The following is a 57671-nucleotide window of genomic DNA, read 5'->3' as shown; positions in this document are numbered from 1 at the left end:
AGATGTACTCGGCGCTCGCGGCCGGAGGCGGCCCGGACATCGGGCAGGTGGAGTTCCGGCAGATCCCCGAGTTCATGCTCGCCAACGGCCTGGTCGACCTCGCCCGGTACGGCGCGAAGGACGTGCAGTCGAAGTACGACGAGGCAGCGTGGTCGCAGGTCGAGTTCGTCGACGGCGTGTACGGCATCCCCCAGGACACCGGCCCGATGGGCTTCTACTACCAGACCGCGGTCCTCGAGCAGGCCGGCGGCGAACCCCCGACGACGTGGGACGAGTGGCGTGACCTGGCAGACAAGGTGCGCGGCACGGGGAACGGCAACTACCTCGAGGTCTTCCCGGTCTCCGACGCATCGCCCTTCGCCGCGTACGCGCAGCAGGCCGGCGCCCGCTGGTTCCGGACCGACGGCGACTCGTGGGTCGTCGACATGACCGACGACAAGACGATGATGGTCGCCGAGTTCTTCGACGGGGTCATCGACGAGAAGCTCGTCGACACCAGCGCCGGCGCCTACTCCCCCGGGTGGTACGCCGCCGCCGCGAGCGGCAAGATCGCCGCCGTCACGAGCGCGAGCTGGGGTGACGCCCTCATCCAGTCCGTGCAGGGCGGCGAGGGCAAGTGGAAGGTCGCGCCGATGCAGACGTGGGGCGACACGGGCTACGGCTCGAGCTCGATCGGCGGCTCGACGGCCGCGGTGCTGGCGAACGCGAAGCACCCGGAGGAGGCGCTCGAGTTCATCACGTGGATGACCACCTCGAAGGAGGGCGTCGACGCGATGATCAAGTACTGCGGCATCGGGTGGTCGCCGGCGAAGGACTACATCGGCAAGGCCCGCCAACAGCCGTCCGAGTGGTTCTCCGGGCAGAACTACAACGAGGAGGTCTTCGTCCCCTCGGCCCAGGAGCAGAACCTGGAGTGGTCGTGGTCGCCCGTCACCCAGTCGGCCTTCACCAGCCTGCAGAACCAGTTCCGCCGCAAGCTCACCGGCGGGCTGAAGCTCACCGACGCGGTCGAGCTCGCCCAGCGGGAGATCGTCCAGTCCTTCACGGACAAGGGCCTCAGCGTCAGGACCGCACGATGACCGCCACGCAGCCGGGCTCCGGCTTCCGCACGAGCACCAAGGCCACCAGCGCCCAGAAGCGCGCCCCGTGGATCCTGCTCGCCCCGTTCCTCGCCCTGTTCGTGCTGACGTTCATCATCCCGATCATCAGTGCGCTCTTCCAGAGCTTCACGACCGTCGACCGCGAGGGCCTGTTCGGCGAGGACGGCGTCACCGGCCGCTTCGCCGGCTTCGACAACTACGTCACCGCGCTGAACGACGCCGGGTTCGTCGGCTCGATCTGGCGCATGCTCCTGTTCGGCATCGTGCAGGTGCCGGTGATGATCGTCCTCTGCACGATCCTCGCGCTGCTGCTCGAGTCGGCGAGCGCCCGCTGGCCCGCCTTCTTCCGCGCGGTCTACTTCATGCCGTACGGCGTCCCCGGCGTCATCGCCACGATCCTGTGGTCGTTCCTCTACGTGCCCGGCCTGTCCCCGATCGTGTCGCTGCTGCAGTCGATGGGGCTGCAGCCGGACTTCCTCGGCGCGAACAGCGTGCTGTGGTCGATCGCGAACATCGTCACGTGGACGTACACGGGCTACAACATGCTCATCATCGTGGCGCAGCTCAAGTCGATCCCCGGCGAGGTCTACGAGGCGGCGAAGATGGACGGCGCCGGCCCCTTCCAGGTCGCGTGGCGGATCCAGATCCCGCTCATCGCACCGGCCCTGGTGCTCACGACGGTCTTCTCGATCATCGGCACGCTGCAGCTCTTCGCCGAGCCGCAGATCCTGTCGACGGTCGCGCCCGCCATCGACACCGAGTACACGCCGAACTACGCGGCGTACACGAACGCCTTCGCGTTCAACGAGTACGGCGTCGCGAGCGCGCAGGCCGTGATCATCGCGCTGGCCGCGTTCATCCTGTCGTTCGCGTTCCTCGCGCTGACGAACCGTGCGCCGAAGAACGAGCGCGACCAGAAGAAGCGGGCCAAGCGCGACGGCCTGGAGGCGCGGCGTGCGCTCCAGACGCGCGCCACGTCCGCCACCGGGTCGCGACCCGCCACCGGTGTCGCGAACCGCAGCACCACCACCGGAGCCGCCACGGGCCTCCAGACCGACCGCAAGGGGGCGGAAGCATGACCAGTGAAGCCATCGAGGCGCCGGTGACCAAGCAGGCCGCCGAGCCCGTCGACACCACGTCGATCACGGCGCACCAGCGCCGCAAGCTCGATCGCTCTCCCCGCTCGCAGATCGTCGTCACCGCGATCCTGGTGATCGTCGCGGTCTACTTCCTCGTGCCGCTGTACTGGGTCGTCATCGCGGCGACGAAGACCACCGGTGCCCTGTTCGCGACGAACGGGTTCTGGTTCGGCGGCGAGTTCGCGCTGTTCAGCAACATCCAGCAGGTGTTCTCGTACGACGGCGGCATCTTCGTCCGCTGGATCGCGAACAGCGTCCTGTACTCGGGCGTCGGCGCGGTCCTCGCGACCTACTTCGCCGCGGCCGGCGGGTACGCGCTCGCGAAGTACGAGTTCCGCGGGCGGCAGCTCGTGTTCGGCACGATCCTGGGCGGCGTGCTCGTGCCGGGGACCGCGACGGCGCTGCCGCTGTTCCTGCTCTTCTCGACGATGGGCCTGACCGACACGTACTGGAGCGTGCTCATCCCGAGCCTCGTCTCGCCGTTCGGGCTGTTCCTGTGCCGGGTGTACGCGGCGGCCTCGGTCGACACGGCGCTGCTCGAGCAGGCGCGCATCGACGGCGCCGGAGAGCTGCGGATCTTCCACACGATCGTGCTCCGCCAGATGACCCCGGCGCTCGTGACCGTGTTCCTGTTCCAGGTCGTGGGCATCTGGAACAACTTCTTCCTGCCGCTCATCATGCTGGCGGACCAGAAGCTCTACCCGATCACACTGGGACTCAACAACTGGCGGGCACAGGTCGATCGTCTGCCAGAGTTCTACCAGCTCACCACCGGCGGCGTGCTCGTCTCGGTGATCCCGCTGGTGATCGCGATCATCGTCCTGCAGCGCTTCTGGCGCGGGGGCCTCACGGAAGGATCGGTCAAGGGTTGACCATCGCTGCTCACTCCCCCTCCACCTCGGCCACGGCCGCGCCGGACGAGCGCGATGCGCTCGGCGCGCTGGCCTCGACCGCACCGGGTTCGGACACCCGGCTCGCGCCGAGGGCCTGGCTCCACACGGACGCTCCCTCCCTGTCACTCGACGGGGAGTGGGACTTCCGGTGGTCGCCGGTCGCGGACGTCCCGGTGCCGGGGTCGGAGGCGGAGTGGGGCAGCCTCCCCGTGCCGTCGCACTGGGTCCTGCACGGTCACGGCGCGCCGAGCTACACGAACCTGCAGTACCCGTTCCCGATCGACCCGCCGCACCCGCCGGAGGAGAACCCGACGGGCGACCACCGCCGCACGTTCGAGGTCCCCGCGACCTTCGATGCGGCGGCCCGCGTGCTGCTGCGCTTCGACGGCGTGGAGTCGCACTTCCGGGTGTGGCTGAACGGGTCCCTCGTCGGCTGGTCGACCGGATCGAGGCTCGCGACCGAGTTCGACGTGACCTCGCTGCTCGTCCCGGGCACGAACGAGCTGCTCGTCCGGGTGCACCAGTGGTCCGCGGCCTCGTACCTCGAGGACCAGGACCAGTGGTGGCTGCCCGGCATCTTCCGGAGCGTCACGCTGCTCGCGCGGCCGACCGCAGCGATCGACGACGTGTTCGTCCGGGCTGGCTGGACCTCGACCCTCGGTGACGCCGCGACCGCCGGCACCGCTGCGTCGGGCCGGCCGGAGACCGGTACCGGGACGATCACGTTCCCCACGCTCGACGCCGCGTTCCCGGTGCGCTTCCGGGTGCCCGGCCTCGGTGTCGACGTGACGTGGGCCTCGGCCGACGAGGTGGCGCCGATCACCCTCGAGGGCGTCGAGCCGTGGAGCGCCGAGGTGCCGAAGCTGTACGACGCCACGCTCGCGACCGGTACGGATGCCGGCGGCCGTGCGGGCGGCGAGACCGTCTCGCTGCGCCTCGGCTTCCGCACGGTCTCGATCGAGGGCGACCGGTTCCTGGTCAACGGCGAGCGCGTGGTGTTCCACGGCGTGAACCGGCACGAGACGCACCCCGTGCGGGGCCGCGTCTTCGACGAGGAGCACGCACGAGCGGACATGGCGCTCATGAAGCGCAACAACGTCAACGCGATCCGCACCTCGCACTACCCGCCGCACCCGCGCGTGCTCGACCTGGCCGACGAGCTCGGGTTCTGGGTGGTCCTGGAGTGCGACCTCGAGACCCACGGCTTCCTGTTCACCGACTGGGTCGGGAACCCCTCGGACGACCCGGCCTGGCGCGAGGCGTACCTGGACCGGATCGCCCGGACGGTCGAGCGCGACAAGAACCACGCGTCGATCGTGATGTGGTCGCTCGGCAACGAGTCCGGCACCGGGCGGAACCTCGCCGCGATGTCGCAGTGGGTGCACGACCGCGACGACGAGCGCCCCGTGCACTACGAGGGCGACTACACCGGCGCCTACACGGACGTGTACTCGCGGATGTACCCGACGCTGCAGGAGACCGAGTCGATCGGCGGCGGCCCGGAGACCCCGCTGCTCGGGTGCGGTCCGGCCGAGGCCGCACGGCAGCGGTCGAAGCCGTTCCTGCACTGCGAGTACGTCCACGCGATGGGCAACGGTCCGGGCCAGATCCAGGAGTACGAGGACCTGGTCGACAAGTACCCGCGCCTGCACGGCGGGTTCGTGTGGGAGTGGCGCGACCACGGGCTGCTGGCGCAGACGGCGTCGGGTGCGGACTACTACGCCTACGGCGGCGACTTCGGCGAGGTCGTGCACGACGGCAACTTCGTGCTGGACGGCCTCGTGCTGCCCGACGACACCCCGACCCCCGGTCTCGCGGAGTTCGCGGCCGTCGTCGCCCCGGTCCGGTTCTCGGTGTCGGACACCACCGTGCTCGTCGAGAACCGGTACCACTCGGCCTCGACCGCGGGGCTGCGCTTCCGATGGACCCTGTCGCGGAACGGCGTCGAGGAGGCCGGCGGCCGCCTCACCCCCGGAGTCGTCGCCGCGCGGCAGTCGGCGACCGTCCCGGTGCCCGACGAGGTCCTCGCGGCCGCCGCGGACACCGCGTCCCTGGCGCCTGGCGACGAGCTGTGGTTCGACGTGACGGCGGAGCTGGCGGGGCCGACGGCCTGGGCGGACACCGGCCACGTCGTCGCACGCACGCAGCGGCTCGTGGCGAGCCGCGAGGCGGAGGTGCCCAGGGCCTCCCGGCAGGGCTGGGACGGCGACCGTCTCGGCGAGGGGACCTTCACCGCCCGTGGCGACCTGGTGTCCTGGAAGGGGCACGAGGTGGCCGGGCCGCGGCTCGAGCTGTGGCGGGCGCCGACGGACAACGACAGCCTGGCCTCGCAGGGCGGCTACGAGACGGCCGATCCGGTGCTGACGAAGGGCGTCGGTGAACCCGACGCCCCCGCGTCGGCGGTCCGCTGGCGCGAGCGTGGGCTCGACCGGCTGACGCACCGGCTCGTGTCGGTGTCACGGACCGACCACGGGCTGGAGCAGCGCGTCCGCGTGGCGGCGGCGAACAGTGGATGGGGCGTCGACGTGACGCACCGCTGGACGCTGACCGACGACGGGCTGCTGCTGCAGACCGACGCCGTGCCGTTCGGGGCGTGGGACGTGACCTGGCCGCGGATCGGCGTGCGGTTCGACCTGCCGGCGTCGGTGCTCGACACCGATGCCTCGTGGTTCGGGACCGGACCGGCGGAGTCGTACGCGGACTCGTCGCACGCGGCCCGCGTCGGACGCTTCAGCGCTCCGGTGCGTGCGCTGACGGTCGACTACTCGATGCCGCAGGAGACCGGGCACCGGCCCGGGCTGCGGACGCTGTCGGTCGGGCCGTTCACGGTGTCGACCGTCGGGGCGCACCGGGCGGGCTTCACGCTCTCGCCGTGGACCGCGCAGGAGCTCGGGCGCGCGATGCACCCGTACGAGCTGCCGACGCCGGAGCACGCGTACCTGTACCTCGACGCGGCGCAGCACGGGCTGGGGTCGCGGGCGTGCGGCCTCGACGTGCTGCCGGAGCACCAGCTGTGGCCGCAGGCGTTCTCGTGGAGCGTGGTGCTCGGGTAGCGGGGCGCGCGGGCGCGCGCGGTCGAGTCGAACCACGGATCCGACATCGAACCAGCCCTCGGGCCTGGTTCGATGTCGGATTCGTGGTTCGGCAGCCGCGGCAGCCGCCCGCCCGCGCTACTCCCCCGCTGTGAGGGCGCGCAGCGCCTCCGGGTCGGACGCGTCGAGGAACTCGGTCAGGCGCTCGGGCTCGCCCGGCTCGTCGATCGCCTCGGCCGCGCGGCGCAGGGCGAACAACGCCCGGAGCACGCCACGGTTCGGCTCGTGCGACCACGGCACCGGCCCGGCACCGCGCCAGCCGGCCTTGCGCAGGGCGTCGAGGCCGCGGTGGTACCCCACGCGGGCGTAGGCGTAGGACTCCAGGGTCGCACCGCGCTCCCAGGCTTCGTCGGCGAGGAGCGCCCACGCCAGGCTCGACGACGGGTGCGACACGACGACGCTCGAGACGGGGGCGTCGGCGGCGAGCGCGGCGGTCACCTCCGGTTCCTCCGGCAGCAGGGTGGCGGGGTTCGCGGTCGGGTTCGGCAGCAGGTTCTCCGGCATGCACCCAGCCTGTCACCTCCCGCCCCGGAACAGGTACGGTGGGTGACACCTCGTCGTCACGCGGGGCAGCCGGGGCGGGAGACCGACCGGCAGCACGGGTGGCGGACACGGGGGTCCCCGACGGAACGAGCAGCCGTGCAGTCGATCACCGGTACCGCGCAGTCCTCGCGCTGACACCGTGATCGTCGCGCCCCGTCGGGCGCGTCCGCGCCGCCGACCCCTCCGGTCGCCGCGGATCCGGTGTCGTGCGCCCAGCTCACGATCCGGGAGGCACCCCCATGCCCGCAGCACCGTCCGTCGTCCTGCACGACCTCACCTTCACCTGGCCCGACGGCTCCGTCGCGCTCGACCACCTCACCACTGCGTTCGGCCGCGGCCGCACCGGCCTGGTCGGGAGGAACGGCGCCGGCAAGTCCACGCTGGTCCGGCTCGTCACCGGCCAGCTCCACCCCACGTCCGGCTCGGTCACCACGACCGGCCCGGTGGACCATCTGCCCCAGCGCCTGCACGCCCGTCCCGAGGACACCGTGGCGGACCTGCTCGGGGTGGGTCCGGCGCTGACGGCGCTCCGCGCGGTCCTCGACGGGGACGCCTCGGAGGAGCACTTCGACGCGATCGGCGACGACTGGGACGTCGAGGAGCGCGCCGCCGCCGCGCTCGCAGGCGTCCCGGGGCTCGACGGTACCGACCTCGACCGGCCCGTCACGACACTGTCCGGCGGGCAGGCGGTCCTGACGGCGGTCGCCGGCATCCGGCTGCGAGGCCGTCCGATCGCGCTGCTCGACGAGCCGACGAACAACCTCGACCGCCGTGCCCGTGCCGCCCTGCTCGACCTGGTCGACGGGTGGAGCGGCACCCTCGTCGTCGTGAGCCACGACCGGGAGCTGCTCGAGCACGTCGACGAGACCGTCGAGCTCCGCAGCGGATCAGCGACGGTGTTCGGCGGGACGTTCAGCGCGTACGAGGAGCAACTCGCCGTGCAGCAGGCAGCCGTGGAGCGCGAGGTCCGGGTGGCCGAGCAGCGCCACCGGGCCGAGCAGCGGCAGCGCATCGAGGCCGAGACGACGATCGCGCGCCGGGCGAAGGCGGGTGAGAAGGCGGGCCGCTCGATGCCGAAGATCCTGGCGAACGAGCAGCGGAAGCAGGCGCAGGAGACCGCCGGTCGGCTCCGCACGGCGCACGGTACGGCCGAGGCGCAGGCACTGTCGGCCGTCCGCGAAGCCGAGCTGCGGCTCCGCGACGACGAGACCCTGCACGTCGCGCTGCCCGACCCGGACGTCCGCGGGTCGAGGCGGATCGCGACGATCACCGTCCGTGGACGGGACACCGTCGTCCAGGGGCCGGAACGCCTGGCGGTGACCGGGGACAACGGCGTCGGCAAGACGACGCTCCTCGACCAACTCGTCGGCGCGCCGGGCGCTCGTGAACACCCGCTGCCGGAGACCTCGGCAGTCCCGCACGTCGACCGGATCGGGTACCTGGAGCAACGGCGGGACGCGCTGGACGACGACGCCACCGTCCTGGCGAACGTCCGGCGGGACGCACCCCACGTACCCGACAGGGAGCTCCGGAACCAGTTGGCACGGCTGCTCGTCCGCGGGGACACCGTCGGCCGACCGGTGCGGTCGCTGTCGGGCGGCGAGCGCTTCCGGGTCGCGCTGGCCGCCCTCGTGCTGGCCGACCCGCCGCCGCAGCTGCTCGTGCTCGACGAGCCGACGAACGACCTCGACCTGACGAGCGTCGACCAGCTCGTCGACGCGCTCAGGGCGTACCGCGGCGCCCTCGTCGTCGTCAGTCACGACGAGACGTTCCTCGCGCGCCTCGACCTGACCGGGCGGATCGAGCTGCGGTAGGCCCGGCCTACCGCTTCCGGGTCGGCCGGATCGCGAGCGACTCGATCGTGCCGCGCTCCGGCAGGTCGACGACGGTCCGGACGGCGGCGGCGACGTCCTCGGGCGCCAGGTAGTAGGCGGTGTCGTAGTCCTCGCCGAGCTTCTCGGTCAGGGCACGCTGCATGTCCGAGTCGGTCCGCCCCGGGTGCACGCTCGACACCCGGACGCCGTTCGCCCGCTCCTCTTCGCGCAGGGCGTCGGCGAAGGCCCGGAGCGCGAACTTCGACGCCGCGTACACCCCGCCGCCGGGGCCCGCGGTGAAGCCCGAGCCGCTGTTGATCGGCACGACGATGCCCCGAGCGGCCCGGAGCGCGGGGAGCGCCAGCCGGGTCAGCTCGGCGACCGCGAAGACGTTCGTGGCGAACACCTGCTCCCAGACGTCGCGCGTAGTGTCGGCGATGCGCGTGCCCTGCTCGACGCCCGCGCTGTGCACGAGGACGTCGAGCGACTCCGGCAGTTCCGGCACGTCGCCGGCGCCGAGGTCGCCGACGAAGGGCGCCGCACTCGGCAGCGCTGCGACGAGCTCGTCGACGGCCGCCGCCTTGCGGCCGCCGACCAGGACGTGGTGCGTCCGGCCGAGGTCCAGCGCGATCGCCCGACCGATCCCGCGGGTGGCCCCGGTGACGAGGGCGGTCGGACGGTCGGCGGCGGGTGCGGTGTCGGTCATGCCTCCCACCCTACGGAGCGGGCGTGACGGACCGGCACCGCGCCTCCAGGCCGTGGAGGGCGGTGCCGGCCGCGGCTGCTGTGCAGGAGCTGCTCAGTCCTTCGTGCGCCCGGCGCTCTCGCGGATCTTGATCCCCTCGAGCACGTCCTGCGCGTGCTTCTCGTCCTGCTTCTCGATCTGGCGTGTGTCGCGCTCGGGGAGCTGGATGTCCTCCTCGGCCCGGATGCCGGCCTGCAGCTGGCGACCGCGCTCGAGCTCCGCGTCGAACTCCGCACCGAAGAGCAGCGCGTTGTTCGTGATCCAGATCCACAGCAGGAACACGATCACGCCACCGAGGGAGCCGTACGTCGCGTTGTAGTTCGAGAAGTTGCCGACGTAGAACCCGAAGCCGACGCTCGCGATGATCCAGATCACGATCGCGACGATGGCACCACCGCTGACCCACTTGAACTTCGACTGCCGGATGTTCGGCGCCCAGTAGTACAGGACCGCGACGACGGCGACCATGATGACGAGCAGGATCGGCCACTGCACGATCGAGACCACGAGCGCAGCGGCGTCGCCGAGGCCGATCACGTCGCCGAACGCCCGGGCGAGCGGGCCCGAGACGAGCACGAGCAGGCCGATGACGAGCAGCACCACGGTGAAGACCGTCACGCCGAGCATGGTCGGACGGAGCTTCCAGATCGGTCGGCCCTCGCGGACGTTGTAGATGCGGTTCATCGCGCGACCGAACGCGCCGACGTACCCGGAGGCCGACCAGAGGGCACCGAGCACACCGACGATGAACGTGATCGGGGCCGCGGGCGAGCGGACGAGTCCCTCGACCGGGTCGCGCAGGAGCTCGGCGACCTGCCCGCCACCGACGTTCGTGACGACGTCGAGCAGGGTGTCGATGGTGTCCTTCGGGTTGGACACCAGACCGAGGATCGAGACGACCGCCAGCAGCCCGGGGAAGAGCGCGAGCACCGTGTAGTACGTCAGGCTCGCCGCGAGGTCGGTGCACTGGTCACCGGTGAACTCGCGGAGTGTCTTCTTCAGCGTGTACGTGAACGAGGGCTTCGTCAGGTCGGTGGGGCTGTCCGGCTTCCGGGGGTCGTCCGGCGCCGGCTTGTGCTGCATGTCGTGCTGCAGGTCGTGGTCCTTGCGCGCCATGGTCTAGCCCTTCGCCTTCAGCGCGGCCTTCGCCGCGGCCTTCGACCGCTTCGCGGCCTGCTTCCGGTTCTTGTTCGCCCGCCGCTGCACCGCGACGATGCCGACGCGCTGCTTCACGCGGTTCTTGTGCGCCGGGTCACGCTCGAGGGCCTCCTCGGCCGCCTTCCGACGGGCCTTCCGTGCCGTGCGACCGCCCTTCGCCTGGTCGGGATCGACCGCACCGCGGGCACCGAACGGCAGCAGGGCGGTGAACGCCGTCGAGGCCGCCGGCTCGTCGAGGTGCCCGGCGTCGGTCCGCCCGATGCGGGTGCCGAGGACGATCGCCGCGATGCCGGTCGCAGCCGTCACCGCCATGGCCACGAGCGGGGTGGGGTCACGGTGCCAGCGCTGCCGGGCCTTCGCCACCGCGAGCCGGGTGCGAGCGGGCACGTCGGAGCGCCGCCTGATCTCGCTGACGCTGTCCGTCAGGCGTTCGCGGGTCCGCACGTTGGCGAGCTCCAGCTCGGGGATGCTGTCCTTGGCCATGCATCGTGCCTACCAGGCGGTACCCGGCACCGCACCGAGGAGCCGCGGTCTACGGTGCAGGCCATGCTCTTCCGGGACGTCGCCGAGGGGATCCACCGCCTCGAGATCGCACACACCAACACGTACCTCGTCGAGACGGGTGACCAGCTGCTCGTCGTCGACGCGGGGCTCCCCGCCGCGTGGCCGCACCTGCTGCTCGCCGTGCACGACCTGGGGTACTCGCCCGATCGCGTCGAGGGCCTGCTGCTGACGCACGGGCACTTCGACCACGTCGGCACCGCGGCGCGGATGCACCGGGAGTGGGGTACGCCGGTGTTCGTGCACCCGGGCGACCGGGACCTGGCGGCGCACCCGTACTCGTACCGGCCGCAGACGAACCGCTTCGGCTTCGTCGCGGTGCACCCCGGCGGGCTCGCGCCGTTGGGCCGCATGCTGCTGGCCGGTGCGGCCACCGTCGACGGGATCGACGACACGCTGCCGCTGGAGTCCCGCGCCGATGTGCCCGGGTCGCCGTGGATCATCGAGACGCCCGGACACACGGACGGGCACGTGGCGCTGCACTTCGCCGATCGGGATGCGCTGATCGCGGGCGACGCTCTGGTCACCTTCGACCCGTACACGGGCGGGATCGGCCCGCGGGTGGTCGCGCCGGCCGCGACGTCGGACGTCGACGAGGCGGTCGCGTCGCTCGGTCGCCTCGAGGACACCGAGGCGCGGCACGTCCTGCCCGGCCACGGCCCTGCGTTCGACCGGGGCGTCCGCGCCGCGGTCGCGCAGGCCCGGCGGGTGGCCGGCGCCGCGTAGCGGCGCGCGGCGCGTGGCCGCGGCGCGCTCGGACCGTACCGCGAGAGCGACAGCGTGCGCTGAACGGTCCGCGTCGGTCTGTCGCTCTCGCGGCAGTGACGGTGAGCGGGATGACGGACGGGAGGCGCGTGGCGGCGCCGCCCCGCGCCTCCCGACCGTCGCAGCGCGCGCTCCCCCGTGCCCGCTCCTTCCCAGAACGGACGCGATGGCTGGCGGGAACGGGCGTACCTGGTCGAACGGAACGATCAGGGACGCTCGGATCCACCAGGCACGCCCGGAACCTCCGGGCAGGTCGCACCCGGGCAGGACCCCCGGCTCCGGGCTGCCCTACTCGGGCAGGACCACGTCCTCGGGGCGACCGGACGCGGCCGAGCGTCCCGCTGCCTCCATCAGCGCGAGGCTCCGGAGGTTGTCACGACCGCTCGTCTCGGGCGCCGGGCCACCCTCGACCGAGCGCGCGAAGGCCTGCAGCCCACCCTGCCGGTCGGTGTGCTCGAGCGTCGGCAGGTCCACGGCCTCGGCCTCGGCGTCCTGGTCGGCCCGCAGCGTCACGCGGTCACCGGCGATCTCGCTCGGCGACCCGTCACGGCTGGTGAACCAGATCTCGCCGTCCTCGCCCTGGATGCTCCACTCCCCCGCCCACGCGGTCCGGGGCGCACGCGAGAGCCAGCTGCCCCGGTAGCTCACGACCAGGCCGTCCTCGAGCTCGATGATCATCGACGTGACGGCCTCGTCCTGGTACTTGCTGTAGCTCGGGTACGACGCCCGGGCGTACACGCGGACCGCCTCGAGCCCGGTGATCATCCGGAGCAGGTCGAAGTGGTGGATCGCCATGTCGTTGATCATCGGGTGCGGGAACCGGTAGTGCGGGTAGGTCTCGACGGGCTGGTCGTTGTCCCACTGCCGGAAGTCGATGCTGATCGCCGACAGCTCGCCGAGTTCCTTCGCCGCGAGCAGGTCCTTGACGGCGCGGGGCGCCGGGTACCAGCGGTAGTTCTGGCTGACCTGCAGCACGAGCCCGAGCTCCTCGGCCCGGCGGACCGCGGTGAGCGCTTCGTCGGTGGAGTTCGCGAACGGCTTCTCGACCAGGACGTGCTTGCCGGCCTCGAGGGCCTCGAGCGCGAGCGGCACGTGCGTCACGGCCGGCGCGGTGATCACGACGGCGTCGGCCTCGACCCCGGCGAGTGCCTCGGTCAGCGAGGCGAACGCGGCCGACTCGGGCAGGTCCAGGTCCTCGCGCACGGCGTCCAGCGTCGCGGGGACCGGGTCGACGAGCCCGACCACCTCCACTTCGGTGACCTGCGGGATGGCGGTGCGGGCCCAGTTGCCGCCCCAGCCTCCGAGACCGACGTGGATGATGCGGACCGTCATGCGTGCACTCCTTCGTGACCGGCGCACCACGACTCCCGCGGCGCGTTCGTCCAGTCTGTCAGGCCGGCGACGAGTGTCGCGCAGGGGACCCCGGCGGGCGGGCGATGGAGCAGCAGACGTCGAGTGCGTTCCCCCGACCCGACGTCGTCTGCTCCATCGACGAACGGCGCGGGGGGACGTGGGCGGGCGCGGGTTGACGACCCGCGCGTCAGTGCGCGTAGGCGTAGGCGATGAGGGCCATCGTCACGATGAACCCCGCCAGGTAGTTGATCCAGAGGAAGCGCTTCCACCCCGCGTTCGCCGATCCCGCGCCGTCGTCGGTGACGTTCCACCAGGGCAGCACGTTGAGCGCGTACGGCACGACGACGACCGCCGCGATCGGCCCCGGGAAGTCCGAGAACAGCAGCGCGACACCGGCCACGAGGTACGCCACGAACGCCAGGCGCACCGTCGCCCGGGCACCGATGACGGTCGCCACGGAGCCGATCCCGCCGGCGCGGTCGGCCAGGACGTCCTGCACGGCGCCGAACGCGTGCGAGGCCACGCCCCACAGGAAGAACGCCACGCACAGTGCGACGAGCTGCCCCGTCCAGTGCGGCCCGGCGAGCGCGAGCCCGTAGACCGCCGGGGAGACGAAGTGCGTCGACGACGTCAGCGAGTCGAGGAACGGCTTCTCCTTGAACCGCAGTCCCGGCGCCGAGTACGCGATCACCGCGAAGACGCTGATCGCGAGCACCAGCCACGACCACGGTCCGTTGCCGCTCAGGGCGCCGAGCACGACGAGCGCCACGAGGAACGGCACGTTCGTGACGACGACGGCCCACAGCGTGGTGCGGTGGACGCTCTTGTCGAGCAGCGCGCCCTCGACCCCGCCCTTGCGCGGGTTCCGCAGGTCGGACTCGTAGTCGAACACGTCGTTGATGCCGTACATCGCCAGGTTGTACGGCACGAGGAAGTACACGACCCCGACCAGGAACGCGACGAGCGAGAACCCGCCCCCGCCGTCGACGCCGACCCCGCTGCCGAGCAGGTACGCGGCGCCGAAGGGGTAGGCCGTGTTCACCCAGCTGATCGGTCGCGACGACACGAACAGGGCGCGCAGGGTCGACGGCCTGGAGGCGGTGGTGGCGTTCACGGGGTCTCCTCCGGTCGGCGGGATGGCTGCGTCGGGCGTTCCGACAGTACCGGGCGCTCGTCGCGCGGCCGACGCGGCCGCTCCAGCAGGACCCAGCAGCTCGGCAGCAGCAGGGCGGCGCCGATCGAGTAGGCGAGGTCCTCGACGGGGAACAGCCCGACCCGGGCCCCCGAGATCAGGGTGTCGTCGTACGCGACGATCCCGAGCCCGACGATCACGTTGTTGAAGACGCCGGTCATCACGAGCAGGACGACGCCCGCGGCGACAGCGCTGACGACACCGACACGGCGCCGGCCGGCACCACGTCGGCGCGCGGCCACGGCACCGGCAGCCACGGCGACGAGCGCGGCGAACGCCAGGAACGGCACCGCGAGCATGGCGTAGGTCGCCGTCCCGGTCATGCGCGGGACTCCTCGTCGGACCCGCCCGGAGCCCCCGAGCGGTCGAGCCGCCTGGCCACGACCGGGCGCAGGGCACCGAACAGGTCCATCGTCGTCCAGCAGAGCAGCAGGAGGAAGAAGACCTCCTCGAGCGGGACCTCCGGCGCGAGCAGCACCCCCGTCAGCAGCTCGTTCTGCCCGATGAAGAAGACGCCGAGGTGCACGCCAGCGACGTCCCACACCATGAAGAACACGAGCCCGATCACCATCACCGCGGCGGCGCGCAGGGGGCTCCGCCAGAAGAACAACCGGTACCGGGCGTCGAGCACCGCGATGCCGGCGATCGACACGAGGAGTCCGGCGAGGTACGCCCCCGGCATCAGCCCGCGGTCCGGGCGGCCGCCACCGTCGACGAACCGGCCGGACCCGACGCCGACCCCGACGCCGGTGCCGGTGCCGGTGCCGGTGCCGGTGCCGGCAGCGGCGTCGGCAGCGGCTCGGTCGACGTGTCGCCGTGGATGCGCTTGAGCAGCACCTCGGCACTGATCAGGCACATCGGCAGACCGATGCCCGGGGTGGTGGAGGCGCCCGCGTAGTAGAGCCCGTCGACCTTGGCGGAGACGTTCTTCTCGCGGAAGAACGCGCTCTGCGCCAGCGTGTGCGCGGGCCCGAGCATCGAGCCGCTCCACGCGTTGTAGTCGTCGGCGAAGTCCTGCGGCCCGATCGTGCGGCGCACCCGGATGCGGTCGCGCAGGTCCGGCACCCCGGCACGCTCGGCGATGACGTCGATGGCCCGGTCGGCGATGCGCTCGACCTCCGCGTCACCCGCGCCGTCGATCCCGCCCTTCCCGATGGACAGGTCGGCGGGCAGCGGCACGAGGACGAACAGGTTGCTCGACCCCTCGGGTGCGACGGTGTCGTCGGTGAGCGAGGGCGCGCAGACGTAGATCGACGCCGGGTCCGGCACGTGCCGGTCCTTCCCGAAGATCGCGCCGAAGTTGGCCTCCCAGTCGGCGGTGAAGACGAGCGTGTGGTGCAGCAGTCCGGGCACGGGACCGTCGACGCCGAGGTACGCGAGCACGGCGCTCGGCCCCGGGTCGCGCTTGCGCCAGTGCGGTTCCGGGTACGTCCGGTGCTCCGCGTCGAGCAGGTGCAGCTCGGTGTGGTGCAGGTCCGCGGCGCTCACCACGAGGTCGGCGGGCACGGTGTGCTCCGCTCCGGACGCGTCGCGGTGGACGACGCCCGTGACGTGGCCGTCCTCGACCACGATCCGCTCGACGGGCGCACCGGTCGTGATCGTGGCGCCCTCGCGGCGGGCGACCCGTTCGACGGCCGCGATGACCTCGGTGATGCCGCCCTTCGGGTAGAGCACGCCGTCCGCCAGGTCGAGGTGGCTCATCAGGTGGTACATGCTCGGCGCGGCGTACGGGCTCGTGCCGAGGAACACCGCCGGGTACCCGAGGACCTGCCAGAGCCGGCGGTCGCGGACGGCCTTCGACGCGAACGTCGACAGCGGCTGCAGCAGGAGCCGGGCGAGCTTCGGCAGGCGTCGGAGCACGTCGGGGGCGGCGAGCTTCGTCAGGTCCGCGAACGTCGTGTACAGGAACCGGCGGACCGCCATCGCGTAGGTGTCCGCGGCGGAGTCGAGGTACTTCCGCATCCGCTCGCCGGCGCCGGGCTCGATCGACTCGAAGAGCGCGATGTTCGCCTCGCGGTCGGCGCGCAGGTCGATCGGCTCGTCGTGGCCCTCGCTGTACACGCGGTACCCCGGGTCGAGCCGGACGAGGTCCATCTCGGCGTCGGCCGTGGTGCCGAGCAGGCGGAAGAAGTGGTCGAAGACCTCGGGCATGAGGTACCAGGACGGGCCCGTGTCGAACCGGAAGCCGTCCCGCTCCCACGACCCGGCGCGGCCGCCGAGCTGGTCGCGCTGCTCGAGCACGGTGACGGTGTAGCCGTCGCGCGCGAGCAGCGCGGCGGACGCGAGTCCGCTGATGCCACCGCCGACGATCACGGCACGTCGGGCCGGCACCGCGCGCTGCGACGCGCGCTGGGTCGGACGGGAGGCACGGGGCGGGGTCATGCACGGCCTCCAGACCGGTGGGTGGTGGCGCGGGACGGCAGCGGGGCGCGACCCGCGAGGACGCGCGCGGCGAGCTGCGCCTTGACCGGGTTCGGGACGCGGACGCGCGTGGCGATGAGCCGGTCCGCCGGACAGGCCGCGATGCGGTCGTTGAGCTCCTGGAACAGCGCGTGCGCGAGAGCGACGGCCTTGCGGGCGTCGGCCGGGAGCAGCGGGACCGTCAGCGCGGCACGGTCGAGGTCCGCCTGCACGTCGGCGACCAGGCGCTCCTTCGTGGCCTCGTCGAAGGTGCGGATGTCGACGCCGGGGAAGTACGAGCGGCCGAGCACCTCGAAGTCGGCGTGCAGGTCACGCAGGAAGTTCACCTTCTGGAAGGCCGCCCCGAGCGCCCGCGCACCGTCGACGAGCACGGCGTCGTCGAACGTCGGACGCCCTGCGCGGTGGACGAACGCCCGCAGGCACATCAGGCCGACGACCTCGGCGGAGCCGTACACGTAGCGGTCGAACGACTCCTGGTCGTGCTCCGTGCGCTCGAGGTCCATGCGCATCGACGCGAAGAACGGCTTCGTGAGCTCGGCGCCGAAACCGGTCGTCCGGGCGGTGCGGGCGAAGGCGTGCACGACGGGGTTCACCGAGAACCCGAGCGCCATCGCGCGCTCCGTGTCCGCCTCGAGCTCGTCGAGCACCGTCCGCGCCAGGTCGTGGTCGAGCCCGGCCTCGGTCGCGGGGCCGTCGACGACCTCGTCGGCCACGCGGACCAGGGCGTAGACGTTGCGGATGTGCTCGCGCGTGTCCTTCGTGAGGAGTCGGCTCGCGAGCCCGAACGAGGTGGAGTAGCGCGCGATGACGACCCCGGAGGCGGCCTCGGCCGTCGCGTCGTAGAGAGGCAGACGCGGTGGTGCGGTCTGGGTCACCGCACGCGCTCCAGCAGTTCGGACACCAGGTGCTCCAGTCGTTCGGCGAGCTCGTACGGCAGGGCCGCGAGCTCGGCGCGGGCGAGTGCGGCGTGCTCGGCGATCCGGGACTCGGCCGCCGCCCTGGCGCCGCAGGTCTCCAGGGTCGCACGCAGTTCGGCGGCGCGCTCCTCGGTCAGGTCGGGGTCGCCGAGGTACGGCGCGATGTCGTCCCAGCACTCGGTGGTCGCGGCGTGGGCGATGAGCATCGTGCGCTTGCCCTCGCGCAGGTCGCCGAGCACGGACTTGCCGGTCACGGTCTCATCGCCGTAGACCCCGAGCAGGTCGTCGACGATCTGGTACGCGATGCCGATCTCGCGGCCGAACGCACCGAGCGCCTCGACGACGGACTCGGGCGCACCGGCGAGCACGGCGCCGGACTGCAACGGCGCCTCGAACGAGTACACACTCGTCTTCGCGCGCTCCATGGCGAGGACCTCGTCGACGGAGGGCATCACGCCCAGCGCGAGGTCGACGTCCGTCATCTCGCCCGCGGCGCTCGCGAAGACGGCGTCGTCGAGGATCTCGAGCAGGCGGGTGCGACGCTCGCCGGTGACGCCGGACGCCTCGACGAAGCGGGCCGCGGCGACCAGGGCGAGGTCGCCGGCGATGATCGCGGCGCTCACCCCGCGGTGCTCGGCGGTGGGCAGTGCGAGCCCGCCCGTGGTGCCGGTGTCACGGAAGGACCCGGCGACGTTCGGTTCGCCGCGGCGGGACCAGTCGCGGTCGATGACGTCGTCGTGCACGACGAGCGCGGTGTGGAGGAGCTCGTAGGCGGCGGCGACGTTCGCGGCGGCGTGGGCGTCCGTGCCGCCGAGCCCCGCGTAGGCGGTGAGAACCATGCGGGGACGGAAGCGCTTGCCGCCGATGCTCGCACGACGGAGCACCCGCCAGAGTTCCTCGGACGGTCTGCCGAACCGACGCGCACGAGCCGACGACACCGCGAAGAAGCGTTCGATGCAGTCGTCGACCAGTGCGAGGTCGATCTGCGCCACGGTGGCCGCTTCCTCGCTCATTGGCCTAACCTATCGGGGCAGATGAACACTTTCCCGGAAACCGTGGTGCTGCTGGCCGACGACCGTACCCCGGTCGGGACGGCGGACAAGTTCACGGTGCACACCGACCACACGCCCCTCCACCTCGCGTTCTCGTGCCACGTGCGGAACGCCGACGGCCAGGTCCTCGTGACCCGTCGCGCGCTGTCGAAGAAGACGTGGCCGGGGGTGTGGACGAACACCTTCTGCGGCCACCCCGGCCCGGACGAGGCGTTCGAGGACGCGATCGCCCGACGCGCCTCGCGCGAGCTGGGCATCACCGTCCGCGACGTCGAGCTCGTCCTGCCCGACTTCCGGTACCGCGCGGTCGACGCGTCGGGCATCGTCGAGAACGAGGTCTGCCCGGTGTTCCGCGCCGTGACCGACGACGTGCCGGCGCCCGCGGACGACGAGGTCGCCGAGTACGCCTGGGTCTCCGAGGAGTCGTTGCGCGAGTCGGTCAGCGGTGCACCCTTCGCCTGGAGCCCCTGGCTCGGGTGGCAGCTCGCGGAGCTCGAGCAGCAGGGCCTGCACGTCACCCGCTGAGCGATCGCTCACTCGACGCACACCAACCCGCCGGGTATCGTGACCCGTTGGTCGCGCCCTGGCGACCACGGACGACGAGAAGGGCAGGTGAGGCGCGATGTCGGGTGACCATCCTCGATCGGGCCGGACGACCGCCCCGGTCGTCACCGCGCCCGTTCGCTGACGCACGCCCCGCTCCGGCCACGCCGGAGCACGTGCACGCCCTGCTCCGGCCGCCGGAGCGTCGCACCGGCCTGCTCCCGAGCACGAGGAGCACGACATGGCACGCATCGACAACGCCGTCTACGTCGCAGGACGACGCGTCGGCAGTCCGACGACCCTGTCGCACGACACCCCGGGCGACCTGGCGTGGATCGGGCTGCTGCGCCCGGACGACGCGGAGCTCGAGGCCGTGGCGTCCGAGTTCGGGCTGCACGAGAACGCCGTCGAGGACGCCCGCAAGGGACACCAGCGCGCCAAGCTCGAGCGGTACGGCGACACGCTCTTCCTGGTGCTCCGACCGGCCTGGCACCGCGCGGACACCAACGAGGTCGAGTTCGGCGAGGTGCACCTCTTCGTCGGGCGGCAGTTCGTGGTGAGCGTCCGGCACGCCGAGGAGCCCGACCTCGCCGCCGTGCGCTGCCGGGTCGAGGCGGACCCGGAGTTCCTGGCGAAGGGGTCCGAGGCCGTCACGGCCGCCGTGCTCGACGAGATCGTCGACGGCTACGCCCCGGTCGTCGCGGTGATCCAGGACCAGGTCGACGCCATCGAGGACCAGCTCTTCGCGGGCCAGGTCGACCCCGGCGTCTCGAAGCGGATCTACCAGCTGCTCAGCGAGGTGCTCGCGTTCCAGCGGGCGACCGCTCCGGTGCCCGCCATGGTGCGCGGGCTCCTGCGCGGCGCCGACAAGTACGGCGTCGACGACGAGGTGCAGCACCGGCTCCGCAACGTGCTCGACCACGCGCTCCGGGTCACCGAGCGCGTGGACTCGTTCCGCGCCCTGCTCGAGAATGCGCTCACGCTCCACTCGACGCTCGTCACCCAGGAGCAGAACGAGGCCATGCGGCGCATGACGAGCGCCTCGCTGGCCCAGGGTGAGGAGAGCCGACAGCTCGCCCGGGCCGCGCACCGCCAGGGCGAGGAGGTCAAGAAGATCTCGTCGTGGGCGGCGATCCTGTTCGCGCCCGGGCTCATCGCCGGTGTCTACGGCATGAACTTCGACCACATGCCCGAACTGCACTGGCGGTACGGGTACCCGGTCGCGATCGTGGCGATGCTCGCCCTGGCGGGGGTCCTGTGGCTCGTGTTCCGGAAGCGCAACTGGCTCTGACCCTGCCGACTGCGGCCGGACCGGCGACGGGCCCGTCACCCCGTGCGAGGTGACGGGCCCGTGCTCGTCGCTGGCGTTCCGCTCAGCCGCAGGACCGCAGCGCCGCGACGTTCCCGTCGAGCGACGCCGGCCCGCCCAGCAGCACGACGTGGTTCGCGCCGAACGAGTCGATGAAGTCCAGGGTGTCCTCCGGGATGCACCCGGGCTTCACGATGACGAGCGGCGAGCCGGTGACCGCGGCGAGGGGCGTGCCGGACAGCGCGTCCGGGAACTTCGTGCCGACCGCGACGTAGACGGTGTCGCTGTAGCCACCGAACGGTGCGAAGACGTCCCACGACAGGTTCGCCGACACGTCGAAGCGGGTCGCGCCCTCGTAGCGACCGGACCACTTCTCGCCGGCGACGTCGTGCGCCACCGCGTCGCTCAGCGAGACCGCGCCGCCGACGGCCCACACCGACTCGACGCCGAGCGAACGCCGGACCGCTGCCGCGGCGGGGTCGGCCGTCCACCCGCCCGGGGTGATCATCAACGGGACGTCGTCGTACGCGGCGGCGGCCCCCGCGGAGAGGGCGTCCGCGAAGCCGGTGCCGTTCGCCAGGTACGTGCGCTGCGCGCCGGTGGTGCCCCACGTGTCCGTCGCGAGCTGTCGGGCGACCGCGTACCGGTCCGCCCCGGACACCCGACGGACCTCGGGCGCGAGGCCCTGCAGCTGCGTGAACACGTCGGCGGAGACCGAGGGTGGTCCGCCGACGACGACGATGCGGTCGGGCTGTCGGGCGACGATGGTCCGGCGGACGACGTCGGGGATCGCGTTCGGGGTGACGAGCAGGAGCGGTGCGTGGTCGTGCGCGGCGACCGGCCCTGCGGTCAGCGCGTCGGGGAAGTTCTCGCCGTTGGCGACGTAGACCGTGCCGCCGGTGCCGGGGATCCTCCGGGCGACCGCCGCCGAGACGTCGTACCGGTTCCCGCCGTCGATGCGGGTCACGTCACGGACGGGCTCCTGCAGGTCGATCGTCATCCCGGTGTCGAACTGCCCGGGTCGGACCGTCAGCGGCGTCGCAGCCGCGGGGTCGGTCGCCCAGTGCGAGCCCGCCCGGTAGCTCGTCGCCCAGGCACCGTCGATCGCGCTGAACCGCAGGACGTACCGCCCGGCGACGAGCCCGGTGATCGTCCACGACTCGTCGGACTGCTGGTCGATGTCGGTGCCGCTCACCAGGACGGGGCGGCCACCGTGCTCGTCCAGGCGCCATGCGGTGACGACACCGAAGACGTCGGGGTGGGAGGTACCCGCCGGGTACTTCCACTCGCCGGCCACGGTCCCGGGGCTCGTCGCCGTGAAGGCACCGAGTCGGACGGTCTGCCCTGCCGCGACGACGACCTTCGTCGCCTCGCGCTGCGTCGGGGCGTCCGGGTACCAGGACTGCGCCACCGACTTCTGCTCGACGGACGGGTCCCGCAGCGACAACCAGTAGGTGCCCGCCGGCACGGTCGCGCCGAACGTCCCGCGCGCCGCCTGGTCGACCGACGTGACGACGTACCCGCTCCCGTCGACCACGTCGATCGTGGCGTTCGGGGGCGTGCCGTCGCCGGCGAGGGTGACCTGGCCGACGAGGTGCCCGTCGGTCGACGCGGCGGTCGCGGTGGTCGGCAGCAGGACCGCGCCGACGAGCGCGGCCACGGCGGCGATCGCGGCGAGGGCGGGGCGTCCCCGCAGGACGCGCGACGCGGCGGGGGCGGTCGGGTCCGCCTCGTTCTGGAGATGCACAGCGGGATCGTAGGGGCGTGTGGCAAGCGCGAGCAGCCCCGGTCCGAGGGACACCCTCCGGCTGGCGCGCAGCCGACTGCCGTGCATAATGATCTGGCTCGGAATGTGAACGTGCACATCGGCGTGCCACGGCCCCGGGCGGGAGAGAGCAACGATGGCGTCACCGCGGACACAGCAACCGCGCTCGCCCAGCATCCGCGACGTCGCGCGGGTCGCCGGCGTCTCGCACCAGACCGTGTCGCGGGTGCTCAACAACTCGGACGCGATCCGGGCGGAGACCAAGGACCGCGTGCTCGCGGCGATGGAGCAGCTGCAGTACCGGCCGAACCGCGCCGCGCGCGCCCTCGTCACGAGCCGGACGCACACGATCGGGGTGCTCACCGCCCAGCGTTCGCACTACGGCCCGGCGGCGACGATGCAGGCGATCGAGGACGCCGCCGTCACGCGCGGCTACTCGGTGACGACCGCGAACATCGCGGCCGCCACCGACGAGGCGGTCCGGGACGGCCTCGGGCACCTGCTCGACCAGGACGTCGAGGGCATCATCGTCATCGCGCCACAGCAGCGCGTGTTCGACCTCATCGAGGAGCTCGGCATGCGGACGCCGTACGTGGCGCTCCGCACGAGCGGCGGGGACGAACGCTCGACGCTCTTCATCGACCAGATGGAGGGGGCCCGGCTCGCGACCGCGCACCTGCTCGACCTCGGGCACGAGTACGTCCGTCACATCGCCGGGCCGCAGGACTGGATCGAGGCCGAGGCCCGCATGCAGGGGTTCCTGCGCGAGATGTCCGACCGGGACATGCCGGTCGTGCCGCCGATCCTCGGTGACTGGACGGCGGACTTCGGCTACCACGCGGGCCGCGAGCTCCTGCGGTACCGGGACTGCACGGCGATCTTCTGCTCGAACGACGCGATGGCGCTCGGCGTCATGCACGCAGCGCGGTCGTACGGGCTCGACGTGCCGGGTGACCTGTCCGTGGTCGGCTACGACGACATCCCCGAGGCGAAGCACCTCTGGCCGCCGCTGACCACGGTCGAGGTCGACTTCCCGGAGCTCGGCAGGCGGTGCGTCGAACTGCTCCTGCCGTCGGAGGACCAGGCGCTCCGCCCGGTCGACCTCGTGCCGCAGCTCGTGGTACGCGGGTCCACGGGCGCACCGCGGCGTCGCTGACGCGACCACCCGCCGGACGGGAGGCCCGTGGCGACCCCGCCCCGCGCCTCCCGTTCGTTCGTGGAGCAGAAGACGTCGGGTACCACCGGCGGACCCGACAGTTGCTGCTCCACCGACGCCCCTCGTCCCCACGCACGACGGCCGACCACCCCACCTCGGGGGGCGTCGGCACGCGGATTCCGCCGGATCACGCGGGCCGTTACGAAAACGCGACCGAACCGAATTGACAGCCGCGACGGGGCTGTGCGTAAATTACCTCCGTTCCGCCGATGTGAACGGTCACATGACCGTCACACGATCGGGACACCGGACGCGACAACGAGGTCCACGCAGGCGACTCCTGCGCCCCCGATGCCGCAGCTCACCACCCGAAGGACTGCCGCACCGCAGCGGCAGAAGGAGATGCACCGTGGCGTCAACCCCACAGGGACCGGACCTGGCCACCAGGTCCGTCACCAGCGCCGAGACCATCCTCGAGATGCGGTCGATCACCAAGGAGTTCCCTGGTGTGAAGGCACTCTCGGACGTGTCGCTCAGCGTCCGCGCCGGCGAGATCCACGCGATCTGCGGCGAGAACGGCGCCGGCAAGTCCACCCTCATGAAGGTGCTGTCGGGCGTCTACCCGTACGGCACCTACAGCGGCGAGATCGTCTACGAGGGCGAAGAGGTCCGCTTCAAGGACATCAAGCAGTCCGAGCAGGCCGGCATCGTCATCATCCACCAGGAGCTCGCGCTCATCCCCGAGCTGTCGATCACCGAGAACCTGTTCCTCGGCAACGAGCCCGGCCGCTTCGGCGTCATCGACTGGACCAGCGCCCAGCTGCGCGCGCAGGACCTGCTCGCCCGTGTCGGCCTCGACGAGGACCCGGACACGCAGATCAAGAACCTCGGTGTCGGCAAGCAGCAGCTCGTCGAGATCGCGAAGGCCCTGCACAAGGACGTCAAGCTCCTCATCCTCGACGAGCCGACCGCCGCCCTGAACGAGAACGACTCGCAGCACCTGCTCGACCTGATCGTCGGGCTGAAGTCCAAGGGCATCGCGAGCATCATCATCAGCCACAAGCTCAACGAGATCGAGCAGATCGCCGACGAGATCACGATCATCCGCGACGGCAAGGCGATCGAGACCCTCAACGTGAAGGGCGACGGCGTCAACGAGGACCGGATCATCCGCGGGATGGTCGGCCGCTCGCTCGAGAGCCGCTTCCCGGACCGCACCCCGAAGATCGGCGAAGTCTTCTTCGAGGTGAAGAACTGGACCGTCCAGCACCCGCAGGACCCGTCCCGCCTGGTTGCCAAGGGGTCGAACTTCCACGTCCGTCGCGGCGAGATCGTCGGCTTCGCGGGCCTGATGGGCGCCGGCCGCACCGAGCTCGCGATGAGCATCTTCGGCCGCTCCTACGGCACGTTCGTCGACGGCCAGATCATCAAGGACGGCCGTGAGATCAAGGTCGCGAACGTCCAGCAGGCGATCGCGAACGGGCTCGGCTACGTCTCCGAGGACCGCAAGGCACTCGGCCTCAACCTGCTCGACACGGTGAAGCGCTCGACCGTCGCGGCCGACCTGCCGAAGATCTCGAAGGCCGGCGTCGTGGACTCCCTCAAGGAGTACGACGTTGCGGAGAAGTACCGCAAGATGCTCCGCACGAAGGTGCCCTCGGTCGAGGACAACGTCGGCAAGCTGTCCGGCGGGAACCAGCAGAAGGTCGTCCTGTCCAAGTGGATGTTCACCGACCCGGACCTGCTGATCCTCGACGAGCCGACCCGCGGCATCGACGTGGGCGCGAAGTTCGAGATCTACGGCATCATCCAGCAGCTCGCAGCGCAGGGGAAGGGCATCATCCTCATCTCCTCCGAGCTCCCCGAACTCCTCGGCCTCTCCGACCGGATCTACACGATCTTCGAGGGCCAGATCACGGCTGACGTCCCCGCTGACCAGGCCGACCCCGAAACCCTCATGCGCAGCATGACCTCCGCGCGGAAGGGCGCACTGATCTCATGAAGAACCTGAAACTGCTCTTCGGCAAGGGCAACAGCATCGGCCAGTACGGCATGATCATCGCCCTGGTGGCGATCCTGATCATCTTCTCGATCTGGACCGACGGGCTCATCCTCGAGCCGACGAACATCATCAACGTGTTCCTGCAGTACTCCTACATCCTCATCCTGGCGCTGGGGATGGTCATGGTGATCATCGCCGGCCACATCGACCTGTCGGTCGGTTCGGTGGCCGCGTTCACCGGCATCATCGTCGCCCAGTCGATGGCGCAGTGGAACTTCCCGGCGTGGGCCGCGATCCTCCTCGGCCTCGCCGTGGGTGCCGCGGTCGGTGCCTGGCAGGGCTTCTGGGTGGCGTTCGTGAAGGTCCCGGCCTTCATCGTGACCCTGGCCGGCCAGCTCATCTTCCGCGGTGCGAACCAGATCATCGGCAACTCGACCTCGCAGCCGGTGCCGGACGACTACGCGCAGATCGGTTCGGGCTTCCTGCCCGACTTCGGCCCGGACTTCGGGTTCTCGAACGGCACGCTCATCCTCGGCCTCATCACCTGCCTGGTGCTGATCTTCCTCGAGTTCCGCGGTCGTCAGCGTCGCAAGAAGATGCACGCCGAGCTCGTCCCGCTCTGGGTCTCGATCGTCCGTACGGGCATCCTGGTGGCCGTCACCCTCGTCGCGACCTACCTGTTCGCCGCGGGCCCCGCCGGCACCTCGATCCCGGTCGTCGCGATCATCCTCGGTGTCCTGACCATCGTCTACGGCTTCCTCACCAAGAACACGATCTTCGGCCGCCAGGTCTACGCGGTCGGTGGCAACGCGAACGCCGCCGTCCTGTCCGGCGTCAGCGCCCGCAAGGTCAACTTCTTCGTCATGATGAACATGTCGGTCCTGGCCGCCATCGCCGGCATGGTCTTCGTCGGCTACTCGGGCGCCTCGGGCCCCGCGGACGGCACCGGCTGGGAGCTCGACGCGATCGCCGCCGTGTTCGTCGGTGGCGCCGCGGTCGCCGGTGGCATCGGCACGATCTCCGGGTCGATCATCGGTGGTCTCGTCATGGCCCTGCTGTCCAACGGTCTGTCGCTGGTGGGTCTCGAGTCCAACCGCGTCCAGATCATCCGCGGTCTCGTCCTGCTCGTCGCCGTCGCCTTCGACGTCTACTCGAAGTCCCAGGGTCGTCCGTCCCTGATCGGCGGGATGTTGAAGCAGTTCCAACGCAAGGACACCGAGCAGAACACGGTGGCCGCGCAGCAGCCGCGGAGCATCGAGGACCAGCCCGAGAAGGTCAACGTCCAGTAACGCGTGGCGGGCGGCCACGCCGGTGGCCGCCCGCACGATCCCTCACCACACAGCACCACTCCTCAACGAAGAGAAAGCAATCTCATGCGCAAGAAGCTCATCGCCGGCATCGGTCTGGCACTCGTCGCGGGCCTGGCCCTCAGTGGCTGCTCGGCCCGCGGCAACTCCGACGCCGGCTCCGGCTCGTCGGACGGCGCCTCGAACGTCAAGATCGAGAAGGGCGCCCTGATCGGCGTCGCGCTCCCCGCCAAGACCTCGCAGAACTGGGTGCTCGCGGGTGACGCCTTCGAGAAGTCCATCGAGAAGGCCGGCTTCAAGGCCGACATCCAGTACGCGAACGCCGGCAACCCGGTCCCGGACCAGCAGGCGCAGATCCAGTCGATGGTCACCAAGGGTGCGAAGGCGATCATCATCGGTGCCGCCGACGGTTCGCAGCTCGGCACGCAGGTCGCCGCGGCCAAGAAGTCCGGCGCCGTCGTCATCGCCTGGGACCGCAACATCCTGAACACCGAGAACGTCGACTACTACGTCGCGTTCAACAACTTCAAGGTCGGCCAGCTGCAGGGCCAGGCCCTGCTCGACGGCATGAAGGCCAAGAAGGCCGAGGGTCCGTACAACATCGAGCTCTTCTCCGGTTCGCCCGACGACGCCAACGCGAAGGTCTTCTTCAACGGCGCGATGGACGTCCTCCAGCCGAAGATCGACGACGGCACCGTCAAGGTCGTCTCGGGTCGCACCAGCTTCTCGGAGACCAACACGCAGGGCTGGCTCGCGCAGAACGCCCAGTCGCGCATGACCGACATCCTGACGAAGTCGTACACGAACACCGAGCTCGACGGCGTCCTGTCGCCGAACGACACCCTGGCCCGCGCGATCCTGACCGCCACCAAGGCGGCCGGCAAGCCGAACCCGGTCGTCACCGGTCAGGACTCCGAGACCGCCTCGATCCCGCTGATCATGCAGGGCGAGCAGTACTCGACCATCTACAAGAACACCACCGACGAGGCGCAGGCCGCGATCGACCTGGTCTCCGACCTGGCCGACGGCAAGACCCCGAAGACCACCGAGGACAAGAACAACGACAACGGCAAGAAGATCGTGCCGGCCGTCGAGCTGACCCCGGTCCTGGTCACCAAGGAGAACGCGGTCGAGGCCTACAAGGGCAACGACACCCTCGAGGAGCTCGCCAAGAAGGGCTGATCCCCTCCGCAGCAGCACCACAGCACCACAGCACCACAGCACCACAGCACGAGGAAGGCCCCGTCTCGCTCCGGCGAGACGGGGCCTTCCCGCGTTCCGGGGCAAGGCCCCGTCTCGCTCCGGCGAGACGGGGCCTTCCCGCGTTCCGGGGCGTCTCGGCAGGGGCGGTGTGTCTCGCGGGTATCGTCCAGACGCCCACGTCGCATCGAGACACCCGCACCGGGGTGAGACGCCGCGGGTTCTCCGGGCGTCTCGACGACCGCGGTACGTCTCACGCCGACGCCCCCGTCTGGCGGGACGGTGGGAGCGCCGGACGGGAGGCACGGGGTGCGGCCGCAACAAGCGCCCCTCCCGCCTATCGGTACGGACGGATGGACGGCTTACCCACTCAAGAGAAAGCGTTTAGTGCCGACACAGCTGGTCGACCGTGGTGCGCAGTGCGAAGCAAATGTCACCTCAATGCTGCAGAATGGCATCATGATGCGCCGGGTGACCCTCACCAGCTCCAGGGATGCACCTCTGCGCTTCCGGCCGATTGACGACACAGCGCTGAACTCAGAACGTCCTCTTCGCCTCGGCTCTCAAGACTTGATCCGACTCGCAGAGTTTGCGATGAACAACGGTTTCATGGTAGTGCGATTCGAGATATCAGATGCATATTTGACCGCCCTCGATGAGCAAGAGTCTTCCCTCATCTCATCGGACCTGAAAACGATATTGGGAGATTTCGGGGGACGGGAACTCATAGCTGCCATGCATGACGAATTTGATGGCTTGTACATCGTTGGTGTCGAACTGAAATCTATTGAAACCCACCGGCGCGCGACTATTCGACGCGACGGTTACCTCGATAGTTCCACACCGGAGGAAGCGGAAAATCTGTTGACGACCGCGTGGGAAGCGCTAGAACTGCAATGAGCGTATTTCGCCGCCTGCTGGTAGAGGCTCTAAAGGTTGCTTTCGTGGCTTGGAGCGTGGTTGGACTAGACCCTTCGCTCGAGCAGAACCTTCCGGACTGGCACCCCATTTGGCGCTATCTACTAGGGGCCGCAGTCGCAGCTTTCCTACTGGAAGTCTTTCTACAGCTCATTCTTGGGCGGCCTGGCATCGACCTGCATTGGAAGATTCCCGGAGATCCGGTCGAACCGACCAGCGAACTCGTCTTAAAGATTTCGAACCGGAACTTGGTGGGGCAGCCAGTCGATCTGACCATCATCAGCCGGAACAGCGGCTGGTTGAGCTACGCGATCCTCCGCTTAGTGAGTCGCGGAGCTCTGCAGCTGCAGATTCGCGTCGAGCAGTCATCCCTCAAGCCCTATGTCGAGTACTCCTCAGACATAGCTGGTAGGCTTCTTACGGAAGCGAACGACGGAATCTGCGGGTTCGAGGTAGAAATGAGCTCCGCACCGAGCAGACCGGGCTTATGGAGGGAAGCGCAAGTCCGATGGACGGCCCCACGCCTCGTTGAGGACAAAACTTACAACGTCGATTACTCATTCAAGCACCCGCACCCATTCCTGCAGCTGATGCTCACGTTTTGGACGCGGGAGTCCAATGTTCAATCAATTCGCCTAGTCCGGAGATAATTTGCCCACCATGAGTCGCGCCAGTGTAGGCGTTCTCCCAATGATGGCGCGCACTGCCATGTCATTGGAACAGATTCGCGATCGCATGCTTGCCGAGCGGCCTGTTCCGTCTACCATGAGCCCGGGCTGGGCGAGTATGGAAAATGCTCAGTCCAACTTAGGCACAATCAACACTGCACCTCCCGTCTCCGATCCCGTCATACTCGAAGCAAATGACGAGCTCCCCAGGATGCTCCAAGCTCGCTTCTACTTTTGGGCGACGCCTCCGACAGGTGTAAGCGATCAACCCGGGCTGGATCCCCGAACGGTCCGCCGGCTCGATGCCGTCGATGTGGTCATCACCGACCTAGCCAACTCAAGCGTCGCCATCCTTGTCTCGAGCCGCAACCGCACTCTCCTCCATCGCCGAGATGGGGTTGTTGCACGCCTGCAGAAGATCTTCCAGAGCGATGACGCTTCCACCAAGATCGACCGCTGGAACTCGCCATTACAGCTTCGCGATCCAGACATCTTCCTTTGGCTGACGGTTCAACAGCGAGATCAAGACCAAATTGCTCCAGATTTGACTCTGGACCAAGTTTCGGGAATTAGCGGCCGCGATGCGTCAGCGCGTACGGCGGACCTCCGGGCCGGCGTCGACTTCTCACGCCCCAATTTCCTTACGGCAGTTGCCGAAGCCGACACTCTTGGGCCGATTGATATCTCGTTCATTCAGGCGGTCGGCGACGCGCGGCGATCGTTCGCGCTGAAGCTCTACGTTGATGGCGGATTTGTCCTGCAGTCCAATGACATCTATCTGCCGGACGTGATGGCAACCGATGAGAAGATGCTGTTCAGCACCCTTTTGTTGGCGTACGAATTGGTGCCGCGCATCAATTCGCTGTATGTAGCGGACGCGGAACACTGGGAGACGCGGCGACTCGAGGTGATCGAGGCAGCGATGGACGACCTGCAGGAGCGCTACCGGAATGCGAAGGAGGCACTACGAGAGCGGGCACTCGCCTCCCCGCGGTTGCCGGTACGCGAGGAAGACGACGACGAGACGCCCCTCGGCGATTGAATGCTGCACTGTGAAGGATTAACGAGCGACGGGTATTCGAGTCGAACGGCCGCCCCCTCTACCGGAGAGGAGGGCGGCCGTCCCTACTTGTTCATGTCACAGGTCGATGCTGGGCTCGAATCTCTGCGAAAGTTCGAGCGGCCTCCGCCATCACAAAAACGCCGCAGTCTCGGCAAATCCAACCTGATTCAATAGCGTGCATGCGCTGTAAGCAGATGCAAGTAAGGTTCCCAACTTCCCATTCATGTAGCATGCGCCTATTCAGCCACAAGTTGCGACTCTGGCGAGGCAGAAGCTGATAGATGTGGATGATGGCTGTTGTGCACAGGTACGCGCGGTCGAGCCGCCACTGCTTTGGTCAGCAATCAGCAGCATCCGGCTCTGCGCCTTCCTGGGCCGAGCACCTCGACTGTCACCTCGAGCAGTTCTTCTGCATAGTCCCTGTACCAGCAAGGGCAAGACGATCCTTCCATCCGTCCAGGGTTGCCAGAGAAAACGACAGCTGCACAACGCGCCCGGCTGCGTGGCTGATTGAGGGCTCGGGCCAGCTTCGCTTCATCAGAGTGACCTGCGGTCTTCCGGCATCGCGAAGAGCCAGCATCACAGAAGTGGCGGCGGCGACGCCACAGAAGGGTAACCGCCACCTCAAAGCCCGCTGCGCGAGCAAGCCTCTGCCGCATCACGAGCGAGGGTTGCCGACGACCGTTCTCGTAGGTGCTAACCGCGCTCTGCGTGATTCCGGCGCAAACGGCGAGCTGCACCTGCGTCAGTGCGGCGCGCAGCCGGGCGTCGCGGATGATCTCAGACGCCACCACCGGCTGCGGTGCACGGGTCGGTGCTTTGTCCATGCAACAACGATACACAGAGTGCGACATTTCGCTGCGCGGTGGTACATCAAGGGTCGGGGCTGGCGCCGCGGAGGGGTGGTCGGGCACGCGCCCTGCCCGACGGGCTCCGATCAGTCGCGCTGCGAGACGTCCGCGCGGTGGAAGTTCAGCGCTGAGCGCGACGGCGTCGGGCCGCGCTGCCCCTGGTAGCGAGACTGGTACTCAGCCGAGCCGTACGGCTTCTCCGCCGGACTCGACAGCTGGAAGAAGCAGAGCTGGCCGATCTTCATGCCCGGCCAGAGCTTGATCGGCAGGGTGGCGACGTTCGACAGCTCGAGGGTGACGTGGCCGGAGAAGCCCGGGTCGATGAAGCCGGCCGTCGAGTGCGTCAGGAGGCCGAGACGGCCGAGCGAGCTCTTGCCCTCGAGCCGCGCGGCGATGTCGTCGGGCAGCGTGACGACCTCGAAGGTCGAGCCGAGGACGAACTCCCCCGGGTGCAGCACGAACGCCTCGTCCGGGTCGGTCTCGACCAGGCGGGTGAGCTCGGGCTGGTCCTCGGCCGGGTCGATGTGCGGGTACTTGTGGTTGTCGAACAGCCGGAAGTACTTGTCGAGCCGGACGTCGATGCTCGACGGCTGGACGAGCGAGGGGTCGTACGGGTCGAGCCCGATCCGGCCCTCGGCGAGCTGGGCGGTGATGTCGCGGTCGGAGAGCAGCACGCAGGAAGCCTAGCGGCAGGGTGTGCCCGCCGATATGCTGCGAGGCTGCCCTGCCGGGCGGCGGACGACGGCCGTCCCACCGGTCGACCGCAGGGAGCATCGTGACCACGTACAGCGTCGAGGAACTCGTCGTGCCGACGGCGATGGACGACGACCCCGAGCGGGTGCGGGCGTTCTGCGACTGGCTCGCGGTGTCCGACGCGGCCGAGGTCGCCGTGCACGGGCTGCCCGAGCTGTCCTGGACGCCCGCCGAGGCCCTGCCCATGTGCCGCGAACCCGGCGCACCGAGCCGCCTGTTCGTCGTGCGTGACGCCGACGGCGAGGTCGTGGCGTCCGGGGCGTACGACTCGAAGACCGAACCGGGCACGACGAACTGCTGGCTGTCGCTCGGGGTCCGGCCCGACCGGCAGCGCCGCGGCATCGGCACCCTGCTGGCCGACCACCTCGAGGGGGTCGCCCGGTCCGAGGGGCGCACACAGTGGAAGACGTACGCCGTCTCGCGCCAGGTCGGCCCCGCGGACGGACCCGGGTACGTCCCGGCACCGACGGGCTTCGGCGCCGTGCCCGCGGACGAGGCCGGCGTGCGGTTCCTGACCGGCCGCGGGTGGCGGTTCGGGCAGGTCAACCGGATCAGTCGGCTCGGACTCCCCGCCGACGCGTCGGTCGTGCGCGAGCTGCACGAGCGCGCGGCGACGGCGGCCGGCCCCGGGTACCGCGTGCACACCTGGACCGGTGCGACGCCCGAGCGGTGGCTGGACGGCCTCGCCCTGCTCCACACCCGGATGAGCACCGACGCCCCCGAGGGTGACATGCAGGAGCCCGAGGACGTCTGGACGGCAGACCGCGTCCGGGAGACCGAGGAGCAGTTCGCGAGCGGCCCGCACACCATGCTGACCATCGCAGTGGAGCACGTCGAGAGCACCACCTTGGCTGGTTTCAGTCAGATCAAGATCTCAGATGCGCCTGGTCGGGCGGTGATGCAGTGGGACACGCTCGTGCTCCGCGAGCACCGCGGACACCGGCTCGGGTGGCTGCTCAAGGTGGTCGGGATCGAGACCATCGAACGGGACTTCCCGGGGCGACCGTCGATCGTCACCTTCAACGCCGAGGAGAACCGGCCGATGCTCGACGTCAACGAGGCGGTCGGGTTCGTCGGGGTGGGCAGCGAGGGCATCTGGGAGCACCGGGACTGACGCCGTCGGGCGGGTCCGGCCGCTCCCGGACTGGGATCGGGGTGTCAGGCGGCGGACCTACCATTGGACGGTCATGACCGTCACGTCAGCCGCCACGCAGCCCGGGGACACGGCACCCGACCCCGCCCCCACCTCCGCGCGCTCCACCACCGTCGCGACGGTCCTGGTCATCGCGATCCCGCTCGCCGTGGCGTGCGCCGTGCTCGGCATGACCGTGACCGGCGCGTTCACGGCGTCGCAGCAGCTCGTGTCGGCCGGTGACCTGGTCGAGTACGGCCTGCCCGTCGCCCGGGTCGTGCACGACACCACGGCCGCGCTGACGATCGGCCTGCTCATCGTCGCGGCGTTCGCGCTGCCGGCGAAGAAGCAGGACCACGGCGCCATGTCGAGCGTCCAGCACCGGGCCGCGCGGTGGGCTGCCGCGGCGGGCTCCGTCTGGTTCCTGGCCGCCGTCGTCGGCATCGTGCTGACGGGCGCGAACACGCTCGGTGTGCCGCTCACCAGCCCGGTGTTCGCCCGGAACTTCCTGCTGTTCGCGTTCCAGGTCGAGATCGGGCAGGCGCTCGTCGTCTCCGCCGCCGCGATCCTGGTCGCCACGCTCGTCGCGGCCTTCGCCACCCGGGCCACCACGCTCGCGGTCGCGACCGTCGCCGGGCTCTTCGCACTGCTGCCGCTCGCCCTGTCCGGCCACGCCGCCGGAGCGCTCGAGCACGCGAACGCCGTCAACTCGCTCGCCGTGCACCTGGTCGCGGTGTGCGTCTGGGCCGGCGGGCTCGTCGCCGTGCTGCTCCTGCGCACCCGCACGAAGGGCGCCACCGGACGCGTCGTCGCCCGCTACTCGACGCTCGCAGGCTGGGCCTTCGCCGCGGTCGCGTTCTCCGGCATCGTCAACGCCTCGTTGCGCCTGACCGGTCCGGCCGACCTCGTCACGACGACGTACGGCTGGCTCATCACGGTCAAGGCGGTCATCCTCGTGCTGCTCGGGCTCGCCGGGGTCGCGCAGCGCCGGAAGCTCGTGCCCGGGCTCCTGCGCGCACCGCTCGACCGGAAGCTCTTCGTGCGGTTCGCCCTGGCCGAGATCGTCTTCATGGCCGTGGCCATCGGCGTCTCGGTCGCCGTGTCCCGCTCGCAGCCGCCGATCCCCCAGACGCCCGAGACCGGCCAGGACACCCGTTCCGGCCTGCTCGGCTACACGTACCCGCCGGCGCAGACCGTGCAGACCTACCTGACGCAGTGGCACATCGACTGGGTCTACCTCGCCGTCGCGGTCGTCGGTGCCGGCTGGTACCTGCTGTCGGTGCGCAAGCTCAAGCAGCGCGGCGACACCTGGCCGGTCGGCCGGACCATCGCCTGGGTGCTCGGCTGCGCGCTGTTCATCTGGACCACCTCGGCGGGCCCCGCGGTCTACGGCATGGTGCACTTCTCGTCGCACATGCTCCAGCACATGCTGCTCATGATGTTCGTGCCGCTGCCGCTCGTGCTCGGCGGCCCGGTGCTGCTCGCCCTGCGCACGCTGCCGGTGCGGAACGACGGCTCCCGCGGCGCCCGTGAGTGGCTCATGCTCTTCACGCACTCGCGGTACATGCAGTTCCTCGCGAAGCCCGCGGTCGCCGGTGTCATCTTCGCCGGGTCCCTCGTGGTGTTCTACTTCACGCCCGCGTTCCAGTACGCCATGCAGTCGCACGAGTGGCACGTCGTGATGGTCGTGCACTTCGTGTTCAGCGGCTACCTGTTCTTCTGGGTGTTCGTCGGCGTCGACCCGGGGCCGAAGCGTCCGCAGTACCCGATCCTCATCATCGCGCTGCTGGCCACCCTGGCCTTCCACGCCTTCTTCGGCGTCGCCGTGATGACGTCGCAGTCGGTGTTCGCCGCCGACTGGTTCCACGCCCTCGGGCAGACCGACGACCGGGCACTGCTCGACGACCAGCACATCGGCGGCGGCATCGCCTGGGGTGCGTCGGAGCTGCCGATGGTGTTCGTCGCGCTGCTCGTGGTGCGCAACTGGGTGCGGACCGACAAGCGCGACGCGAAGCGCCTCGACCGCAAGGCCGAGCGCGACGGCGACGCCGACCTCAAGGCGTACAACGAGCGGCTCGCCGCGATGAGCAAGCGCGACTGACGCCGGTCCCCCCGACATCGGGCCACGACCGGGCGCTGCGTCCGGTCAGTCGCCGTGGACGATGCAGACCGCGTCGAGCTCCATCGAGGCCTCGAGCGCCGCGGTGACCCCCGCCTCGCCCTCCGGCCCGAACGGCGTCACGGTGTCCACCCACCAGAGCGGCGTCCCGAGTGCCGGGGCGTCCGGCAGGACCCGCCGGACCTCGTCCAGTGACTCCACGCGCCGCACGCCGAGCACCGTGATCACCGGGCGCGACGCGTCACGGCACACCTGCAGCACCGGGCCGTCGTCCAGCGCACGGACACCCCACGTCTCGTCGTGCAGCAGCAGCGCCTCGGCGACGTCCCGGGTCTCCACCGGCCCGCGGCAGAGGAGCGTCACGTCACGCGGCACCCGGACCGCCCGTCGTCCGGCCGGAGCCGGCACGTGCGCTGCGGTCGTGGCCGTCCAGCGTGCCCTCGTCGTGCGCGGGATCGAGCGGAGCACCGCCGACGAGCTGCAGGAAGCGGTCCTCGTCGATGCGGTCGAGGAACGCCTCGAGCGCCTCCCACCCGTCGTCGAAGCGCACGACGAGCCCGCCCCTGCCGAACACCGAGGTCGTGGTCCGCGGCGGCGGCCACGCGCCGCTGCGGTCGAGGAGCTCCGTGGCCTCGGCACCGACCACCACCGCGAGTGGTTCCGGCTCGCTGTGCGACACCGCGCGCACCAGGTGGTCGGCGTCGCCACGGCGCTGCATGACCACGCCGAAGACCGGCTCGACCTGGTCCGCGACGCGCTGCACGGCATCGAGCAGCCGCGACGCGAGCGCCGGGTCGGCCCCGTCCTCCGGGATCGTCAGCACGGCGGACATCGTCTCCACGACGACGCCGTCGAGCAGGTGCGCGGTCATCGTCGCCGAGAACCCGTCGCCGACGGCGTACGAGGTCGAGACGCCCGGCGCCTCGTGCTTGGCGTACTGCGTGACGACCCATCGGTCCCACGGCAGCGTCAGCGGCTCGCTCGTGCCCCACTGCTCCGGGCGGGTGCCGACGGCGTCGCACAGGGCCTCGATCGCGGTGCCGATGTCGACCGCGCGGTCCGTGTGGTGCCGCAACGTCAGGTCGATGCTGATCTGCCGGACCGAGTCCGGCGCCACCGGGTGCCCCGGTGCCGGTGCGCCGACGAGCTCGGGCCCGCGGCGCACGAAGTCCTCGATGCCCGACGCCGCAACGCCGGTGCGACCGTCCCGCAGCGAGCCGTCGGCCTCGTCCACGGCCCACCCGGCCTGGTGTGCACCCAGCGCGTGCCGCAGGGCGGGGGTGAGCGCCGCCTCCCGGCCGGTGCGGAGCACGACCGTGCGCCCCGACTCGGATGCCCGACGCAGCAGTGAGGCGAGCGAGTCCGTCAGCCACACGACCGGCGAGGCGGAGCGGACCACTATGGCGGGGCCGACCACGTCGTCGATGAGGGGATGCCTGACCATCCGGTCCTCCTCCGGGTAGGGCGTCGGAACCCCCTGGACGGTACACACGGCGACGACACGTGTCCGTCAGCCAGGGGACCTCACAGGGGAGACACGGCGACCGCGTCGCACCGGCCTGGAGGCACGGATCGCCGCCGCCACGGACCGTGCGGCGCGCGTTCGGCTGGCGTCCAGCGGAGAATCCGCTAGGCTTGCCGCGTCCCGTCCGACGGGATGCGCGAGTGTAGTTCAATGGTAGAACTCCAGCTTCCCAAGCTGGTAGCGCGGGTTCGATTCCCGTCACTCGCTCCGATTCCTCATCACGCCCGGTCGCCGGTGCGCACCCGCTGTGCGCGGGCCACCGCATCGTCGCGTCACAGCAGCGTGGAGACCGGCCGCCAGAGCGCGATGCTCCGAGTCGCACGGGAAGGCTCGTGCCGGTGGATGTGCGTCCGCTCGTCGTCGACGGCCGCGTGACTGTCCCCGGCGCGCAATCCGCAGAGCGCGGATCGTCGATCCCGTGCTCGGTCCGGCCGGTTCGTCTGGAGCGCGTCAACGCCCGGAACTGAGGGGTTCTACAGCTTTGTGTGCGCCGTCCATCCCCCCGAACGAGGGTCGAACCAGCCCGGTACGGACGCCTAGCTTCCGCTGCAACAGAACCTCCAACGGAAGGAACGCCATGCAACGACGCTCGGCAATGCGGTTCGCAGCGATGTCCGTCGCCGCCGGGACCGCACTGGGAGGCGCCCTCGTGGTCGCCAGCCCCGCGGCAGCGGCACCGGGGGACGCGGCAGCGGTCGGGATCAGTGCGGACGTCGCGGTACCCGACCTCGCCGGCCTCGTCGGGCTCACCGCCGACGTGTCCGCCGGAGCCGTCTCCGTCGCCGGTTCGGGCACGGACGCGTTCGACGGTGACGCCTCGACGCTCGTGCAGGCAGCGGTCGCCGACATCGGGGCGGACGTCGTCTCGACCTCCGCGAGCAGCGACGCCACCCGGTCGACCGCGTCCGCCGACATCGCCGGCGCCTCGATCGAGCTCCTCGGCCTCGACGTGCTCACCGCCGACGCCGCGACCGCCACCGCGACGTGCCCGGTCGGCGGCACCCCGACGAGCGACGCCCTGCTCACCGGGCTCACCGTGCTCGGCCAGACGGTGACGCTCGACGCGGACACGCCCACCGTCTCGAGCTCGACGGCACTCACCGGCGCCCTGGCCGGCGTCACCCTGACGGTCGACCTGGTCCGCACGACGACCACCACGGCCACGACCGCCGCCGCGACCTCGGTCCTCGCCACCGTCACGCTCGACGGCACCGTCGCCGGCGTCACCCTGGTCGACGACGCCGTCGCCACCGTGGTGCTGGCGCAGGCGAACTGCGAGACCCCGACCGCCGCCGCGGCGCCGGTCACGGTCACCGACATCACCCCGGGCACCGGCCCCACCACCGGCGGCCAGACCGTGACCATCACGGGCGACGGCTTCGGGGACGACACGACGGTCACGTTCGGGGGCGTCCCCGCCACCGGGGTCACCGTCGCGGACGACGGCACGTCGCTCACCGCGGTGACGCCCGCGGGGGCCGCCGGTGCGACCACCGCGGTCGTCACGAGCGGCGGATCGTCGGACAGCCTGCCCTACGTGTACGTCGCACCGACGGTCACCGCGCTCTCGCCCACCGAGGGCCCGACCGCCGGCGGCACGGCCGTGACCATCACCGGCACGGGCCTGCAGGCCGCCGACGAGGTCCGCTTCGGGGACACCCTCGCCGAGGTGCAGTCCGTGTCCGAGGACGGGACGACGATCGTCGTGACGTCACCGGCCGGCACCGGGCTCGTGGACGTCACGGTCGGGTTCCCGGGCGACACCACGCTCACCGCCCCGACGCAGTTCCGGTACGTGGCGCCGGCTGCCGCGGCGACCGTCACCGGGGTGACCCCCGCCTCCGGACCGACCGCTGGCGGTCAGACGGTCGTGATCAGCGGCACCGACCTGGCCGGCACCACCGAGGTCACCTTCGACGGCGCCCCCGCGACCATCGTCGGCGAGCCGACCGACACGTCCGTCACCGTCACCACGCCCGCAGGCACCGTCGGCACGGCGGACGTGGCCGTGACCGGTCCGGGCGGCACCACCGTGGCCGAGGACGCCTACGCCTACCTGCCCGTCCCCGCGGTCACCGGCGCCACCCCCGGTTCGGGCCCGACGACCGGCGGCACGACCGTGACCGTCGACGGTGACGGCTTCGTGCCGGGAGCGACCACCGTCACGATCTGCGGGGTCACCATCGACCCGGCCGACGTCACGGTCTCGGACGACGGCACCGCGCTGACGTTCACCACGCCGGCGTGCGACGAGGGCACGACGGCGATCACCGTCAGCACCCCGGGCGGCACGAGCGACGACCTGGCGTTCGAGTACGTCGTGGTCGGCGACGGCACCGCCGGTGGGACCGGTGGCACCACGGTCACCGTCGGTGACGGCAGCGGCACCGGGACGTCCGGCGCCCTCGCCTTCACCGGCTCGGACCCGCGCTCCGGCATCCTGACGGCGATCGTGCTGCTCGTGCTGGGCGCGGTGACGGCGGTCATCGGATCGCGGCGCCGTCGACAGGCCTGACCAGCGACCCGCGCCGGTCACCTGCTGCGAGGGCCGGGTCCGCACGAGACGTGCGGACCCGGCCCTCGTCGTCGTCGGCACCGGGCGGCACGCTCCGGTTCCCGAACGTGGGGCTTGCCCGACGGCGCGCAGCCGTCTTGACTCGGACCGGGAGCACCGCGCTCCGTGCAACAAGGAGAAAGCAGATGCGCTCACTCGTCTACACCAGCACGCAGACCCGTCCGATCACGGACTCGGAGCTCGCGCAGATCCTCGCCGTCGGCCGCGAGAAGAACACGCGACTCGGCGTGACCGGGATGCTCGCGCACAAGGGCGACAACTGCATCGGGATCCTCGAGGGCGAGGACGACGTCGTGCACGCCCGGTTCGAGCAGGTCCGGGCCGACCCCCGGCACACGAACGTCCGGGTCCTGCTCGACGAGACGATCCAGCAGCGGTCCTTCCCCGACTGGTCGATGGCGTTCCAGTCCCTCGACCCCCTCATGCAGGAGGTCCCGGGGTTCAGCGACCTCTTCGCGCCGGGCCGTCCCACCGACCCCAGCGGCGCGGCATCCCGCGCGAAGGGGCTGCTCGAGTGGTTCCGCAAGCACCCGCTCGCACCCCTCACGTCGCAGCAGACCATCGCCGACGAGGCGCCGAAGACCCGCGCGATCAACGGGGCCATCGCCGTCATCCACGACGGCGGCGTGTCCCGGTTCTCCGTCGAGGCGGTCGCCGAGCGCTGCGGGATGACGACCGCGCAGATCACCGAGCTCTTCCCGAGCCGGCACGCACTGCTGGCGGCGACCGTGATGCGCTGGACCCGTGCCGTCTCGATACCGTTGCAGCCGCTCGCCGCCGAGAAGGGCACGGTCGCGTACCTGCACGCCCTGCTCGCGGCGCACGCCGAGGAGCCGGCGCTCATGCGGCTGGTCGCGTCGAGCCTCACCGTCGCGACCGACCCCTCCGCCGACGGCGCCGACTACTACCGGTCCGCGTACCGGGAGTTCCGCGAGGTGGTCCGCCACGCGCTCGCCGAGGACGTCCGGACCGGCCGGGAGCCCGCGACCATGGACCCGGTGCGCGGGTCGCAGCAGCTGCTCGCGCTCTACGACGGGCTCCGCCTGCAGGCGCTCCTCACCGACGACACCGACGTGGTCGACGCCTTCGACCGGGCGGCGACCCGGATGCGGCGCGGCTGGTCCGAGCAGTACGAGCAGCCCACCTACTGGGACATCCCGGTCGCGGGCACCCGGTAGCGGAGAGCGCCGCTCCGGCCGCCGCGTGGCAGCAGGAGCGCCGGGAGACGGTGCCGGTCGGCTGACCGGGCCGGGCCACTACGCTGCCGGGATGGACGACACCCGGCTCGACGGACACCTGGTCATCGGCGGCGGGGTCGTCGGGGCCGCGACGGCGCACGCGCTGACCGCACGCGGCGAGCGTGTCCTGCTCGTCGAGCAGCACGGGCGCGGGCACCACGAGGGCTCGTCGCACGGCGCGACCCGCATCTTCCGGCAGGGCTACACGGACCCGGAGTACGTCGCGCTGACGACCCGGGCACTGGCGCTCTGGGAGGCACTCGAGGCGACGTCCGGCACGACGCTGCTCGACCGGACGGGCGCCGTCGACCACGGCCGCCCCGAGGTCGTCGACGCGATCGCCGCAGCGCTGTCCGACGCGGGCATCGCCCACGAGACACTCACCCCGCAGGACGCCGCGGCCCGCTGGCCCGGCATCGCCTTCGAGGGCCACGTCCTGACGCACGCGACGGCCGGACGCATCCGCTCCGCCGCCGCGATCGAGCTCTTCCTCACCCTGGCCGAGCGGACGGGCCTCGCCGAGCTCCGGTTCGACACGCGGGTCGTCGGCATCGAGGACCACGGCGACGACCTCACCGTCGTGCTCGGCGACGACACCGCGGTCCGCGCGCGGAGCGTCGTGGCCGCCGTGGGGTCCTGGGCGCCCACGCTGGTGGGTGGGGTGCTCGCGGAACGCGGGGCGCGCCTCCCGGCCGTCCGTGTCACGCAGGAGCAACCCGCGCACTTCCCCAGCCGCCTGCCGGACCAGGCGTGGCCGTCGTTCGTGCACTGGGCCGACGGCGACGACGTGTACGGACTCCTCACGCCCGGCGAGGGGGTCAAGGTCGGCTTCCACGGTACCGGGCCGGTCGTCGACCCGGACGCCCGCGACCACCTGCCGGTGGCAGCCGAGGCCGAGCGGCTGCAGGCGTACGTGGCTCGGTACGTGCCGGGCGTCGACGCGACCCGTCCGACCTTCATCAGCTGCCTCTACGACACCACCCCCGACGAGGACTTCGTCGTCGACCGCCGTGGCCCGCTCACGGTCGCGACCGGGTTCTCCGGGCACGGGTTCAAGTTCGCGCCGCTCCTCGGCGAACTCGTCGCCGACCTGGCGACGGGCGGGGATCCGCACCCGCGCTTCGCCCTCTGACGTCGGGGTCCGCGCGCCCACCCCGCTACGGTGGAGCGGTGCGCGTCGTCATCGCTCCCGACTCCCTGAAGGGCACCGCGTCAGCGGCCGACACCGCCGCGGCGGTCCGCGCGGGGTGGCTCGACGAACGACCGGACGACGACGTCGTCACCGTGCCGATGGCCGACGGGGGCGAGGGCACCATCGACGCCTTCGCAGCGGCGGTACCGGGCAGCGAACGCGTGCCCGTGACGGTGACCGGACCGGCCGGTACGCCGGTCGACACCCACTGGCTCCGGCTGCCGGACGGTCGTGCGGTCGTCGAGCTCGCGGCGACGAGCGGGCTGCCGCTGCTCGGCGGTGACCTGCTCCCGGGGACGGCGACCAGCCGGGGGTTCGGCGAGGCGATCGCAGCGGCGCTCGACGCCGGCGCGACCGGGCTCGTTCTGGGCATCGGCGGCAGCGCGTCGACGGACGGCGGGCGCCCGGTGCTCGAGGCGCTCGGACTGGTCGTGCGTGACGAGGGGATCGATCGCGGCGCGCTCCGAGCCGTGCCGGCGGGCGGCGTCGTCGTGCTGACCGACGTCACGGCACCACTGCTCGGGCCCGAGGGCGCGGTCGCCGTGTTCGGACCGCAGAAGGGCGTGGGACCCGAGGAGGCACCGGCCCTGGAGGAACGGCTCGCCGACTGGGCACGGCGCTTCCCCGGTGTCGACCCCGCGACACCCGGTGCCGGCGCTGCGGGCGGCGTCGGGTTCGGGCTGCTCGCGTGGGGCGCGACGCTCGCACCGGGAGCCCGGGCGGTCGCGGACGTGCTCGAGCTGCCCACGCTGCTCGAGGGCGCGGACGTCGTGGTCACGGGCGAGGGCCGCTACGACGAGCAGAGCGCCGCGGGGAAGGTGCCGACGGCGGTGCGCGCACTCGCCGCGGAGCACGCCCCGGGTGCGCGGGTGCTCCTGGTCGCGGGCGAGGTCGAGGCACCGCTCGACGACTTCGACGCCGCGGCCTCCCTCGTGGTGCTCGCGACGCAGACCACCGGCGAGCCGGACGACGCCCTCCGCGACCCGCTGCGCTTCGCGACGATCGCGGGGCAGCGGCTGGCGCGGCTCGTCGGCTGACGACGGCGCCGGCGCTCGCCGCGGTCGCGCCGCCCGTCCTGCCCGATCCACGCGGTCCCCGAGCGACCTCCGAGCGCCGCTGCGGTACTCCGATGGCATGCGATCGACGCCCAAGAGCCGAGTGACCACCACCACCGTGGCCGGTGCTGCCGCCGTGCTCGTGCTCGCGCTGACGGGGTGCAGCGCCGGCGGCAGCACCCGCGTGGACGCCATGGCCACCGCCGACCGGTTCCTCCGCGACGTCCGACACGGGGACGGTCGCGCCGCGTGTGCCCTGCTCGTGCCGGACGCGCGGACGGACGTCGAGGACCGGACCGGGAGCCCGTGCGCCGAGGGCGTGACGACCCTCGACCTCCCGACTCCCGAGGACGGCCGCACGCAGGTGTACGGACGGGCTGCGATCGTCGAGTCCGACCACCACGCGGTGTTCCTCGCGCGCTCCGGGGACTCCTGGCTCGTGCGGGCGGCAGGGTGCCGGTCCGTGCCCGACGCGCCCTACGAGTGCACGGTGGACGGGAGCTGAGATGCGGAAGGTGTACATCGCGTACGTGGTCGTGATCGCCGTCGGCCTCGCCTGTTCCCTGACCGTCGGGCTGCTGGGACGGTGACGCGCGTGCGTTCCTTCGTCCGCGAGAACTCCCTGAGCCTGTTCTTCGGGGCGCTCTTCCTGCTCGCTCTCGTCGGGCAGTCGTTCGCCGGGTGGGCCGCGTTCAACGACGAGCAGGCCGCCGACGGGCTCCTGCCGATCGGCTGGCCGGAGTACGTCACGTCGTCGTCGTTCTCGACGGACGTGGCGGAGAACTGGCAGTCGGAGTACCTGCAGTTCCTGCTCTACATCTGGGCGACCGTCTGGTTCGTGCAACGCGGGTCCCCGGAGTCGAAGGAGCCGTCGCAGATCGGCCGCGAGTCCGACCGCGACCAGGAGGTGGGCACCGCCGCCCGGCCCGACTCCCCGCGGTGGGCCGCCGTCAGCGGGCTGCGCCAGGCGCTCTTCTCGCACTCGCTCCTCGTCGTGATGGGGTCGGTGTTCGTGCTGTCCTGGCTCGCACAGTCCGTCGCGGGGACGGTCGCCTTCGACGAGCAGCAGCTCGCGTCACTGGAGCCGCCGGTCACCTGGACCGGCTACGTGACCAGCGCCGACTTCTGGAACCGGACACTGCAGAACTGGCAGTCCGAGTTCCTGGCCGTCGGGAGCATGGTCGTGCTCTCGGTGTACCTGCGGGAGCGCGGCTCGCCCGAGTCGAAGCCGGTCGGTGCACGCGACGACGACACCGGTGCCGAGGGGTAACGCCGCGACGCCGCGGCACGCGTGCCGACGCGCCCGCGCGGCGCCACGAGGGGGACCCCATCGCAACCTCCCTGTCCCGGGAGCGCGGGACCACACTGGTGTGCGGGTCGCACCCGACCCGAGAAGCACCCCCACGAGGAGACCAATGCGCACCGTCAACGCGTACGCGGCACCGTCGGCCACCGAGCCGCTCGTCAAGACCACCATCACCCGCCGTGACCTCGGCCCGAACGACGTCGAGATCGACATCGCCTACGCCGGCATCTGCCACTCGGACATCCACACCGTCCGCGGCGAGTGGGGCCAGATCCAGTACCCGCAGGTCGTCGGCCACGAGATCGTCGGGCACGTCTCCGCCGTCGGCAGCGACGTCACGAAGCACCGGGTCGGCGACCGTGTCGGCGTCGGATGCATGGTGAACTCCTGCGGCGAGTGCGAGCAGTGCCGTGCCGGCCAGGAGCAGTACTGCCTGGAGGGCAACACCCAGACCTACGCGAGCAAGGACCCCGCGGACGGCTCGATCACCCAGGGCGGCTACTCCGAGGCCGTCGTGGTGAACGAGGACTTCGTCCTCTGCGTCCCCGAGTCGCTCGACATCGAGAAGGTCGCACCGCTGCTGTGCGCCGGCATCACCCTGTACTCGCCACTGCACCACTGGGGTGCCGGCCCGGGCAAGAAGGTCGCGATCGTCGGCCTCGGCGGTCTCGGTCACATGGGCGTCAAGATCGCCGCGGCGCTCGGCGCCGAGGTGACGGTCCTGTCGCAGACCACCGCCAAGGAGCAGGACTCGCTGCGCTTCGGCGCGGTCGCCCACCACGCGACGAAGGACCCGGAGACGTTCGAGCGCCTGCGCGGCTCGTTCGACCTCATCATCAACACGGTCTCGGCGAAGATCCCGCTGTCGTCGTACCTCGGCCTGCTCAAGGTCGACGGCGCGCTCGTCAACGTCGGCGCCCCCTCGGAGCCGCTCGAGGTCCCGGTGTTCTCGCTCATCGGCGCCCGTCGCACCTTCGCCGGGTCGAACATCGGTGGCATCGCCGAGACCCAGGAGATGCTCGACTTCTGCGCCGAGCACGGCATCCTGCCGGAGACCGAGCTCATCAGCGCCGACCGCATCAACGAGGCCTACGAGCGCGTGCTCGCCTCGGACGTCCGGTACCGCTTCGTCATCGACGCGGCCACCCTGGCCTGACGGGCCGGTACGCCGCAGGCCAGCGGCTCCGGTCACCCGAGTGGAGCGGGTAACCACCCACGTGACGGGAGGCGCGGTGCCAGCAGGTGCCACGCCTCCCGTCCGTCGTCCTGTGCGATCCACGCGAGCCTTGTCCGCAGAACGCGAGCGAACGGTCCGCGTCACGCGGTACGCCGCCACTGTCCCCGGAGCGCGAGAGGCTTGAACGATGGACAACACGACGAACGAGGGAATCCGCTCCCTGGTGTCGGTGTCCGGCAACGACACCGACAAGGCGATCGCCGACCTGGCCGGGATGTACGCCGGCAAGGCCTGGCACTCCGCCCGCGTCGACGACGACTTCTGGTACCGCTACGTCGCGATCGGCGACGAGCGCATGAGCATCCGTCGATCCCAGATGCACGGCAACCTCCGCGGCGACGTCGCCGTGGAGGGCGAGGTCGTCGTCCAGTGGATCGACGCCGGATCGGCGACCGTCGACACCGGGCGCAACGCCGTCCGCATGGAGCACGGCGTGCCGGTGCTCTTCCCCATCGAGCAGCGGTTCGACATGGACTACCGCGACTGGGACCAGCGGCTCGTGCACCTCGACCGTGAGCTCGTGCTCGACGTCGCCGCCGAGCGGTACCTGGTCGACGGCACGCTCGCGTTCGACCGGTTCACGCCGCCCACCCCCGCCTCCGTGGAGCGCTGGCGCGCCTCGGTCGCGTCGTCGGTGCGCGCGCTGCGGGACGAGGGCGCGTCGTCGCTGGCGTGGCACGAGTCGCAGCGCGACGTCGTGCGCGCCCTGCTCGACATGTACCGCTTCCACGGTGAACCGGCACCGACAGCATGGGGCGAGCACCGCAACGCCCGGATGCGTGCTGCCGTCGAGACCATCCACGCCCGTGCCCACGAACCACTGACGGTGTCCGACATCGCCCGTGCCGCCGACCTGAGCGTGCGGGGCCTGCAGGAGTCGTTCCAGCGGACGCTCGACCGGACGCCGATGCAGTACCTGCGCGAGGTCCGGCTGCGGCGCGCGCACGACGACCTGCTCCGCGCCGAACCCGGATCGGCGTCCGTCGCCGAGGTGGCGGCCCGCTGGGGCTTCACCCACATGGGCCGGTTCTCCGGGGAGTACCTGCGCCGGTTCGGCGAGTACCCGAAGCAGACGCTGCGTCGCTGACGCCGAGCGGCCCCGTCAGCCCACCTCGTCACCGGAGGGCAGGGCGCCGCACCAGTCCACCGACGACGCCTGCACACTCGCCTCGAGCGCGCCGGACGTCGCGTCGACGATGCTGACCAGGTCGCTCGACGCCGACGCGGTCGCGACGGCGAGGAACTGGCTGTTCGGTGACGGGCAGACCGCGGTGACGCTCGCGTCCTCCGGCACCTGCACGGGCAGCCGGGAGGCGCGACTCCCCTCCACCCGCACGATCCGCTGGGCGAGGGTGCCGTCCGCCCGCACGTCGCCCACCACCCGCACGTAGGTGTCGTCGCCGAGCTGGGCGATCCGACCGAGGTAGGGCGCGTCGGTGCTGCCGTCGGGCGCCGCGATGGCGGTCCGGTCGCCGTCGGTCAGGTCGAGGCGGACGATGCCCGTGCCGGTCTCGACCACGGCCGTGGTGCCGGTGCCGACGAACCCGTGCAGGTACGTGGCGCTGCCGAGCCGGACCGGGTCGTTCCGTCCGCTCATGTCGACGAGCACCAGGTCGTCCGAACCGGTCCGTACCAGGGCGCTCTCGGTGCGGGGCACGTACGCCCACTGCGCGACGGTCATCGGGACGGCGCCCGTGGCGGGCTTCCCGTCCGCGGCGATCGCGGTCGGCAGGTGCGTGCCGGTCATGTCCACGACGTAGAGCCCGACGTTGCGCGACTGCCCGGTCGACGTGTCGGCGTACTCGAACCCGAACGACGCGCCGTCGTCGGCGACGTGCAGGGCGGTCACGCGTCCGTCGGCCGTGGGGAGCGTCAGTCGTTCGACGGGCGTGGTGTCGTCCTGCACGCCGCCGGCGAGCGGGACGATCTCGACGGTCGAGCTCCCGTCCCGACCGCGCACGACGACGAGCGAGCGTCCGAGCCGGGCGTACTCCGTGATGCCCGTCGCCTCGTAGACGGTGGTGGCCCCACCGGCGTCGAGGGACCGGCGCACGATCCGGTCCTTCCCGCCCGAGGGACCCGGCACGAGCGCGAGGACGTCGGTGCTCCCCGTCGTGATCGTCGTGCGGAGCTCCGAGGTGGCGGGCTGCCCGGGCGCGCGGACCCCGGCCACCGCGATCTCGTACGAGCGGTCGTAGTCGAGCGGCCCGGCGAACTCGACGGCGATCGTGTTGCCGCTCGACGTGACGGTGTGCGGTGCCGACGGCGTGACGGTGACCGCGTCGGCCGACACGCGCTGCAGGGCCTGGTTCGCGGTGAGGATGACGCGCTGTGCCGGCCGCGTGACGAGCCCGGTCGGGTCGTAGGTCACGTCGCGCAGACGGGGCCCCTGCTGGGCGCCCACGACGGCGGCGACAGCGCCGACCAGGACGAACACGGTGAGCGATGCGACGAGCCGTCGGCGGTACCGGTCACGCGGGCGGCGGCGGAGCGGGCCGGTGTGCTGCGGATCAGTACTCATACGGATCCGTCGGCTGGTCGATGTCACGGACGGTGGCGGCGCGGATGACGATCCGGGCGTCGGCGGACTGGTCCGGGTTCGCGGCGAGCTTGCCCGTGACACGGACCCACTGGTCGGCGTCGGGGACGGGACCGTCGACGACCACGCCGAGGCCGACGGGCTGCGCGTCGACGGCGCAGCAGCTGATCACGAAGCGCGTGAGGGTGAAGGAGCCCTCGGCGCCGGGCACGACGAAGCCGGACAGCTCGACGGGCTTGCCGACGAGCGCCGTGGTGTCCGTGGTCTGCCGGACGAGCGCCGCCCAGTCCTTCACGCCGTACTGCGAGGTGTCGACGCCCTCGCTGCCGAGCAGCGCGACGTCCTGGGTGCCGGTGGCGTTCGACAGCGTCGGGGTGTCGACGCTCCGCTGCTGGGCGGTGCGGGCGGACAGGGTCGTCGGCGGGAGCACGAGCATGGCCACCGTGACGCCCACGGTCGCCGCCGCTGCGATGCCACCGAGCACGAGACGCGTGACCCGGGCGGCCCGGGGCGTCCGGCGTCGGACGGACCGCGCGGCGTCGGACCCCTGCTCGTAGGCGGTCTCGTCGTCGTGCGCGTGCCCGTCGTGCGCGTGGCCGTGCCCGCGCGCCACCGCCACGAGCCCCGCGACCGAGGCCGGCACCGCGATCGCGGCCAGGACGATCGTGAACAGGTCGTACCGCGGGTTGATGTACAGGTCGAGGTGCCCGACGATCGCGAGCCACAGCGTGCAGAGCGCCACCGCGAGCACCGACCCGAGCCCGAGGTACGCGGGAGCCTTCTCAGACGAGGACATTCATCACCAACCCGACCGCTGCCGTGAACAGGACGCAGACGACGGCGAGCAGCACCAGGAAGCGCGCGCGGAACGTCGTCCGGAGCAGGGCGATCATCTTGACGTCGATGATCGGCCCGATGAGCAGGAACGCCGTGATCGACCCCGGCAGGAACGTCGAGGCGAAGGACAGCGCGAAGAAGGCGTCGACGTTCGAGCACAGCGACACCGTCATCGCCAGGAGCATCATCGCTGCCACGGACAGCACGGGGTTCGCGCCGATCGCGACGAGCGTCGACCGGGGCACCGCGACCTGGATCGCCGCAGCGAGCCCGGCACCGACGAACAGCGCGGGCATCATCGTCGCGGTCTCCCCACCGAACTGCGACGCGCTCTCGCGCCAGCGGTTCCGCGACGGCGGTGCTCCGACCGCGGCACGGCAGCGGGCCTCGAAGGCGGGGAGCAGGAGCTCGGCGGGCCGACGGTGCGCGGCGACGATCCAGCCGACCAGGTTCGCGAGGACGAAGCCGCCGACGATCCGGACGACGAGGATCCACCCGGACCACCCGAAGGCCTGCGCGGTGCTGATGATGACGAGCGGGTTGAGGATGGGCGCGGCGACCAGGAACGTGACGGCCTCGGCCGGGGTGAACCCGCGCATCATGAGGCCGCGGGCGAGCGGCACGTTCCCGCACTCGCACACCGGGAAGAGCATGCCGATGAGCGAGATCACGGCACGGCGGGGCACCGCGCGCTCCGGCAGGATCCGCTCGAGCACGCCGGCCGGCACCCAGACCTCGACGACGATGGACAGCACGATGCCGAGCACGACGAACGGCAGCGACTCGACCACGACGCTGATCGCCAGTGTGAGGAAGTCCTGGACGACGTCGGGCAGCCCGGCCGTGCCGACGCTCGGCGACACCACGCGCACGCCGAGCAGCACCACGACGGCGCCGAGCACCAGGCCGGGGCCGGTGAGCGTGCGGGTGGGGGCGGGGCGAGTGGGAGCGCTCGTCACCGGGACAGGATAGGCGAGGAGCGTGCACGCTCCCTCCGAGCCGCGCGGAGACGGGTGTCAGTCCGCGGGCAGCCCGGCCAGGTGGCGGTCGAGCAGGTCGATCGCCCACTCGCCGGACTCCCCCGCGTCGAGCCGCGCCACGTGCATCGCCAGGCCGTCGACGAGCGCGTGCAGCCGGCAGGCCTCGTCCGCGCGGCGGTCCTCGGGGACGCCGACCAGCGCGACGATCCGGTCGCACCACGTCCGCATCTCGGCGACGACCCGGTCGAGTGCCGGCCGCAGGTCCGCATCGGTGAGCGCGGCGGTGCCGAGCGCCAGGTACACGTCGAGCTCGACCACCCGCTCGTCGTCGAGGGGCAGCAGTTCGAGCAGGATCCGGCGTGCGGTCTCCGCGTCGGGGAGTCCGGCGGGGATCGCGTCGATGCGCTCCCGTGTCCGGTCGAACACGAGGGTGATGGTCTGCTCGCGCATCGCCGCCTGGGTCGGGAAGACGTACCGCACGGTGCTCGGCGGCAGCCCGGCCTCGGATGCGACGCCCCGGACGCTCAGGGCGCCGAGGCCGTCGCGGGCGAGCACGCGGCAGGCGGCGTCGGACACGTCGAGGCGGCGCTGCTCGAGGTCCTCACGGGTGGTCACCCCGCCATACTCGCACGGTCGTACGACTCGTGCTAGCGTCGGGCATCGGGAGTCGCACAGTCGTGCGACTTGCGGGACGACGAAGGGAGACCGCATGGCGTGGGTCGTGCTCGTCCTGTCCGGGGTGCTCGAAGCGGTGTGGGCCACCGCACTGAGCGCGTCGAACGGGTTCAGGAAGGTGGTGCCGACGATCGTGTTCGTCACCGGCATGGTGCTCAGCATGGTGGGGCTCGCGTTCGCGATGAAGGCGATCCCCGTCGGCACCGCGTACGCCGTCTGGGTCGGCATCGGGGCGTCGCTGACGGTCGTCGTCGCGATCCTCCGTCGGCAGGAGGCCGCATCCCTCGCCCGCGTCGCCCTCGTGCTCGGCCTCGTCGCCTGCGTGGTCGGCCTCAAGGTGGTGAGCTGAGGTGGCCTGGTTCGTGCTGTTCATCAGCGCAGCGCTCGAGACCGTCTGGGCCACGGCACTCGGCGCGAGCGACGGCTTCACCGTCCCCGGTCCGACCGCGCTCTTCGCCGTCACCATCGTCGTGAGCCTGGTGGCGTTCGGGTACGTGCTCAAGCACATCCCGATCAGCACGGCCTACGCGGTGTGGACGGGCACCGGCGCCGCCCTCACCGTCCTGTGGGGCATGGCGACCGGCGCCGAGCCCGTCACCTTCCTGCGCCTGCTGTTCATCGCCGGGATCGTCGGCTGCGTGGTCGGCTTGAAGCTGGCGCCCGCACGCCCCGTGCCGGCGCGCGGCACGGATGCGGAACCGATGCGGGAAGGCGACAGCACTCGGGCATGACGACCCGGAGCACTGTCGCTGCAGCGCACCACTCGCGTCGGGCAGACGGGACCGGCTGACGGCCTGGAGGCGCGGTGCCAGCCGGCACCGCGCCTCCAGACCGTCAGGGGGTCACGCGATCAGACGGACGCGCCCGTCCACTCGTCCTCGGCCGCGACGTGGTCGCTGCCCGCGGTCCCCGCGGCGAGTGCAGCAGCCACGCGGTCGGCGTGCGACGGCGGGTCGGACGGCACGTGCGCCGGACGGTCCGCCTCGTTGATCTTCCGGAGCTCGGGGACGATGTCCTCGGCCAGGATGTCGATCTGCTCGAGCACCGTCTTGAGGGGCAGCCCCGCGTGGTCGATGAGGAACATCTGACGCTGGTAGTGCCCGACGTGGTCCTTCATCGTTGCGTAGCGGTCGATCACCTGCTGCGGCGAGCCGACGGTGAGCGGGGTCTGGGCGGTGAAGTCCTCCATCGAGGGGCCGTGGCCGTAGACCGGGGCGTTGTCGAAGTAGGGGCGGAACTCGCTCCACGCGTCCTGCGAGTTCTTCCGGGCGAAGAACTGCCCGCCGAGGCCGACGATCGCCTGGTCGGCCGTGCCGTGCCCGTAGTGCTCGAAGCGCTGGCGGTAGAGGCCGACCATCTGCTCGGTGTGCTGGATCGGCCAGAAGATGTTGTTGTGCAGGAAGCCGTCGCCGTAGTACGCGGCCTGCTCGGCGATCTCGGGCGTGCGGATCGACCCGTGCCAGACGAACGGCGCGACACCGTCGAGGGGGCGCGGGGTCGAGGTGAAGCCCTGCAGCGGCGTGCGGAACTTGCCCTGCCAGTTCACGACGTCGTTCTCCCACAGCTGGCGGATGAGCGCGTAGTTCTCGATCGCCAGGTTCACGCCCTGGCGGATGTCCTGGCCGAACCACGGGTAGACCGGGCCGGTGTTGCCGCGCCCCATCATGAGGTCCATGCGGCCGTCGCTGACGACCTGGAGCATCGCGTACTCCTCGGCGATGCGCACCGGGTCGTTCGTGGTGACGAGGGTCGTGCTCGTCGACAGGGTGATGTGCTTCGTCCGACCGGCGAGGTAGCCGAGCATCGTCGTCGGGCTCGAGGCGACGAACGGCGGGTTGTGGTGCTCGCCGGTGGCGAAGACGTCGAGGCCGGCCTGGTCCGCGTGCTCGGCGATCGTGAGGATGTCCCGGACGCGCTGGGTGTCGTCCGGCGTGGTCCCGGTCGTGGGGTCCGTCGTGACGTCGCTGACGGTGAAGATCCCGAACTGCATGGTGCCCGCCTCCTGGTGCTGGCTGCTCAGTTCGATGCGTTTGCATCGACTTGGTGGGTACAACGTAGCGCAGCCCGGGGCATTCCCGCCAGTGCCGTCCCCGCAGTCCGCGCTCGATCAGCGACGTCGATGGAGCAGTTGCTGTCGGGTTGGTCCGCGCGACCCGACAGCCGCTGCTCCACCGACGACCGGGCAGCGTTGGACGAGGCAGCGCCCGGGCGGTGGGACCCCGGCGCTCAGCGGCGCGGCGGCAGGGTGCGTGCGTCCGTCTGCGCGGCGTGGTGGAGCCCGTCGGCGAGCCAGACGACGGTCACGACCGCCAGCACGCTCACGCTCGAGGCCATCCGGCCGGCGACCAGGACGGCGTCGTGCAGGTCGGCGACCCCGGAGAGGCCCGCCACGACGGCGACCACACCGACCAGGAAGGTGACGCCCGTCGCGAGCAGGAGCAGCGCCGTCACCAGGCGACGGGGGCCCCGCCGCCCGTCCCGGTCACCGCGCTCACCACGGTCGACCCGCGGGCCGACAGCGCGGACGAGCCCGAGCCAGAACAGGGCGATCGCGCAGGCACCGACGATGTCGCTCACCCGGTGCCACCCGTACACGACGGTCTGGTTCGCCACGAACACCGCGTACCCCGCCCCGAGGACCGTGACGACGGAACGCCACCGCCGCGGCGTCACGAGCAGCACCGCGAACAGTGCCGCCAGCGCGATCGTGGCGTGCCCCGACGGGAACGAGTTGGGCGTCTCTGACTGGGCGATCTCCGGGCGCTCGGCGATACGCTTGACGAGCGTCGAGGTGGCTGCCGACGCGAGCACCACGACGCCCGCTCCCAGCCCCACCGCGAGCCGGCGCCGGGCGAACGCGACGGCGGCGATCACGACCACCAGCAACAGGATGACCGGCACCGAGATGACGTTCAGTGCAGTGTCCGATCCGAACAGGTCGGACTCCCGGACCCCGCCGAGTGCGGCGTCCTCGACCCGCTGCCCGATCGGCGTCAGCACGGCGGCGGCGTAGACGAGAGGCACGATCACGAACCCCAGAGCTGCCAGCAGCGCCCACCGCAACCGTCGTGAGACCAACGGTCCGCGCGACTCGGGCGCGATGCGTTCGGGCGTGCGGGTCACCGGCGTGGTCCTCCTCGGCGTGACGATCATCGGTCTCCTCGTCCGGTTCCTGCCGCGGGTGCGATTCGGACGGTCGGGGTCGGACACGATACCGTTGGTCCGCCGGTCCGCGCCTGTGAGCCAGGGGTCAGCCACCTCCGGATCCGACGGCCGCACCGCCCGCACGTCGCGGGCGGACGCACCGGCTCCCTTCGCCGGCGCGTCCGGTGCGACCACCCTGTACCAGGAGGAGACCGAAGTGGCCATCAAGGAACCGAGCATCACGGCCTCGCCGAACCGGGCCCTCGCCCTGACGGCCGGATCGCTCCTGGCACTCTGGGGCTTCCTCGGCTTCTTCTTCGCCGCCGACGGCGACCCCGGCTTCTTCAGCCGTGAGGGCGGCATGCTCTGGAACGCCTTCGGCGTGAACCCGGCGCTCTGCCTGCTCTGGGTGCTGCTCGCGGTCGTGCTCCTCATCACCGGGCTCGGCACCACCATCGGCTCGCGCAACGGCAACCGTCTCGTCGGCGTCGTGCTCGTCGTCATGGCGGTCTACGGCTTCGCACTCGGCGGCACCCCGGCCAACGTGTTCGCCCTGACCTTCGCGGACAACCTGTTCCACGCGATCGTCGGCGTCGTCCTGCTCCTCACCGCGTTCGGTGCGGACCGCGAGAACGTCCGCGCGATCCGGGCGGCCGCTCGCGCCTGACGCTCGACCCGACCTCCACGACGCCCCGTCCACCGCTCGGTGGGCGGGGCGTCGTCGTCGTTGCTCGGGCGGGCTCACCGAGCGTGCAGGAAACGCCGCCGGTCGTCCGGCGAGCGAGCGCGACTCGTCGGCACCGTCAACCGAGCGTGACGGATCTGACCCGCTCGGCGGCGCGTTCTCGGGCAGCCGACGGGCGCCGGGCGGCCGCCCGAGGCCGGTCAGGCGCCGTCGGCGGGGTCGGCTGCCTCGAGCTCGGTCGCGACGACCCGCGGGGCCTCGGACATGAAGCGCCGCACGTCCAGGTCGACGATGATGTCCTGCGGCCGCAGCGGACGCGTCAGGTAGAGCCCCTCGAGCGACGTCAGCCGCGAGAGCGCGACGTACGTCTGCCCGGCGCTGAACACCCGGTTGCCGAGGTCGACCACCGCGCGGTCGTACGTCGACCCCTGCGACTTGTGGATCGTCACCGCCCAGGCCAACCGCAGCGGGAACTGCTGGAACTCCCCCACGGTGTCCTTCTTGAGCTCCTTCTTGTCCGGGTCGTAGGAGTACTTGAACTTCTCCCACACGGACGGCTGGACCTCGAAGGACTCCCCGTCGACGTCGACCCAGACCGTGTCCCGGATGGTCGTCACCACGCCGAGCGTGCCGTTCACCCACCGCTGGTCGGGATCGTTCCGGAGGAACATCACGTGCGCGCCGGGCTTCAGCTCGAGCGCTTCGTCCGCCGGGAAGTTCCGACCACCGAAGTCGCCGTTCACGTCCGCCCGCGCGGTCTTCACCTTGCCCGGGAGCCGTTCGAGCGCCGCCTTGTTGATCCGCGCGACGGTGTCGTTCCGGGTCGCCAGGGTGATCGCGTCGTCCGGTGCGGGCCGGGCCCCTGCCGTGTTCAGCTGCCCGGCGATGTCCGCGGTGACACGGCCGTGCCGCACGGCGGTGAGCATCGCGGCGAACGCGTCGTCGCGCTGCCGGTGCACCGTGGCGAGCTCGACGATGTGCAGCTCGGCCTCGAGCCACACCTTCGCGTCGAAGAACCACATCGAGCGGTAGTGGTCGGTGAAGTAGGCGCGCTCGTCCCCGTCGCCCGGCACCGGTGGCAGCTGGTACGGGTCGCCGAACATGACGACCTGGACGCCGCCGAACGCCTCGAAGTGCCGCCCGCGGGCCTTGCGGAGCGAGCGGTCCATCGCGTCGAGCAGGTCGGCGTTGACCATCGAGACCTCGTCGATGACCAGGGTGTCGATCGTGTTGAGCAGCTTGCGGGTCTCCGGGCCCTGCCGGAGCTCGGCGTCGGCGATGAGGCCGATCGGCAGCCGGAAGAGCGAGTGGATCGTCTGTCCGCCGACGTTCAGCGCGGCCACACCGGTCGGGGCGCAGATGACGACCTGCTTCTCGGTGTTCCACGACAGGTGGTTCAGGAGCGTCGACTTGCCGGTGCCGGCCCGACCGGTGATGAAGACGTGGTCGCGGGTGTGCTCGATGTACTCGAACACCGCCCGCTGTTCGGCGCTGAGCTCGACGCTCACCGCGCGGCCGTCCCCGTCGCTCCGGCCGCGGCTGCCCGCTCGGGCCCGACCGGACCACGACCGGACACGGCGGCGTCCGCTCGCGCGCTCCGGAGCCGCACCAGGGACACCGCCACGACGGTCACGACGAGCAGCACCCCCGCGACGACGAGGACGCCACCGGCCCGGGCCTGGTCGTCGAGCGGCGTCGGACCCCACTCGCGGCCCATCGCCCCGAACCAGGACGCCTGCAGCAGCCCGAGCGGCCCCTGCATGGCAATGCCCAGCGACACCGTGCCCACGGCGACCACCAGCGCGCCGACGACCCGCACGAGCGCGGCGCCCGCACTCGCGGACCGGGCCCCCGCCGCCACCGGCGTCAGGAGCGTGGGCACGGCGAGCATCCCGACGAGCAGCAGCGCCACGTCCACCAGGGTCCGACCGGACGGATCACTCACCGACCAGCGGAGGACCTGCGTGGCGTAGAGCCCCCACCAGACCGCGGCGAGGAGGACGAAGGACGGGAACGGCTGCACCAGGTACCGCGTGACACCGTTGTCCACGAGCAGCCCGGTCCACTCCCGCACGCCCGTGGAGTCATCCGTCCGTGGGTGCACGGCGGCCCGGACGAGACGGACGGGTGCCGCGGCCCACACCAGCGCGGGCACGACGAGACCGAGCAGGACGTGCGCGCCGACGTTGGCGGAGAGCAGGAAGCGGTCGTACGTGTGCAGCGCCCCCGAGGTCGCCACGACCAGGGAGACGAGGGCGATCGCGGCCGCGACGGTGCGGCGGACCGGCCAGTGCTCACCGCGACGACGGAGTCGGACGACCCCGGCGGCGTACGCTGCGGCGGCGAGGACGGCGGCCATCAGCCAGAACAGGTCGACGTTCCACGCGGTCAGCCATCCCCATGCGCCCGGGTCGGCAGGCAGGGGGTCGTCGGTCAGGAGCTCGGCGGGGGTCGGGTTCGTCGTCTTGCTGAGGGCGACCTCGCCGACGGGGGGCGCGGTGCGCCCGAGCGCTGCGGCGAACCCGCTCGCGACGCCCATGACGGCGAGCTCGACGAGCACGAGGGTCCAGAAGGGCCGCCGTCGCTCCGGCGCCTCGGCCAGCGACCGGATGGTGCGGCGACGCTGCAGGGCGCCCAGCGCCCCGATGCCGACGAGCGCGGCGACCTTCACGAGCACGAGCACGCCGTACGGGCTGGCGAGGTTCGAGGCGGACCCCACGCGGATGACCGCCGACGCGGTGCCGGACACCGCGACGAGCACGAAGCACCCGAGCGCGATGCTCGAGTACCGCGCGACGACGAGCGGCAACCGGTCGCCCGCCAGGACGTTCCGGAGCAGGACGACGAGCAGCAGCCCACCCACCCACAGCGCGGCGCCGACGAGGTGCAGCCCGAGCGCGGTGACGGCGGAGTCGTGGCTGGCCGTGCCCGCGGCGTGCCCCTGCTGCGCGAGCGGGACGAGGCCGATCATCGCGACGCCGGCCGTCAGGGCGACCATGCCCCGCCCGCGGACGGCGAAGCAGAGCACCGTCACCGCGGCGGCGAGGAGCACCGAGACGAGCCACGCGGTCCCGAGGTCGGTGCCGGTGAGGAAGACCCCCATCGACTGGCCGAACTGCTCGTCGAGGCTGACCGCCGACCCGGCGACGCTG

At 71.2% G+C, this 57671-nt stretch carries 50 protein-coding genes, 1 tRNA gene and 1 pseudogene (2 of these 52 running past the window's edge); 28 read left to right on the top strand and 24 right to left on the bottom strand.

Translation table 11 applies throughout. From position 1 onward, the window contains the following. From DEJ22_RS01960 to DEJ22_RS01945, 4 genes and pseudogenes are all read left to right on the top strand, one after another. Positions 1-1079, top strand: the 3' portion of a protein-coding gene (locus tag DEJ22_RS01960; RefSeq protein ID WP_111226814.1) for an ABC transporter substrate-binding protein. It extends 286 nt beyond the left edge of the window; only the last 1079 of its 1365 coding nucleotides appear in the window; its start codon lies beyond the left edge, outside the window; its stop codon occupies positions 1077-1079. Then, positions 1076-1993, top strand: a pseudogene (locus DEJ22_RS01955) (carbohydrate ABC transporter permease); the annotation flags it as partial. The gene DEJ22_RS01960 and the pseudogene DEJ22_RS01955, both read left to right, overlap by 4 nt. A 209-nt stretch (positions 1994-2202) precedes the next feature. Beyond that, positions 2203-3111 (top strand): carbohydrate ABC transporter permease, encoded by a 909-nt coding sequence (locus tag DEJ22_RS01950; RefSeq protein WP_374109357.1) that lies wholly within the window; start codon positions 2203-2205, stop codon positions 3109-3111. Positions 3112-3179: 68 nt separating this feature from the next. Next, positions 3180-6185, top strand: coding sequence for a glycoside hydrolase family 2 TIM barrel-domain containing protein (locus tag DEJ22_RS01945; RefSeq protein WP_111226960.1), 3006 nt, complete (start codon positions 3180-3182; stop codon positions 6183-6185). A 117-nt stretch (positions 6186-6302) separates the two neighbouring features. On the opposite strand, the gene DEJ22_RS01940 is transcribed toward DEJ22_RS01945, so the two are convergent. Beyond that, the gene (locus tag DEJ22_RS01940; RefSeq protein WP_111226815.1) at positions 6303-6728 is read right to left on the bottom strand and encodes a DUF3151 domain-containing protein; all 426 of its coding nucleotides are present in this window, start codon (positions 6726-6728) and stop codon (positions 6303-6305) included. A 278-nt stretch (positions 6729-7006) separates the two neighbouring features. Between DEJ22_RS01940 and DEJ22_RS01935 the strand changes: the two genes are divergently transcribed. Further along, positions 7007-8581 carry an ABC-F family ATP-binding cassette domain-containing protein gene (locus DEJ22_RS01935; protein WP_111226816.1) on the top strand — a complete coding sequence of 525 codons (1575 nt, stop codon included), beginning with the start codon at positions 7007-7009 and terminating at the stop codon, positions 8579-8581. A 7-nt stretch (positions 8582-8588) separates the two neighbouring features. Here DEJ22_RS01935 and DEJ22_RS01930 read toward each other — a convergent pair whose 3' ends face one another. From DEJ22_RS01930 to DEJ22_RS01920, 3 genes are all read right to left on the bottom strand, one after another. Next, on the bottom strand, positions 8589-9287 hold the full coding sequence (locus DEJ22_RS01930) for an SDR family oxidoreductase (protein WP_111226817.1): 699 nt from the start codon (positions 9285-9287) through the stop codon (positions 8589-8591). A gap of 93 nt (positions 9288-9380) precedes the next feature. Continuing rightward, positions 9381-10442 carry a YihY/virulence factor BrkB family protein gene (locus tag DEJ22_RS01925; protein WP_258379602.1) on the bottom strand — a complete coding sequence of 354 codons (1062 nt, stop codon included), beginning with the start codon at positions 10440-10442 and terminating at the stop codon, positions 9381-9383. A 3-nt stretch (positions 10443-10445) separates the two neighbouring features. After that, on the bottom strand, positions 10446-10967 hold the full coding sequence (locus tag DEJ22_RS01920) for a hypothetical protein (protein WP_111226818.1): 522 nt from the start codon (positions 10965-10967) through the stop codon (positions 10446-10448). Positions 10968-11030: 63 nt separating this feature from the next. Between DEJ22_RS01920 and DEJ22_RS01915 the strand changes: the two genes are divergently transcribed. Next, the gene (locus tag DEJ22_RS01915) at positions 11031-11771 is read left to right on the top strand and encodes an MBL fold metallo-hydrolase (RefSeq protein ID WP_111226819.1); all 741 of its coding nucleotides are present in this window, start codon (positions 11031-11033) and stop codon (positions 11769-11771) included. Between the two features lie 327 nt (positions 11772-12098). Here DEJ22_RS01915 and DEJ22_RS01910 read toward each other — a convergent pair whose 3' ends face one another. The 7 genes from DEJ22_RS01910 to DEJ22_RS01880 all read right to left on the bottom strand — a co-directional run bounded on the left by DEJ22_RS01910 (position 12099) and on the right by DEJ22_RS01880 (position 18706). Continuing rightward, positions 12099-13142, bottom strand: a complete 1044-nt coding sequence (locus DEJ22_RS01910) for a Gfo/Idh/MocA family protein (protein ID WP_111226820.1) — start codon at positions 13140-13142, stop codon at positions 12099-12101. 208 nt (positions 13143-13350) lie between these two features. Next, on the bottom strand, positions 13351-14277 hold the full coding sequence (locus tag DEJ22_RS01905) for a prenyltransferase (protein ID WP_111226821.1): 927 nt from the start codon (positions 14275-14277) through the stop codon (positions 13351-13353). Further along, positions 14274-14678 carry a lycopene cyclase domain-containing protein gene (locus DEJ22_RS01900; protein ID WP_181430738.1) on the bottom strand — a complete coding sequence of 135 codons (405 nt, stop codon included), beginning with the start codon at positions 14676-14678 and terminating at the stop codon, positions 14274-14276. Before DEJ22_RS01900 ends, DEJ22_RS01905 begins: the two co-directional genes overlap by 4 nt. Beyond that, the gene (locus tag DEJ22_RS01895) at positions 14675-15037 is read right to left on the bottom strand and encodes a lycopene cyclase domain-containing protein (protein WP_111226822.1); all 363 of its coding nucleotides are present in this window, start codon (positions 15035-15037) and stop codon (positions 14675-14677) included. The genes DEJ22_RS01900 and DEJ22_RS01895 overlap by 4 nt, the downstream gene beginning before the upstream one ends. Beyond that, positions 15037-16737, bottom strand: a complete 1701-nt coding sequence (gene crtI, locus DEJ22_RS01890) for a phytoene desaturase family protein (RefSeq protein WP_111226823.1) — start codon at positions 16735-16737, stop codon at positions 15037-15039. The genes DEJ22_RS01895 and crtI overlap by 1 nt, the downstream gene beginning before the upstream one ends. Further along, positions 16734-17651 carry a phytoene/squalene synthase family protein gene (locus tag DEJ22_RS01885; protein ID WP_111226824.1) on the bottom strand — a complete coding sequence of 306 codons (918 nt, stop codon included), beginning with the start codon at positions 17649-17651 and terminating at the stop codon, positions 16734-16736. Before DEJ22_RS01885 ends, crtI begins: the two co-directional genes overlap by 4 nt. Further along, entirely contained in the window at positions 17648-18706 is a 1059-nt protein-coding gene (locus DEJ22_RS01880; protein WP_111226825.1) for a polyprenyl synthetase family protein, read from the bottom strand. Before DEJ22_RS01880 ends, DEJ22_RS01885 begins: the two co-directional genes overlap by 4 nt. Before the next feature lie 21 nt (positions 18707-18727). Between DEJ22_RS01880 and idi the strand changes: the two genes are divergently transcribed. Both idi and DEJ22_RS01870 read left to right on the top strand, forming a co-directional pair. Further along, positions 18728-19270, top strand: coding sequence for an isopentenyl-diphosphate Delta-isomerase (gene idi / locus DEJ22_RS01875; protein WP_111226826.1), 543 nt, complete (start codon positions 18728-18730; stop codon positions 19268-19270). Between the two features lie 259 nt (positions 19271-19529). After that, complete coding sequence (locus tag DEJ22_RS01870) at positions 19530-20579, top strand: magnesium and cobalt transport protein CorA (RefSeq protein WP_111226827.1); 1050 nt, start codon at positions 19530-19532, stop codon at positions 20577-20579. An 82-nt stretch (positions 20580-20661) separates the two neighbouring features. Here DEJ22_RS01870 and DEJ22_RS01865 read toward each other — a convergent pair whose 3' ends face one another. After that, complete coding sequence (locus DEJ22_RS01865) at positions 20662-22344, bottom strand: cell wall-binding repeat-containing protein (RefSeq protein WP_146241730.1); 1683 nt, start codon at positions 22342-22344, stop codon at positions 20662-20664. 154 nt (positions 22345-22498) lie between these two features. On the opposite strand from DEJ22_RS01865, the gene DEJ22_RS01860 reads away from it, so the two are divergent. The 6 genes from DEJ22_RS01860 (at position 22499) to DEJ22_RS01835 (ending at position 30655) form a co-directional block, all read left to right on the top strand. Next, positions 22499-23518 (top strand): LacI family DNA-binding transcriptional regulator, encoded by a 1020-nt coding sequence (locus DEJ22_RS01860; protein ID WP_111226962.1) that lies wholly within the window; start codon positions 22499-22501, stop codon positions 23516-23518. Between the two features lie 478 nt (positions 23519-23996). Then, entirely contained in the window at positions 23997-25520 is a 1524-nt protein-coding gene (mmsA, locus tag DEJ22_RS01855; protein WP_111226963.1) for a multiple monosaccharide ABC transporter ATP-binding protein, read from the top strand. Further along, positions 25517-26809, top strand: coding sequence for a multiple monosaccharide ABC transporter permease (gene mmsB, locus DEJ22_RS01850; RefSeq protein ID WP_111226829.1), 1293 nt, complete (start codon positions 25517-25519; stop codon positions 26807-26809). Before mmsA ends, mmsB begins: the two co-directional genes overlap by 4 nt. Positions 26810-26893: 84 nt before the next feature. Next, positions 26894-28009: a substrate-binding domain-containing protein gene (locus tag DEJ22_RS01845; RefSeq protein ID WP_111226830.1), complete on the top strand. Its 1116-nt coding sequence runs from the start codon at positions 26894-26896 to the stop codon at positions 28007-28009. 405 nt (positions 28010-28414) lie between these two features. Then, complete coding sequence (locus DEJ22_RS01840) at positions 28415-28927, top strand: hypothetical protein (protein ID WP_146241731.1); 513 nt, start codon at positions 28415-28417, stop codon at positions 28925-28927. Between the two features lie 726 nt (positions 28928-29653). Further along, positions 29654-30655 (top strand): hypothetical protein, encoded by a 1002-nt coding sequence (locus tag DEJ22_RS01835; protein WP_146241732.1) that lies wholly within the window; start codon positions 29654-29656, stop codon positions 30653-30655. Between the two features lie 365 nt (positions 30656-31020). Here DEJ22_RS01835 and DEJ22_RS15810 read toward each other — a convergent pair whose 3' ends face one another. Together DEJ22_RS15810 and dcd are read right to left on the bottom strand one after the other, a co-directional pair. Next, positions 31021-31503 (bottom strand): helix-turn-helix domain-containing protein, encoded by a 483-nt coding sequence (locus DEJ22_RS15810; protein WP_181430739.1) that lies wholly within the window; start codon positions 31501-31503, stop codon positions 31021-31023. A gap of 110 nt (positions 31504-31613) precedes the next feature. After that, positions 31614-32201 carry a dCTP deaminase gene (gene dcd, locus DEJ22_RS01830; protein WP_111226833.1) on the bottom strand — a complete coding sequence of 196 codons (588 nt, stop codon included), beginning with the start codon at positions 32199-32201 and terminating at the stop codon, positions 31614-31616. Positions 32202-32302: 101 nt separating this feature from the next. Here dcd and DEJ22_RS01825 point away from each other — a divergent pair, with 101 nt between their 5' ends. Continuing rightward, a complete protein-coding gene (locus DEJ22_RS01825) occupies positions 32303-33394 on the top strand; it encodes a GNAT family N-acetyltransferase (protein ID WP_111226834.1) in 1092 nt (363 codons plus the stop codon). A 73-nt stretch (positions 33395-33467) separates the two neighbouring features. Beyond that, positions 33468-35513, top strand: coding sequence for a bifunctional copper resistance protein CopD/cytochrome c oxidase assembly protein (locus tag DEJ22_RS01820; protein ID WP_111226835.1), 2046 nt, complete (start codon positions 33468-33470; stop codon positions 35511-35513). A gap of 45 nt (positions 35514-35558) precedes the next feature. Here the strand turns inward: DEJ22_RS01820 and DEJ22_RS01815 are convergent, their stop codons facing one another. Together DEJ22_RS01815 and DEJ22_RS01810 are read right to left on the bottom strand one after the other, a co-directional pair. Continuing rightward, positions 35559-35894 (bottom strand): hypothetical protein, encoded by a 336-nt coding sequence (locus DEJ22_RS01815; RefSeq protein WP_146241734.1) that lies wholly within the window; start codon positions 35892-35894, stop codon positions 35559-35561. A gap of 1 nt (position 35895) precedes the next feature. Then, the gene (locus tag DEJ22_RS01810; protein WP_146241735.1) at positions 35896-36975 is read right to left on the bottom strand and encodes a DUF6177 family protein; all 1080 of its coding nucleotides are present in this window, start codon (positions 36973-36975) and stop codon (positions 35896-35898) included. A gap of 217 nt (positions 36976-37192) precedes the next feature. Here DEJ22_RS01810 and DEJ22_RS01805 point away from each other — a divergent pair. From DEJ22_RS01805 to DEJ22_RS01765, 9 genes are all read left to right on the top strand, one after another. Continuing rightward, a tRNA-Gly gene (locus tag DEJ22_RS01805) sits at positions 37193-37263 on the top strand. 388 nt (positions 37264-37651) lie between these two features. Next, positions 37652-39571 carry an IPT/TIG domain-containing protein gene (locus DEJ22_RS01800; RefSeq protein WP_111226838.1) on the top strand — a complete coding sequence of 640 codons (1920 nt, stop codon included), beginning with the start codon at positions 37652-37654 and terminating at the stop codon, positions 39569-39571. 185 nt (positions 39572-39756) lie between these two features. Then, complete coding sequence (locus DEJ22_RS01795; protein ID WP_111226839.1) at positions 39757-40809, top strand: BLUF domain-containing protein; 1053 nt, start codon at positions 39757-39759, stop codon at positions 40807-40809. Positions 40810-40900: 91 nt separating this feature from the next. After that, positions 40901-42001 carry an FAD-dependent oxidoreductase gene (locus DEJ22_RS01790; protein WP_111226840.1) on the top strand — a complete coding sequence of 367 codons (1101 nt, stop codon included), beginning with the start codon at positions 40901-40903 and terminating at the stop codon, positions 41999-42001. Between the two features lie 38 nt (positions 42002-42039). Next, on the top strand, positions 42040-43098 hold the full coding sequence (locus DEJ22_RS01785; RefSeq protein WP_111226841.1) for a glycerate kinase: 1059 nt from the start codon (positions 42040-42042) through the stop codon (positions 43096-43098). Positions 43099-43219: 121 nt separating this feature from the next. Beyond that, complete coding sequence (locus DEJ22_RS01780) at positions 43220-43621, top strand: hypothetical protein (RefSeq protein ID WP_111226842.1); 402 nt, start codon at positions 43220-43222, stop codon at positions 43619-43621. 90 nt (positions 43622-43711) lie between these two features. Further along, positions 43712-44386 (top strand): DUF6766 family protein, encoded by a 675-nt coding sequence (locus DEJ22_RS01775; RefSeq protein ID WP_111226964.1) that lies wholly within the window; start codon positions 43712-43714, stop codon positions 44384-44386. Between the two features lie 145 nt (positions 44387-44531). Beyond that, positions 44532-45578 (top strand): NAD(P)-dependent alcohol dehydrogenase, encoded by a 1047-nt coding sequence (locus DEJ22_RS01770; RefSeq protein WP_111226843.1) that lies wholly within the window; start codon positions 44532-44534, stop codon positions 45576-45578. A 208-nt stretch (positions 45579-45786) separates the two neighbouring features. Then, positions 45787-46746: a helix-turn-helix transcriptional regulator gene (locus DEJ22_RS01765; RefSeq protein WP_111226844.1), complete on the top strand. Its 960-nt coding sequence runs from the start codon at positions 45787-45789 to the stop codon at positions 46744-46746. A 15-nt stretch (positions 46747-46761) separates the two neighbouring features. On the opposite strand, the gene DEJ22_RS01760 is transcribed toward DEJ22_RS01765, so the two are convergent. Genes DEJ22_RS01760 through DEJ22_RS01745 form a run of 4 tightly spaced genes read right to left on the bottom strand, consistent with a single transcriptional unit; the run spans position 46762 to position 50630 of the window. Then, on the bottom strand, positions 46762-48180 hold the full coding sequence (locus DEJ22_RS01760) for a hypothetical protein (protein WP_111226845.1): 1419 nt from the start codon (positions 48178-48180) through the stop codon (positions 46762-46764). Then, positions 48170-48994, bottom strand: a complete 825-nt coding sequence (locus tag DEJ22_RS01755; protein WP_111226846.1) for a TIGR03943 family putative permease subunit — start codon at positions 48992-48994, stop codon at positions 48170-48172. The genes DEJ22_RS01760 and DEJ22_RS01755 overlap by 11 nt, the downstream gene beginning before the upstream one ends. Next, on the bottom strand, positions 48981-49994 hold the full coding sequence (locus DEJ22_RS01750; protein WP_111226847.1) for a permease: 1014 nt from the start codon (positions 49992-49994) through the stop codon (positions 48981-48983). The genes DEJ22_RS01755 and DEJ22_RS01750 overlap by 14 nt, the downstream gene beginning before the upstream one ends. 57 nt (positions 49995-50051) lie before the next feature. Then, positions 50052-50630: a TetR/AcrR family transcriptional regulator gene (locus tag DEJ22_RS01745; protein WP_258379603.1), complete on the bottom strand. Its 579-nt coding sequence runs from the start codon at positions 50628-50630 to the stop codon at positions 50052-50054. 94 nt (positions 50631-50724) lie between these two features. Here DEJ22_RS01745 and DEJ22_RS01740 point away from each other — a divergent pair, with 94 nt between their 5' ends. Then, a complete protein-coding gene (locus DEJ22_RS01740) occupies positions 50725-51039 on the top strand; it encodes a DMT family transporter (RefSeq protein ID WP_111226849.1) in 315 nt (104 codons plus the stop codon). A gap of 1 nt (position 51040) precedes the next feature. Then, entirely contained in the window at positions 51041-51421 is a 381-nt protein-coding gene (locus DEJ22_RS01735) for a DMT family transporter (protein WP_111226850.1), read from the top strand. Between the two features lie 119 nt (positions 51422-51540). On the opposite strand, the gene DEJ22_RS01730 is transcribed toward DEJ22_RS01735, so the two are convergent. Continuing rightward, complete coding sequence (locus DEJ22_RS01730) at positions 51541-52680, bottom strand: CE1758 family FMN-dependent luciferase-like monooxygenase (protein ID WP_111226851.1); 1140 nt, start codon at positions 52678-52680, stop codon at positions 51541-51543. 236 nt (positions 52681-52916) lie between these two features. Next, positions 52917-53813, bottom strand: a complete 897-nt coding sequence (locus DEJ22_RS01725) for a phosphatase PAP2 family protein (protein ID WP_181430740.1) — start codon at positions 53811-53813, stop codon at positions 52917-52919. Positions 53814-54051: 238 nt separating this feature from the next. Here DEJ22_RS01725 and DEJ22_RS01720 point away from each other — a divergent pair, with 238 nt between their 5' ends. Then, positions 54052-54501, top strand: coding sequence for a DUF4383 domain-containing protein (locus DEJ22_RS01720; protein WP_181430742.1), 450 nt, complete (start codon positions 54052-54054; stop codon positions 54499-54501). Between the two features lie 218 nt (positions 54502-54719). On the opposite strand, the gene DEJ22_RS01715 is transcribed toward DEJ22_RS01720, so the two are convergent. Continuing rightward, the gene (locus DEJ22_RS01715; RefSeq protein ID WP_111226854.1) at positions 54720-56027 is read right to left on the bottom strand and encodes an ATP-dependent DNA helicase; all 1308 of its coding nucleotides are present in this window, start codon (positions 56025-56027) and stop codon (positions 54720-54722) included. After that, a protein-coding gene (locus DEJ22_RS01710) for a bifunctional copper resistance protein CopD/cytochrome c oxidase assembly protein (protein ID WP_111226855.1) crosses the window boundary here: on the bottom strand, positions 56024-57671 show its 3' portion. 317 nt of this gene lie beyond the right edge of the window; 1648 of the gene's 1965 nt are visible here — the last part of the coding sequence; its start codon lies off the right edge, out of view; it ends in the stop codon at positions 56024-56026. Before DEJ22_RS01710 ends, DEJ22_RS01715 begins: the two co-directional genes overlap by 4 nt.

It is taken from the genome of Curtobacterium sp. MCSS17_007 (genome assembly GCF_003234175.2).
Taxonomy (GTDB): domain Bacteria; phylum Actinomycetota; class Actinomycetes; order Actinomycetales; family Microbacteriaceae; genus Curtobacterium.
Note: the sequence above shows the minus strand (reverse complement) of the source record. Positions and strands in the feature narration are given on the sequence as shown.

Bases quoted from the DNA above. Each gene is read 5' to 3' on its own strand.
- DEJ22_RS01940 (WP_111226815.1), bottom strand. From the start codon at position 6,728: ATGCCGGAGAACCTGCTGCCGAACCCGACCGCGAACCCCGCCACCCTG.
- DEJ22_RS01935 (WP_111226816.1), top strand. From the start codon at position 7,007: ATGCCCGCAGCACCGTCCGTCGTCCTGCACGACCTCACCTTCACCTGG.
- DEJ22_RS01930 (WP_111226817.1), bottom strand. From the start codon at position 9,287: ATGACCGACACCGCACCCGCCGCCGACCGTCCGACCGCCCTCGTCACC.
- DEJ22_RS01925 (WP_258379602.1), bottom strand. From the start codon at position 10,442: ATGGCGCGCAAGGACCACGACCTGCAGCACGACATGCAGCACAAGCCG.
- DEJ22_RS01920 (WP_111226818.1), bottom strand. From the start codon at position 10,967: ATGGCCAAGGACAGCATCCCCGAGCTGGAGCTCGCCAACGTGCGGACC.
- DEJ22_RS01915 (WP_111226819.1), top strand. From the start codon at position 11,031: ATGCTCTTCCGGGACGTCGCCGAGGGGATCCACCGCCTCGAGATCGCA.
- DEJ22_RS01910 (WP_111226820.1), bottom strand. From the start codon at position 13,142: ATGACGGTCCGCATCATCCACGTCGGTCTCGGAGGCTGGGGCGGCAAC.
- DEJ22_RS01900 (WP_181430738.1), bottom strand. From the start codon at position 14,678: ATGACCGGGACGGCGACCTACGCCATGCTCGCGGTGCCGTTCCTGGCG.
- DEJ22_RS01895 (WP_111226822.1), bottom strand. From the start codon at position 15,037: ATGCCGGGGGCGTACCTCGCCGGACTCCTCGTGTCGATCGCCGGCATC.
- crtI (WP_111226823.1), bottom strand. From the start codon at position 16,737: ATGACCCCGCCCCGTGCCTCCCGTCCGACCCAGCGCGCGTCGCAGCGC.
- DEJ22_RS01880 (WP_111226825.1), bottom strand. From the start codon at position 18,706: ATGAGCGAGGAAGCGGCCACCGTGGCGCAGATCGACCTCGCACTGGTC.
- idi (WP_111226826.1), top strand. From the start codon at position 18,728: ATGAACACTTTCCCGGAAACCGTGGTGCTGCTGGCCGACGACCGTACC.
- DEJ22_RS01870 (WP_111226827.1), top strand. From the start codon at position 19,530: ATGGCACGCATCGACAACGCCGTCTACGTCGCAGGACGACGCGTCGGC.
- DEJ22_RS01860 (WP_111226962.1), top strand. From the start codon at position 22,499: ATGGCGTCACCGCGGACACAGCAACCGCGCTCGCCCAGCATCCGCGAC.
- mmsA (WP_111226963.1), top strand. From the start codon at position 23,997: ATGCGGTCGATCACCAAGGAGTTCCCTGGTGTGAAGGCACTCTCGGAC.
- mmsB (WP_111226829.1), top strand. From the start codon at position 25,517: ATGAAGAACCTGAAACTGCTCTTCGGCAAGGGCAACAGCATCGGCCAG.
- DEJ22_RS01845 (WP_111226830.1), top strand. From the start codon at position 26,894: ATGCGCAAGAAGCTCATCGCCGGCATCGGTCTGGCACTCGTCGCGGGC.
- DEJ22_RS01835 (WP_146241732.1), top strand. From the start codon at position 29,654: ATGTCATTGGAACAGATTCGCGATCGCATGCTTGCCGAGCGGCCTGTT.
- DEJ22_RS15810 (WP_181430739.1), bottom strand. From the start codon at position 31,503: ATGGACAAAGCACCGACCCGTGCACCGCAGCCGGTGGTGGCGTCTGAG.
- DEJ22_RS01820 (WP_111226835.1), top strand. From the start codon at position 33,468: ATGACCGTCACGTCAGCCGCCACGCAGCCCGGGGACACGGCACCCGAC.
- DEJ22_RS01810 (WP_146241735.1), bottom strand. From the start codon at position 36,975: ATGGTCAGGCATCCCCTCATCGACGACGTGGTCGGCCCCGCCATAGTG.
- DEJ22_RS01800 (WP_111226838.1), top strand. From the start codon at position 37,652: ATGCGGTTCGCAGCGATGTCCGTCGCCGCCGGGACCGCACTGGGAGGC.
- DEJ22_RS01795 (WP_111226839.1), top strand. From the start codon at position 39,757: ATGCGCTCACTCGTCTACACCAGCACGCAGACCCGTCCGATCACGGAC.
- DEJ22_RS01790 (WP_111226840.1), top strand. From the start codon at position 40,901: ATGGACGACACCCGGCTCGACGGACACCTGGTCATCGGCGGCGGGGTC.
- DEJ22_RS01770 (WP_111226843.1), top strand. From the start codon at position 44,532: ATGCGCACCGTCAACGCGTACGCGGCACCGTCGGCCACCGAGCCGCTC.
- DEJ22_RS01765 (WP_111226844.1), top strand. From the start codon at position 45,787: ATGGACAACACGACGAACGAGGGAATCCGCTCCCTGGTGTCGGTGTCC.
- DEJ22_RS01760 (WP_111226845.1), bottom strand. From the start codon at position 48,180: ATGAGTACTGATCCGCAGCACACCGGCCCGCTCCGCCGCCGCCCGCGT.
- DEJ22_RS01755 (WP_111226846.1), bottom strand. From the start codon at position 48,994: ATGTCCTCGTCTGAGAAGGCTCCCGCGTACCTCGGGCTCGGGTCGGTG.
- DEJ22_RS01740 (WP_111226849.1), top strand. From the start codon at position 50,725: ATGGCGTGGGTCGTGCTCGTCCTGTCCGGGGTGCTCGAAGCGGTGTGG.
- DEJ22_RS01730 (WP_111226851.1), bottom strand. From the start codon at position 52,680: ATGCAGTTCGGGATCTTCACCGTCAGCGACGTCACGACGGACCCCACG.